This window comes from Sporomusa aerivorans (genome assembly GCF_041428895.1).
GTDB lineage: Bacteria > Bacillota > Negativicutes > Sporomusales > Sporomusaceae > Sporomusa > Sporomusa aerivorans.
The window spans coordinates 1,225,929-1,283,599 of sequence record NZ_CP156926.1 but is presented as its reverse complement, the minus strand read 5'-3'; the positions used below and the strand labels follow the sequence as shown (position 1 = coordinate 1,283,599).

Genomic DNA, 57,671 nt, shown 5'->3' with positions numbered 1-57,671 from the left:
GATACGGCTACCTTGTTACGACTTCACCCCAATCATCGGCCCCACCTTAGACGGCTGGCTCCTTACGGTTACCCCACCGGCTTCGGGTGTTTCCAACTTTCGTGGTGTGACGGGCGGTGTGTACAAGGCCCGGGAACGTATTCACCGCAGTATGCTGACCTGCGATTACTAGCGATTCCGACTTCACGGAGGCGAGTTGCAGCCTCCGATCCGAACTGAGAGCTTGTTTATGCGTTTCGCTTACCTTCGCAGGCTTGCTTCGCTTTGTTTAAGCCCATTGTAGTACGTGTGTAGCCCAGGACATAAGGGGCATGATGACTTGACGTCATCCCCGCCTTCCTCCGCATTGTCTGCGGCAGTCTCCCTTGAGTTCCCACCATAACGTGCTGGCAACAAAGGATAAGGGTTGCGCTCGTTGCGGGACTTAACCCAACATCTCACGACACGAGCTGACGACAGCCATGCACCACCTGTTTTCGTGTCCCCGAAGGGAGGAACTAATCTCTTAGTTTTTCACTCAATGTCAAGCCCTGGTAAGGTTCTTCGCGTTGCGTCGAATTAAACCACATACTCCACCGCTTGTGCGGGCCCCCGTCAATTCCTTTGAGTTTCAACCTTGCGGCCGTACTCCCCAGGCGGGGTACTTATTGCGTTAACTCCGGCACAGGAGGGGTCGATACCTCCTACACCTAGTACCCATCGTTTACGGCCAGGACTACCGGGGTATCTAATCCCGTTCGCTCCCCTGGCTTTCGCGCCTCAGTGTCAGACACAGTCCAGAAAGTCGCCTTCGCCACTGGTGTTCCTCCCAATATCTACGCATTTCACCGCTACACTGGGAATTCCACTTTCCTCTCCTGCACTCAAGATCCCCAGTTTCCTGCGCCCATACGGAGTTGAGCTCCGCACTTAGACACAAGACTTAAAGATCCACCTACACGCCCTTTACGCCCAATAATTCCGGACAACGCTTGCCACCTACGTATTACCGCGGCTGCTGGCACGTAGTTAGCCGTGGCTTCCTCCTTTGGTACCGTCATTACCTTGCATTATTTACACAAGATACGTTCGTCCCAAACGACAGAGCTTTACGATCCGAAAACCTTCTTCACTCACGCGGCGTTGCTCCGTCAGACTTTCGTCCATTGCGGAAGATTCCCCACTGCTGCCTCCCGTAGGAGTCTGGGCCGTGTCTCAGTCCCAGTGTGGCCGTTCATCCTCTCAGACCGGCTACTGATCGTCGCCTTGGTGAGCCATTACCTCACCAACTAGCTAATCAGACGCAGACCCATCTCTAAACGGTAGCTTATATATAGAGGCCACCTTTCTTAACTCAGTCATGCAACCAAGTTACCACATTCGGTATTAGCACCACTTTCGCGGTGTTGTCCCCAGTTTAGAGGCAGGTTGTCTACGCGTTACTCACCCGTTCGCCACTAAGTATCCATAAATGAATACTCCGTTCGACTTGCATGTGTTAGGCACGCCGCCAGCGTTCGTCCTGAGCCAGGATCAAACTCTCCATAAAAGTTATATTTATGGAGCCTTTTGTTGGCTCATAAAATTTAAAAGAAATTATTTAATGTGCTCATTGAGCACCGCACATCTGGCTTTTATGATGCATTACTTACATTGTTCAGTTTTCAGGGAACACTGTGTGTATTCATAGTTGCCGTCTTGCGGCGACTTTTATATATTAACACATTGCGTTACTCAGTGTCAATACATCTTTTTTTGGTAATTCTCGCCGTTGCCGGATTCAATTCAAATCATTATCGGCAGACAGCTTTTACATAATAGCTTAAGAAAATAATTCTGTCAAGCAATATCTAGGATGCTATCATTGCCAGCCTGTAATAACAGCAAAAAGCAGGGCGAATATTGCTTTTCGCCCTGCTTCGTATACTTAAGTAGACTATCTCATAGGATAAACTTCTCTACCGATGATTTCAATTCGCTGGCCATAGCGCTGGTCTCTTCCGAAGCCGCAGCCACTGTTTGCATAACAGACGACTGTTCTTCAGCAGATGCCGTAACCTCTTCACTATGCGCTGCAACTGTTTCAATTACTGTCGAAAGGCCATTAATGAGCTGGACTATCTGGTCGGAGTTAGCAACCTGCTCAGAAGTAATTTTCTCGATTTCACGGGTTTCCTGAGCCATACTGGTTACAGCCTGCAGAATTTTATCCAAAGCCACACCTGCTTCGTTAACGGTGGTAACACCCACTTCCACCTCGGTTACGTTTTGGGCCATGGCCATAACCGCTAATTGTGTTTTTTCAGTAACTTTCTGAACAAGTGCCGTAATTTCCTGGGCCCCCTGATCGGATTGCTCCGCCAGTTTACGGACCTCTTCAGCCACTACAGCAAAGCCGCGTCCGTGTTCGCCAGCCCTCGCCGCCTCAATAGCAGCATTAAGCGCCAGCAGATTAGTCTGCTTGGCGATACTCGTAATAGTGTCAATAATATGGGAAATCTGCTGAGAATACTCGTTTAATTCGCCTATTATCTGGCTGGAGTGCTTGGTCTGTTCGGTTATATTATCCATCTTGGCAACAGACTCATTAACTTTTGCCCTTCCATTTTCGGCGGCCGCCAAAGTTTCTGCTGAGTTGCTGCTGGTATGGTCTGCTTTTCTTCTAGCTATTTGAATAAGGCTGGATAGTTCGACCAGAGCCTGGGAGGCTTCCAGCATAGAATTATTACCGCCATCGGCTTCATTGGACAAATGCTGCATACTTTCGGAAATTCCCTCACTGGCTGAAGTAACTTCTTCCGTAGATGCCGCCATTTGTTCCGAGGCCTTAGCCAGTTGTTCCGAGGCTGTACGAATTTTAGTGATCATACCGACAAAGCTGTTATGCATATCTTTCAGGGAATTACCTAATTCCCCTATTTCGTCAGAGGACTTAACTTCAACAATGCCTCTTAGATCTCCGTTAGCGTACTGCCTGGCAATATCAGTAAGCGCCAACATCGGTTTTCGTACCATATTGGTTAGCAGCACGGCAGTAACCAACCCTAAGACTAACGCTACAAAACTAACTATGATGGAAAACCGGTTGACCTTATCGGCACGCTCCTGACTTTCGCTGATAAGCGTTTTGGCAACCGTACTGTTGGTTTGAGCAAACTCACCGGTCTTGCTGGATATGGATTGTGCCAGAGGAGCAACGCGCTTGGCAAATGCAGCCATCATTTTTTCATATTCTTGCGCTTGAACGAAGTCGCCATTTCTTTTAGCCAAATGATATTTTTTTGCCAGCGGTATATATTCTTTGGTAATGCTGTCCTTATACTGTGTTGTTTCGTCAATTAGTCCCTGAACTTCCTGTCGCTTTTCCGCTCGCGCTTTAGACAGAAGGTCGTTCTCCGATTTCAACAGACTATCGAAGCAAGTTGTTAATTGTCCTAAATAAGCTTCATCGCCATATGCGGCAAAACCACGAATTAAAGCTATGGCATTGTTATACTGAGCATCAATGTCAGCTGACAATGCCATTCGCTCATTAGCCTCTCCAATTTTGTACATATCTGCTTTTACATTTTGCAAATTGACGAAAGAGTTTGCGGTCATGATTAGCAACAACACTAAGATTATACCAAAACTCACTGCAAACTTGGCGCCAAGTTTAATTTTCAGATCCAAACACAATCCTCTCCTAACAATCCAGGATCAAATACAGCTACCTTATAAGTATGCCAATTCCTGAGGCATCATCGGTAATAGTTTTACAAACCGGGATTCTTTTACATAAGTCATACATACTCCAAAAAGTATGCTCCTGCTCAATAGGCTGATCTATCATTTCAAACAATCCGTCAGTAAGAAAGAAGAAGCTTTCTCCGGACTGAAAGGATAGAATCTCCTGGTCATAAGATTCATTTTCATTGATACCCAGAAAGAGCCCCGGACTCTTGATTACTTTTGGCCCTGAAGCACTTAAATAGAAAAATTGATTCATCCCGGCACAAGAATAAGTCAAGGTCTGACACTTAAAATCAAATTCAAAGATAAGTGCAGCGGCAAAACCACCGCTGTTAAAAAACGGTGCTACTTCATGGTTAATCCAGGCTAGCTTGTCATTGATGGCAATAGGTTTCTCTACTGCCTGACGAAACAGGTATTGCAGAACGCCGCCCTGGCTGTTTGCGGCAATCCCGTGACCCATGACGTCAATAATAATGCCGTAAAGAATCTGACTATCCTCTCTGTATTGAACGTCATACAGGTCGCCGCTTAAACCTTCCAGCGGCTCAAAAACGGTGCGCATTCGAAATAGCGGAGTCTCCATATTTCGCGGCAGTAGTCGCCGTTGAATCTTACCGGCTACTTCCAGCTCGCGGCGCATTTTGCCTTCAACCGTTAAATCTCTAACCAATTCGGCAATTATCTGTCTGCCATGCAAAGCCAGATAGCGGGCGCTAATCTCAGCTTTAAATATGGCGCCATTTTTTTTGACATGGTTTGCTGTGAAGATATGCCCCTTTGTCCCCTGACTGATTACCGTATTCATTGTATTAAGTACTGTTTCATACGCATCATACCGCAGATCCTTAATCGACAGGCCACACTGCTCGTCTACACTATAACCGTATAATTCCATGCTTTTGTGGTTCATAAACAGAATATCTCCCTGCTTAGCGTCCACCAGCAGCACGGCGTCGTTAATCATATCCAGCAATTCAAACCGTTGACAATACTCACACATATCAAATCTAAAATTGTAATCCAGAGCCCCCATTTTGCTATCTCCTTGCCGGTTATTGCATACTAAATACTCTGTCGAGACGGGTTAGTTCAAACAATTCCTTGACAAATCCGTTTGCACCGCTAATAGCCAGACTGCCGTTGCTCTGCCGCGTCCTTTTATGTATGGAGACCAGTACACCAAGCCCGGAACTGTCAATATAGTCAACCTGCGCCATTCTAATTACAAAATGCTTTTGACCTTCTTCCATATACTTAATGAGCTTCTCCCGTAAGATCTCTGCCCCCTCAACATACATACCGCCTGACAAATCGACAATAACCTGGTTATTAACAATACTGCTGGTGATATTCATCTGTAATACTCTCCTTTCATACAACAACCCTGCGTTTGCTCTCAAGCGGTGATACCGCCACCTTTTTAATTAAAACGATTTCACTAGGCTGCGCATTATAATAGTACTGATCCACACATAATCCGATGATTTCAAGACCACGACCGCTTTCCCGCAGTTCATCCGGTTGTGCATTAGCCATTTTTGAAAAACCGCCGCCTTCATCGCGGACAATTATCCGGACCTCACCAGGAGAGCTGGTGATAGCCAGATATACTTTTTTGGCTTTGTCTTGTTTGTTGCCATGAAAAATGGCGTTATTTACCGCCTCGTTCACGGCGACAAACAGTGGCTCAACCCCTGTCACAAGCAGTTGGTTGAGTTTTTGCCGTACCGTTTCCCGCAGTTCAGAGAATTCCTCCACTGTAGAAAAACTAAACATATTGCACACCTCACGCATCAGATTGCGATGTATGAATGAAAAGGGGCATGAAACAACAGGAAGATTTTCATGCTGTAGCTTCATGCCACCATTATCCGCAATTATTTTCTAACATTAATTATTAATTAAAAGCTGTAACACCTGTATGATACCAGTATAACTTTGTAAACAAAAGACTGTCAACCCAATAAAAGCCAAATACTGCGTTATTTTCCTCTTATTTTACAAATGTAGACTCATATTGCCATTTCAGTTAAGTTAAGTGCCTGCCGCTGCGTATTGAGCTTTTGCTCCCAATCAGCCAGCGAGTTATACAGAAATTCATGTACAAGAAATTCGGGCTGCACATAGTCGACGATTTGCTGCGCCGCAGCAGTGTTAAACGGCCGATGCTCATCAATCTTAAGTACATGGTTCATAACCTCTTCCATGGTGTACTCTGCCTTGTGCGGCTTTGCCCTCTGGCTATGGCGCAGATATTTCCCCGATAGCGACTTATGCAAATGGATACCCCGGACAAAGTGGCGGTAATGGCCAAGCTTCTCCAAGGTCGCGAGAATGTATTCGGCCCCTTCAGCCTCGCTCTTTAGACCCGGGTTAGTATTCATCAGATGACCGGTGTCCAGCATAATCCCGCAATTATTGTGAGCCACATTGTTAAGAAGCAGGGCGGTCAATTCCTTATCCGTTAACGTTAATCCCGGCCACCATAAGTTTTCAAATAGCAGGGCGGTCTCCCGGGGAATATCCGGCGCCAGGGCATTGACTACCTCAATTGTGGCTTCAATGATTTCCCGGCTGGTCGCACTGAACTGCCAGCTGAATAATTCCGGTACCCGGACATGGCTGACATGAAAAACAAGATATTTTACCCCTGCCGCTGTGGCTGTCCGGATATTTTCCCGGTATATATCCAGCCAGTCCTCCCGGGCCGGGCCGCCGTAACAGGCATTAATCTCGTCCTGGCTGCCAAACTGCTGCAGCAAAGCCGCCTGGTCACCGCGCCAAAAATCCAGCCACCACGGCCAAAAACGCAGATGGCAGCCATGCAGCCACTCCCGTTTGTGAAGTTTATCATCCCAAGGTGCACAAAGCATCAGTTCCAAACCGTCCAGGTTATGTTGCTCTAAAAAGGAACTCAGTCGCGCCGGATTATTGGCAATAAGCTCATTATCGGTAACATAATTCGATAAATTTACAAGTTGTAGCATGACGAAATCCTCACATATTTATTTTTGTATATCCCGACTAACAGCAGCATATACATGCCATATCTTCCTTTCAAGCCACTTGATCTTCTTAATTGAGAGGAGAAGTAACTTTGATTAGAATGGCACTATCGTTTTGGTTATCGGCAGCGGCTCCAAAAGCGTGGCTGGGTAGCATCTTACTTATCCTGTGCACAGGCTTGCTTGTGTTTTTGCATATGCACCTCAACAACTGGCAGGTTGGTTTCTATAATCACCTGCAACAGCATAGCCAGTCTGGTTTTTACCATTCACTGCTGAATTTTGCTTCGATTTGTTCCGTTCTCGTCATAACCTCGGGTTGGCAGACACATTTTAAAATGTTATTACAGCTTCGCTGGCGCCAATGGCTTACAACTGAATTTATCGCCCTGTGGTTACATAATCAATCCTATTTTCATATGAGACTGGCGGCAAATGCCGCAGACAATCCGGACCAGCGTATCGGCGAAGATATTCAAATATTTGTCAGTCATTCCCTGGAGTTAACCTTAGGTTTATTGCGCCAGATGATAACACTTTGCTTATTTTCAGCAGTCCTGTGGCAGCTGTCAGGTGAAGTAACCGTCTCCCTCTTCGAGACTGAGATTATCTTTCCAGGATATTTAGTTTGGTTTGCACTGCTTTATTCCGTCATGGGAACATGGGCAACCATGCAAATTGGCCACCCGCTTATGCTGCAAAATAATGTCCAGCAAAGCAATGAAGCAAGCTTCCGGTATGGGCTCGTGAGAATCAAAGAATATGCAGAATGTATTGCCCTGTACAAAGGGGAAGCCTGGGAACAATGCAGCCTGTTAAAAAGTTTTTCAAATATCATTGGAACCTATCTCGCCATGATCAGAACAACAAGGAATGTAACTTGGCTTTCAACGGCATATGCACAGTTATCTACGGTATTTGCCTTCCTGATCGCATCGCCCAAATATTTCAATGATGAATTACAACTTGGTCAATTGTTCGAAATAGCAGGCGCTTATTGGTATGTTCACTCCGCGCTTTCCTATATTATTGATAGCTTTGGAAAGATCGCCCAGTGGCAAGCTGTAAAAAACCGGCTGGAAGAGTTCTATTTGCAGCTCATTAAAATACCGCAACGCGAATTTTCGGGCACCACCTTAACCTGTCCAAATAAACTGACAACCCAAGAGCTTTCTATAAAATCTCCTGATGGTCACACACTGGTAGACAAACTCACAACCGAAGTATCCGTTGGCGACAGCCTGCTCATCATCGGACCTTCCGGCTGTGGAAAAACTACTTTATTACAGACGCTGGCAGGTATCTGGCCCTACTTTGACGGACAGATATTTTTCCCGTCAGAAGCCGTTGTCCTGTTTCTTCCCCAGAAACCATATCTACCCATTGGCACATTGCGTCAGGCAGTGCTCTACCCGGTCAGGGATGGCCGGGTAGCCAAAGAAAAAGTGGCCGAAGTGCTGCATATGTGCAAACTGAGCGCACTCATTCCGTTTCTCGATACGGAGGCCGACTGGTCGAAAAGTCTCTCGCAAGGTGAACTCCAGCGTCTTTCTATTGCCCGGGCCATCGTACATCAGCCCAAATGGGTTTTCCTGGATGAAACCACCTCATGTATTGATACAACCACGGAAGCAGAAATGTATCAACTGCTGAAAAAAACACTCTCATCCTCATCCTTAATCAGCATTGGCCATAGAACCTCGCTCATGGCCTATCACCGCCGGGTACTCGAATTGGATGGCGCCGGCGGCTGGCGATTTCTGGAGCTAGGTCAACAGTATTCAAAATAAGCTTCTTACCAACTCAGTACTCAATACCTTTCTGCGCCTTTATACCTTGCTTAAGCGGGTGTTTAATTTCTTTCATCTCTGTAACCAGATCGGCCAGATCGATAATTTCCGGTTGCGCATCACGGCCGGTTAGTACAACATGTAAATTCTCGGGTTTGCCTTTTAGCAATTCGATTACTTGAGCTACCGGCACCAGGCCAAATTTTATGGCATAGTTGATCTCATCAAGGATAATCATATCCCAACTGCCGCTCATCATTTCCGTTCTGGCATCGGTTAAGGCCTCCTCCGCGGCAGCCTGATGGTCGCTTCTGGCATCGCCCTCGGCATTTCTTACAAAACCCTCACCCAGCTGACGTATTACAAAATCGGCTCCCATTCTTTCCGCGGCCATTAATTCGCCGTATTTCCAGTTCCCTTTAATAAATTGCAATACCAAAACTCTGAGGCCTTGCCCCCAGGCTCTCATTCCCAAACCTAACGCAGCGGTCGTTTTCCCTTTCCCGTTGCCTGTATTCACAATAATTAACCCTTTTGTCTCCGTCATTTTGTCATCTCCCCCTCTCTCTATATATGATTTTTAATGCACTGTTCCCGGAAGTAAGCCATTTGTTTGGCTTTAAAGCACCCTATCTGCGAATTTGCTGCAGCTGTGGGCTCTAACACGATTAGAACTAAAGCCGCCGGCAGAGACGTCTTTCCAGCTGCCCGCAGGTTGTCGCGGTTGCCGTCATATGGCCAATTATCCGGAGTATATTGTAGCATAATATTCACTCCTATTATATTATACCTTCGAAAAGCTGCTGCGCAAACTGATTTGAGCTCAAAACAGTTACCTGCGGCAGGCTAATTAAGTTACGGTACAACTGGGCTGCTTCTCCGCCGGTAAAATCCCGCTCTTCAACGGGCGTATCCTCAATCACAATAAGCTTTCTGGCAGCAAATGCGGCCTTAAGATTGGCCATATTTTGCTGACCGAAATAGAGATTGCACAATACCGTGATATCGGCCGCATGAATTTTTTCCTGATTTTCATTGCCATGCTCCTGACTAATCACGCAAAAAGGCGGGCCGACAATGGCTTTGACGCCAAAAGCTGCTGCCACATCGGCATCGGTATCGCCTTGTTGAAACACGCCGCCGCTTAGCGCAAACGATTTTTCATGCAGCAAACGCATAATTTTTCCGGCCGCCCCGCCACCGCCGATTATATGAACAGACCGCTGTCTGCCTAAAGTTCCGGCAGCCTCATAGGTATGAATATCCAGATTGCCTGTTACCTTATTGATAAAAACCGCAGAGTGCAGCCCATAGGCTCTTTCCAGGTTTTGCGCGGTAATAACGTCCTGAGGAGCCCCGTCGGCGACAACCGTTCCATTGGCCAGCAATATCAGCCGGGAACAAAACTTTGCAGCCAGCTTTATGTCATGAACAACAATCAGCACCGTTTTGCCTTGCTGGCACATGACCTGACAATAGCGGAATATCTCTTCCTGATATACCAGATCCAGACTGGCGGTAGGCTCATCGAGAAAAATAAGCGGTGTATCCTGAGCCAATACTTTGGCTAAAAGAATGCGCTGGCGTTCCCCGCCGGACACCTGCTGCACTGATTTTTCAGCCAAACTTTCAACGCCGGTAAACGCCATATATTTTCTGGCAATCGCAAAATCCTCGCTTTGTTCATTTTGCCACCATTTTAAGTATGGGTAACGTCCCGCCAAGACCATCTCCAGAGCGGTAAAACCGAAACCAATATTGACTTCCTGCTGCATATAGGCAATCATACGCGCCAGTTGTTTATCGCCCATATTGCCTATAGGCTGACCAAATACTCTGATGTCTCCGTCAGAGATTACCCCCATGTTGCGCAGGCCTTTGAGCAAAGTACTCTTCCCTGCGCCATTCGGACCAATGATACCGACAAATTCACCCGGCATGACTGAAAAAGAAATATCCTTTAATATAATTCTATCACTGAGGGTAACACCCACATTAGCGACAGACAAAACAGGCTGACCGGCTGTAGTCATAATAACCTGCCTCCCTTCTGCGCTTTACGCAACAGGTATAAAAAATATGGCGCGCCCAGTAAAGCTGTCATAATGCCCACACGGACTTCCGCCGGCGGGATTACCAGTCGACCCAGGGTGTCGCAGGCTACCAGGAACAGACCGCCTGCCAGAGCGCAGGCAGGCAGTAAGGTCCGGTGCTCCGGCCCGAACAGAAGACGCACAATATGGGGGACAACCAAACCCACAAAACCGATTGTGCCGCTGACACATACCGCAGTTGCAGTCGTCACTGCGGAAACGAACAATAACAGCAGCCGGAAAAATGCCACCGGCACCCCCACCGAACGCGCTTCCTGCTCGCCTAAAATTAAAATATTGAGATGTCTGGCCAACAGGAACAAAACAAGAATTCCGCTAAGTACAGGTCCGGCTGCCAGGTAGACATGCTCCCAGCGGCGGTAGTCCAGCCCCCCCACCATCCAGAATAAAAATTCCCGCAGACGGTACTCATTCATAAAAGTCAAAATCCCCGAAGTCAAGGCCCCCAGCAGCATACTGACGGCAACACCGGCCAGGAGAAGCACCATCACCGGAATTTTACCGTCACGCGTGGCCAAAGCAACTGTCAGGCCAACAGCGAGCAGTGCACCGGTCAAAGCAAAGAACGGCATATAAAAGATACCATAAGCCGTTACTCCCGTGGCAATTGCAATAACAGCGCCCAGGGCCGCGCCGCTGGACACCCCGATAATACCCGGATCAGCCAGCGAATTGCCAAATACCCCTTGCATCACAGCCCCCGATACCGCTAATGCGGCTCCCACCAAGACGCCTACCAGTGTCCTTGGCATACGGATATGCCAGATAACCGAAAGCTGTTCCTGGGAAATTCCGGTACCGTCAATTCCGGGAAAATGTAATTGCCTGCCGATAATGCTCAGTACAGTTGACGCAGGTACATGTATCTGCCCCCAAATAAGCGATGCCAAAATTGCTAAGAATAATAGCGCGCTCAAGCTTATAAAAAATAAAGTCTTATTTTGAACCCTTCCGCTCATATCATTCTGCCCTTCATAGTTAAGTTAGAATCTTTCTGCGGGAACGACCGGTATAACATTCACCTTAACCGCTGACTTTGGGTAATAAACCGGTTCCAGAGCCGTTCCAGCATATAGCATGAACCACGCAAGCCTATAAAAGGCTGATCGCTAAGAAAAACTTCATCATATACCGGCAGTGCGATATTCTGACAAACCACATCCAAAACCGCTTGTTGCTGCAAAATGGCTTTTTCATTGCTGCTGGCCAATAGCAGCCCTCCCTGTAAAGCTGCCAGCTCCTGTTCCATTAACTGACTGTCGGCGTGTTCGATAAAAGTATCAATACAATCCGGTACAGGATAACCCGGCTTACAGCCATAGGCCGCTACCGTCAGCAGGCGGGTGTCCAGCCACTCGGTACGAATAGCCGCCGCTAAAGCCAGCGCCGTTGATACCGGCGCGGCGATGAGTGTCTTTTCAAACCAAAGATCCCCCCAGATACGTTGCATCTCCAGTGTAGCCGTTTGGACCTTATGCTCCAAAAAGCCGACTTCCCGCTGCACCTCATCCAGGTTAACCCGCGCCAAAGACAAATACTCCACTATATATTGCAGCCAGGAAAACGACCCCTGTAAACCGTAAGGGAGCATTAGTGACACATACGGCATCCCGTACTGCTCCTGTAATAACTTGGCCAAATCCAGCCCTAATTCTTCATGCACGACAATATTAAGCGCCGCATCAGTCATGGCGGCTATTTCCCGGGTGCTGCTGCCTGCTCCCGGGCAGGCCAGCACCCTGCAGCCGGCCAGATGCAGCATGCGTTTTAGTTCAGCCACATCATTGGCTCCATTGTAATAACCGGTTGTACATCCCAGCAGATTGACGGTATTATGCTGCAAGCAGTTTTTGCGCTGGAGCGGCAGCTCGTTAAAATAAGCGCTGGCCGCCGCGCGGTAACCGGCACTAAAACCACCGGCAAGCCCGCCACTGTCAATACATACAACCGGGCACTTCATATCAGCCTGTCTGGCAATACCCGCAATATCATCACCGATCAGACTGACAGAACAGCTGTTTTCGACAAGAATAACAGACGGACAGGCCTGTTTGCGTATTATAGCCAACGTTTCCAGCAAACATTCCTCTGTCCCGTAAACAACAGCCTGATTGTCCGCCTGGGTGCAAAAGAACCGGGCGCCTACTGCCGGGGATTGCTTTTCCAGATAGCGGAGCGCATAATAATAGCACCATAGGGGACCGTTAGCCACTAATGCCGCATCGGGAATCCCGGCGAAAAATGCGGCTGCACCTGTGAGCGCACACGCATCGACCAGGGTACGCGTATCCTTCCATTGATTACACATACATGACCCCTCCCCGCCTTTCATGCCGCTCAGCCAGTTGTACCAGTTTTGTCATCAGTGTCATAATACCACCTACGCCTGCCAGCGGCAGTAACGGCAAAAACAACTGCTTTTTCCCGGTGTCGGCCAGTTCATGGGTAGTGACAATAATATCCGCCGTCTGCAGCAGGGCTTTGGCTTCCGCCTCGGCCTGCGCAAAACAGGGTATCGTGGCGTAGCCGGATAATTCCTGCCGTAAAGCCTGTGCTTGTTCCGCAGCAAGCATATCATCCAGTATAACAATTCCTGCTGCCTGTACCTCATATAATGCACATAACTCTAAGAACAAAGCAGGGTCAAAGTAATGCACAGGGCGGCCGATACATACCGCAATCCTGTTTCTTTTCAGCACCGTACTGCATTTGTCGACATGCAGCTTTAACCGCTGCAATTCCATCTCGATAACCATAGCGGCTTCTTCTTCCTGTTTTAAAAACCTGCCAAGATCTGTTAACCACCCGACTGTCGCCTGCCACCCCGCGGGATAATCACTATCAAAAAGAGGAACATCAAGCGTGGCTTCCAGGTCAAGTCCCAGTTTGCGAATCCAGGGATAAGACTGTCTCGTACCGCTAAGCGGCACCGTCATTACGGTAAATGGCACGCGTCTGATATCTTCCAGGGACGCAAAAGCCGGAAAATGGCAATATACCTTCAAGCCGAAATACCCCAGCAACCGCTTAATCTCCTGCACATCCGCCCCGTTCGGCCCCCCGCGGTCTCCCAGCAAAGTGACCATATTGACTAATTTGGGTTGCTTAACCATAAACCGCTCAGCCAATACCTTACCGGCGTGATAAAAGCCGGTGTAATAATCTCCATCCAGATAACCATAGCAGGGCACCGACATGACAGGTATACCCCAAGCCTGCTCGGCTTCACCGGCCACGGCGGCGGTATCGTCGCCAATGACACCGGCGACGCAGGAATTGGCGATAAGAATATACTTAGGCTTGTATTCCGCGGCAACATAGTCAATACATTCTCTCAGCAGGCCGGCGCCGCCAAAAATGGAATGCTCCTCCTGCAAGCCGCTAATTACTAATGGCGCCGAATATTGCCCGGCGCAAAATTGCTGCTGGGCCAGTGAGCGGAAATGCATCCCCAGTTCCATTTCCCGGCCAATATGGCCACATGCTTTGGGACTATGATAAATAACCACAGCCCCTTCATTATGAGCTGCCGCCCGCCAGACTCCCGGCATAGTGCAGCTATATCCCCGTTTGCGGACCGGTGTTGCCCGTTTATTCATCACCATAAGCTAACACCAACTCCTCTAATTCAGAAAATGCCAGGGGGGTAGGTACAGAAAGCACCGGATCATTACAAATGACGGCGGCTAACTGCCGGTACACAGTCGCCTGCTGAGAATCGGCTGCAAATTCGATTACTGTCTGACGGTGTATCTCAGCCTTATTAACAATGCGGTCCCGGGGAATATAAGCGATCAGAGAGGTGTTGAGCCTTTGAGCAAATTCCGCAAGCAAAGCCTGTTCATTAGCGATCCCCCGGCTATTGCCGATAATGCCGCCCAGCCGTACAGGTCCCCGTGCGGCATACCGCGCAATTCCCTTGGCAATATTATTGGCGGCATACAGTGACATCAGTTCGCCGGAAGAAACGATATAGATGTCGGTCGCATAGCCTTCCCTGATGGGGACGGCAAAACCGCCGCATACCACATCACCCAGCACATCATACAGAATGACGGCATCCTCCGGCAAAGCCCGCAAGGCTTTCAACTTTTCCAGAGCCACAATAATGCCGCGGCCGGCGCAGCCTACTCCCGGTTCAGGGCCGCCGGCTTCAACACAATGCACTCCGCCGAAACCACGCTGGACAATTTGTTCTGTTTTAACCTCTTCCCCATATTTCTTAACCATATCCAAGACAGTTTGGGAACAAACCCGTCCCAGCAAAAGACGGGTCGAATCATTCTTGGGATCGCACCCAATCTGGCAGACCTGATAACCGCTTTCCGCCCAGGCCGCCGAAACATTCGCCGCTGTCGTAGATTTTCCAATACCGCCTTTGCCGTAGAAGGCAATCTTTTTCTGCATATCCCTTTACCTCTCGTATTAAGCTTTGCACACTAAAGTATTATCCCGCTCAGAAGAAGGAGTAAAAAAGCAACATAACTGCAATAAGAACCTCCCGACTACAGTGTAATCGGGAGGTTCTCTTCATGTACCAAAATAAAAACTCCTGGTTTATCACCAGGAGTTTAATTTAGCAAACCAGCAACTCACTTGGAAAACCCTAAGTCAGTCGGTGAAGCTGTAATCTCCTCCCCATCACTCGTGGGTTGAACGGCGATCTTTAGACAGGCAGTTCTCCTGGCTCTGGTTCATAGCTTGCCCAAACCTTCCCAGGACTCCTGTCCCAGTGGTATAACTTGAGTTCGCTCCCCATTACAGTGGCGGGACCGCGCCGGACTTCAACCGGTCTTCCCTATTAAGCCCCAAAGGGCACCTGCTATATTATGAAATTGTGCATAATATTACAATCAACTTATCACCATTTACCTCTTTTGTCAATATATCTATACCCATGGCAGCATTCAAAATCATTTTAGTACAACCCCGGAGAAAAGAGCGGGGGCATATAGCCCCGCAAACATAAAGGAGGATAGAAAAAGAATGTATAAGAAACTCCCACCTGTCATAAACAGGTGGGAGAATTCTCCGGCACAAAGGCACAAAGCAAATAGAAACTCCTGGTCTATGACCAGGAGAAAATTTGACATTGAACACAACTCGCCCGAATACTTCCAGGCCAGCAGGTGCAACCGAAATCTCCTCCCCATCACTCGTGGGTCAAACGGCGATCTTTAGACAGGCAGTTCTCCTGGCTCTGGATCATAGCTTACCCAAACCTTCCCAGGACTCTTATCCCAGTGGTATAACTTTGAGTTCACTCCCCATTACAGTGGCGGGACCGCGCCGGACTTCAACCGGTCTTCCCTATTAAGCCCCAAAGGGCACCTGCTTCATTATATTATATTTTCGTTTAAATTTTATCATTTATTACCTATCTTGTCAATATATTCAGTGTTTTAACAACTTCTAAAAGTCCCTCTGTTTTGGCAGAAGAAAAGACCTGGCAGCTTGCTTCCCACTGCCAGCTGCCGGGTCTTTTCTATAGCTTGCTAAACATGGCCGGCAAATCATTCCTGCCGGGGAACGGCCCGCAGGCACCTGCCGGTCCGGCTCCGCTGCATACTGCAAGGCGCAGCAATTAATCCTGGGCGGTGAATACTGCTTAGTTGAAGCTCAGGACTCTCTTACCGTTGATAGTTTTCAGTCCTTTGTACTGCTCGGCAGCTTTGCGGGCCTGCTGCGCCAGGATAGAGTGCGAGGCGAAGGACTTGGCCACGCCGGTGCTGAGCTTGGCACTGAGCGTCGAAGTCTGATCCGGGGCAAGAATAATCGCCGAGTTCAGGTTGCCGCCGGTGTAGCCCAACTGGCTGGCGGTGAAGGATTTAGTAGCTGCATCGCTGGTACTGGTGGGCAGGCCGGGGAAGATGTCAATCTGATTGCCTTTGACAAACCAGAACCGGTTGCTGTCGGCATAGATGCCCCAGAGATAGCCGGCCGAGTTCACGTCACTGACTTTGGTCCAGGCTGCAGGCGAATTGAGATTGGCCACGCTGGTGCGGTACACGCCGCCCACCATGTTGGCAAAAGATGTATCATAGTTGCCCAGGAATACATAGGCAGTGTTGGCGTCAACGATGGTAATGTCGCGGAAATCGCCGCCCATGGAAGCTGTCTTGGCAACGGGAGTACTGGTGAAGGTAGCCAGGTCGATGATATCCAGACGGGTGTCGGCATTGGCGCTGCCGGCGTTCTGCATGCCGCCCAGGGCGCAGACATACAGCTTGTTGTTAAAATGGTCAAGAGTGAAGGCGTTTTTGCCGACTTTCAAATAGCCGGCATAACTCAAAGCACCCGTAGAGACGTTAATGTCGAACTTCACAACAATACTGTCGGAATACACCGAATAGCCGCCGCTCGGATTGACGGTAAACAGCGCATATAAATTGTTGTCGACAACCGTTAAGCCTTCACCATGGACCGAGGCACCGGCTGGTACGTCTGATGTGGGAATACTCCAGGTTGTCGGGAATTGGTAGTTATATGGTGTTTGTGTATAGCTACTATCCATGTTCACAACAGCAATCTTTGCCAAATCATAACCGGTGGCATACAGCCATTTTCCTTTGGTAGCCACCGCGTGCAGGTTGCGTACGTTACTCCAGGTTGGCGTTGCCAGAGACGTCCATGTGGAAGCAACCGGGTCAATGATTTTATTTGCTATCAAAGTTGCCGGAGCGCTCACATTATACTGGCGCAGCACCAGGCGGCTCTCCGTACCCTGGAAGTAGTTGAACAGTGCCGGGTCGCTGTTTAAACCGGTGACCTTGCTGCTGGACGTAAAGGTGGTTGGATTGCCTGTCCGCTCGCCGCTGATGGCGCCGGCCAGACCTTGTGAATAGCTGGAATCAACCACCGTGTAGCCGAATAAGTTTTCCGTAGCGGCCAGCGCGGCTGAGCTGCCAAGCACGCTCAGTGTCAGGGCTGTCGCGATAACGCGCTTAAGAAAATGGAATTTCATCTTCATTACTCATAACCTCACTTTTCTAATGTTTTCTGTGGGAAAACCCAGAATCACCATCAGTTCTTGCCTGATGTCACCTCCTTTACTGCCAGACTGGAGTCACCTGCCGTGTGTGGCCTCACCTCCCTTACTGCTTGCCGTCATTTAATATCTGTACTGCAGGGTCATATAATAGGTACGGCCTTGCAGCGGATATTCGAGCAAACTGCTAGTACCGATAGCACTGTTAGCATCATAGTCTCGCGTAATCCTCATCTCCGGCCCTTTGTCAAAAAGGTCATTTACGCCGGCGATGATTTGGCAGTCTTTATTAATGTTATATTTTGCTCCCAGACCAACGGTTGTCAGGGAGGTTTGCCCATAGGGCTTATCATTTTCACCTATACCGGTAACCATCTCATCAATATATTTTACTTCGCCGAAAATAGCCAACCGGTTGTCCGGGCGGTAGGTCAGCCGCGCCGAGCCTTCCCATTCCGGCGTATAAAACTGCGGATAATTGAAATAAATCTCGCCGGTTGCGGAGTTAGGCGCATTATACTTGGTCTGCTGCTTGGTATGCAGGTAGGTGCCTGCCAGGCTCATATCCCATTTGTCCCAGTTGAAATCAGTCTGTAATTCCACACCGTTGGCCTGCCCCTTGCGCGCATTGGTATAAGACCAATAATTATAGCCGAAGCGGTAGAGCTGGAGCATATTCTTGGAATCGCGGCCAAAGTAGGTCAATTGCACCTTGGAGGAATTGGCGCCCAGCAGCCTGCCGTCCCAGATGGCCGCCAAGTCCCACTGGGTCCCTTCCTCGGGTACCGGGAATATGCTTTGACCGGCATACCTGGGGTCGTTATAAGCATTAGGCCGGGGCAGAATGCCGGCGCCGTCGCCGGCAATCTCATACAGGTTGAGCAGCCGGTAGTAGGTGCCGTAGGTAGAGCGCAGGGTCAGATGATCGTCCACCTGCTTTTTCAGTGCCACCTGCCAGGTGACCTTGTCATTGACCTGGGAATCCTCCTGATCGACCCATTTATTTAAATCGGATTTTCCCAGCGCCCTGCCCATGACCTTGGAATAATTGTAGCGAATACTGGGAGTCAGCCAGAGGTCGGCGGCCTGGTTGAGGGTAATGGTATCCTGCAATTGGAGATTGAACAGCGTATGTTCATAATAGGTCCGAAACCGCTCGCGATTGGTAAGACTGGGTTCAAAGTCATATTTGTCCATCCGGCTGCCGTTAACATCCATTTTCTCCCTCGACCAGTTGGCCAGGAACTCGAGCAGATGGTTGTCACCGGCCTTATAGGTGCCGTCAATGGCTCCGCCCAGCCGCCGGGAGTCGTAAGCGCTCCATTCTTCAAATACTGCAGGCATTTTGCCAAACTTCTGATAGTCCGGATTGCGGTAACGCTTATCCTGGTCAAGATAGTTAAGCTGCCAGCCCCATTCCAGATTGCCGGTCATATCCCGCCGGCCTACCATCAGCTCCTTGGTGGTCAGTTCCTGCCGCTTCCGCTCGAATTGGTCTGGCAGATCCACTATTGTGCTTAATGCTGGATCCACATCTACTTTTCGGGGCATCCCGCGGTCAATTTTCTTCCAGCTGCCCTTGACCAGCCAGTGGTCGTCCTGCCATTTGATAATAGCGTCAGTGTTTTTGTAGTCGTTATTCTTCCGCCAGCGGGTGTTGTCGTTGGAAAGCTCGGACATTCGTTTTCGTACATCTGCGGTCCCACTGTCAAACATACTTCTTTCATCATCCAGTGCTTGCTTTACCACATCATTATATTTTTGTTCGGTCCAACCACGAGCGCTTATCATAGCTTCTTTGGTTGAAAAACCCCAAGATTTATAATAATTATCAAGCGCAGCATTTAAGTACTGATTGTATTTAGCCGGATTATCGAATGCCGCATAAATGTCCTCTGCAGTAGAAAAATTGGGATTAGTTCCGATATAACCCTCAAGATTGAAATTGATAAAATCAATTGCAAGGTTCAATTCTGCTTGCAACCCCGGCATATCTCTTGCATAGACTTCTTTAGAGTAAGGATTCTCATACCGGAAATCCCCGTCGCTCTCATCACGGTTAATGCCGATCAGCAGGCTGCCGCTCCCTAAAGGCTGGGTGATCTCCAGGCCGGCGGTGGTGCCGCCCCAGGAGCTTTTGCCGATTTGGGCCGAGATGTTGGCTTTGTCCGGCTTCTTGGTAACGATGTTGATGACGCCGCCCATATAGGTGCCGCCAAACCTAGCCGGAATATAGCCGCGGTAGACTTCGATCCGCTCGACATTGTTGATGGGAATTGTCGAGATATCGACAGCCGCATCCCCGCCCAAGTTAGTGAGCACGCCATCCACAAACACGCCCACCTGGGCCGCCGTGCTGCCCCGGACGCTGACGGTGGTATACTGGCCCTTGCCTGACACATAGCGGACATGGACGCCAGGCACGTCCTGCAGCAATTCGGGCAGGGTTTTCTGCTCGCCCTTGTAATCATCAGGCCGGATAACTGTCACCGTGCCCGGGGACAGCTTGGACTCCCAATTCGGGCGCTTGGCTTCGACAGTGATGGCCTCCAGGCTGTAGTCCGGCGTTGCGCCGGCGTCGGTCGCCGCAGTTTCCTCTGTTGCCTGCGACGCTTCGCTGCCGGTCCCGGCCGCATAGCCGATACCGCCGTAAGCCGGCGACAGGCTTAAAGCCAGTGTACAGGCGATACTCATCGCCAAAGCTTTTTTTTGTAGTCTTCGTTGTTTCATTCCTTGACCTCTCCTCTTCCACCTTAGAAACCTCAGTAATTTCTGAAGATACTAGCTGAATCAACCTGCTTTCTCCCTTACCCTCCTCTCGTCACTGACTCGCTAATCCTCTCCCTGTCGCTCGCAGGTCAACGAAGATTGTCCTACAGGCAGTTCTCCTGACTCCAGTTCATCACCGGCCCGGCCTTCCCGGAATGTTTGTCTTCCAGTGGCGTATCAGGACCGGCTCCGTGTTACAGTGGCGGGACCGCGCCGGTTTTTCACCGGTCTTCTCTATTAAACCCTTATTAGGGCACCTGTACTTAAAACTGTCTTACAAATGAAAAATGGATTTCTCCTCTAGTCAACCCGCCAAGCGGCTGCATGCTGACTATAGGAGAAATCCATCTGCCCGGAACTTATGACAGTAAACATACTGCCACAATCCTATGATCCGGAATGGTCAATAATCCCCTACCTATCGCTCGCAGGTCAACGGTGATCGTTGTACAGGCAGTTCTCCTGGCTTTGGCTCATCACTCCCCCAAACCTTCCCAAGACATTTGTCTCAGTGGCATCATATGGGGGTGCTCCTCATTACAGTGGCGGGACCGCGCCGGCTTTTAACCGAACTTCCCTATTAAGCCCCTAAGGGCACCTGTACCTGGCAATATTCAGTTGTCCGGCTATATTTTTCTCTCAGCCGGTTCTTCGTTTATCTACCGGCTTGGTACGGATTGCTAAGATATTGGCACGCTTTTACCGGTCTGCCCCGGAAATACTGTATGAGTTCGCCCGGGGTCGCCAGCCAGTTGAGCCGGTGGTATTCCCAAAGCCAGGGCGCGGTTACCTTGATAGCGTTAAAGCTGTCGAAATATCCCCAGCGGGCAAATACCCGCCCCGAACCGATATCCTGGCGCTGCTCCCACAACTGCGTTAAGGGAACCAGGCGGTAGCCGGCAGGCCCGCCTCCGGCCGCCGCATACAGGGCAGTCGCCGGCAAGGCCCGGCGGCTCTTGCCGAGGGCGGTAATCTCATGGCTTGCGGTCCGGATTTTCACTACCGGATGTCTGCCTTCCAGCCGGACCCGGGAACCGGACCATTTCTGCCACTGGTGATTGCTGTAGGTTACCAGCATGTCCAGCCGCCCGGCGCCGTCAGGCGTTTTGCTTACGGCGGCCAGCACGCCGGTCAGGTCATGCTCATGCCCGCCGCCGGCATGTCTGGGATAGTATTGATAATAGCCGATAAAATAATGGGTGTCACTTTCCACGACCGAGTAGTACATAGCCTGGTCCAACGGGTAGAACAGCAGGTTATACCAGTTGTTATTAAGCCGCCAGTCGCGGTCATAGTTGATCAAAGTAAATATATTCTGCGGTGCGGCCAGGCCGTCGCTGCCATCTGTCTGGCAGATGACCGGCGCCCACCGGGCGGCCATGTCGACCGGCTGGGCGGCCGCCGCCGGCAGCGGGTACAACAGGCATATATACAAGAGCACCAGACAGCTTATGCTTCTTTTCATTTGCTTCTCCTTTACAGTTGCAAAACGGAAACTTTACTTCCGGTTGTATAGCGTTACTTCGTCAATCGCATAAACCTCCAGATTCCAGGTCCCGCCCCTGGGCGGCGACTGGACAAGAACCCCCTGTCCCACAAAAGCAATCAGGTTGCCTGTGGCCAAAGCGGTTTCCAGCAGGCTTTGCAGCCTTGTTTCGGCCGTTCTGACCACTACGCTTTTGCCGGGAGTATCACGGAGTTCCACCACCGCATAGCAGCTATTGGAAAGAGCATAACAATTTATAAGACTGACATGACCAAATAACTGAACGTTTGGCGGCATTAGGACCACGCCGGAAACCGGCGGTACGGCAGTGGCAGCCTGGCCGGCCGCCAGCATGGGGGTGGTTAAAAGCAGCAACGCCAGTGAAACTGCCCGCAATAATTTGCTCATGATTTATATACCTCCTGAGTATATATTTACTCAATTATCTTGGGTGTCAGCATGATGACCAGCTCGGTCTCGGTGATCTGCTTGGAAGTGGAGTGAAACAGCCCCCCCACAAGCGGCAGCTGCCCCAGTATGGGTACTTTGAAGGTGTCCCGGGTTTCCTGTCGCTGAATCAGACCGCCCAGCACAATGGTCACACCGCTTTTAACCCTGAGGGTGGCATCGGCCTGCCGGGTCCGGATATTGGGATTGCCGTTCTTCGTGGTGTCGGTCTTGTTGCTTACTTCCGGCTGAATCCGGGTAGTAATGTATCCGTCTTTATTTACCGCCGGCGTTACCTCCAGCTTAATGCCGACATCCACGTAAACTACCGAGATGATGGGAATACTGCCGGTCGTAGGCTGGGAGCTCTCCACAGCCAGCTTGTCGCCGATCAGGATTTTCGCCGTTACGCCGTCCAGAGTCGCGACCCGCGGACTGGCCAGCAGCCGGCCTTTTTTATTTTCAATCAGGCGGTTGACAACCCCCTGGAGATTAACGCCGTATTTCCCCGTGCCAATCCGGTATGGCAGGTCGTCACTTACCGGCGCAGACGGCAGTTTAGTCGAGGCTCCCCAGTCGACACCGAGGTTGGTCGAATCATCGCGGTTAAGCTCAATAACCTGCACTTCGAACATGACCTGCTTGGGCGGTGTGTCGATCTTGGTCAGCAAATAGTGAATCTGGTCATACACATCCGGGCTACTCATGATCACCAGGGTATTTCGCAGCGGGTCGGTTTTAATCTGGTCTTCAGGCACCACTGCGCTAAGCAGGGGCTTAGCCTGATCGACCTTTAAATAGTCCAACTGTACAACCAGGGGATGTTGCCCATAGGAATCAGGCTGGCTGACTGGCTCAGCCGCCGGTAAAATTTCGCCATCAGCCACAGGCTGCGGATTTACCGGCCTGTCCCCCGGAGATTCAAGCCCTGCCGGGGAAGCCGAGGCAAACCCGGGCAACACAATGAGCAGCAAAGTTAGCAGTACAAAAGAAATGAGCTGACGCCAGCGGTAACAGGCCACGGATATTCACCGACTTTCAAGTATTGCATGTTGTTCATAAGCATATCACCTGCTCTGTATTCGCGCTCTTACCTCAATAGTTAAATAAAAAGAAGCCTCCCGCGACGCAAAACGACATGCGGGGAGGCTTCTTGACTTATTTCGGGCAAACAGCTGCCTGAATAAAATGCCAAAATACGCAAATCCCCTTCCCATCGCTCGCAGGTCAACGGTGATTGTTGTACAGGCAGTTCTCCTGGCTTAGGATCATAGCTCCTCCAAACCTTCCCAAGACGATATGTCTCAGTGGCATTTCTTGGATTCACTCCCCATTACAGTGGCGGGACCGCACCGGCCTTGAACCGGTTTCTCTATTATGTCCTTGTGGACACCTGCACCATTGGTTTATTTAGTTTTTCGTTATTTCCTTGTTTAATTTTTGTTTAGTAACTAAATCTTACCACAAGTGGTTAATTTTGTCGAAAGTTTTTCTTCTGCCAAATTCGACATATTTCTTCTAGCGGTAATCAAACGCTTCAAAACAAAGAAGCGCGCCACTGTGCGTTTTTTCAAAAACGCCTTGCGACACGCCCCACATAGTACCGGACCGGTATTGTTTAATTATTTCTTAGATAATTTTTGGCGATATCATACATGGAATCAGCTAAGGTCTTTACAGGTACAGGCGCAAATTTTTCCGCAGGCTGACGCTCTTCCAGCAGTCTTCCTTGCTCACTGAATACCTTTGCCCCGATAACTGCATACATTTTTTGCCTGATCTGAAAGGCCATCTCTATTTCAATGTAAGCAACCTTATCGTCTGCAGTTAGTTTTTCTTTGTACTTTTCATTTAAATTGTCGCTAACTTTCGGATCGGTAAAAGTGGTTTTAGTCAAAACCCGTACTACATTTTTATCTGCTTCGTCAGAACGCAGCGATTTCGGGTCAAACTCATATATGGCAATATCATTGGCAAACACCGGATACCAGCGTGCTTTTTCTATTTCCTGTTCGGTCGGTTTGGGCCGGACACTGATCTCCCAGTCCAATGGCGCAGCTGCGGACGGCTCCGCGGCCTGTACGGCAATGCCTGTAAGCAGCCAGCAACACAAAGCAAACAGCAGTATTCTTTTCTTCATGTTTTGCTCCTTTCACTTTTCTTAGGTTTTATATCATCCAACCATATCCTGGCAAAACCTGGGCCAATAACCGCCAACACCGGGTTGGAGGTTATTGCATGGATCAGACAACCTCATGCCGCCGATTGCCCTGGACAGTGTTTCTAAAAAGAATAATTAATGCCGAACTGATAATTGCGGGCTTCCATAGGATATGCGCCCAGGTAGGAATCTCCATATAACTCATAAGCCCGGTTAGTCAGGTTTTTGCCTTTGAAATAAGCACGGGTATTCTTGTCGACGGAATAATTGACTGAAAGATCCATAATCCAATAGCGGCTGGAACTAAACTTTTGAGTGCTGCGTCCGCTTGCGCCCGTCCCGTCAAGGTCAACGCTCCACTTGTCCTGTGTATATCTGATGCCCAGCCGGTAACCGTTTGGCTGTGAATTATCCGTGTCAAGCGTATAAGCGGAATCGGTCTTTTCCTTCGTTTCCACTTTTAGATAGGAATAACCCGTTTTGACAGCCCAGGCCGGAGAAAGATTACGCCGTAGTTCTACATCAAATCCTTGTTTTTTTGCCTCATTGATATTGGAAGGCGTCCACACGCCAGTGGCATTATCCCAGTCAATCGCATCCTTTAACCTGCTTTGGAAATAACTAGCTTTCAGGCTGGTTTTGGCATCCAGTTTTTTATTGATGCCTAACGTTGTCGTATATCCGGTTTCTGGTTTTAAATCCGGATTGCCGACCATATAGCCGCCATATTGTGAAGGCCAATACAAATCATCTGTAGTAGGGGCGTTAAACACCTTGCCCCAGGAAAGATACATGTCTGTATTCTTGTCCATCTGGTAATTCAAGGAAGCCCGCGGCGTCGTTTTTGAGCCGAACATGTTGTAGTGGTCATAGCGCACTCCTGGCGTAAAGACCCATTTATCGTCGATCTGCAGCTGGTCTTCCAGATAAAACGCCTTATTGGTGATTTTCTTATTGTCGTAGAAGCCGGGATATTGCACTTTTACGTCCCGCCATTCGACGCCGCCGGTTAGCAGATTTCGTTCATTCAGCCGCCAGCCATCTTGCCAGGAAATACCCAACTCCTTATTATTATACATGCCGTCGCTCGACCCGGAAGCTTGAAAATTATATTTGTAATAATTCTGATATATCCGCAGGTCAGCTGGTACCTCAGCATTTCTCTTCATATGATAGGTTAAATCCCAGGTATTGGTCAGCGTATCCAGATAGGCGGTTTCATTGTGATTATAATATCCGGGAACTCCGCCAGGCTGTCCCTTATGGTCGTCGGCATGCCCGGCGCTGAAAGTCAGCGACGTGTCGTCCGTCAACTGTTTATCAAGCCGTAACGTCAGGTGCTTCTGGTCATAGGCGCTATTGGGCATATCTTTTACCGTTCCGGTCTTAAAATCCTTATAAGAATAGTAATCCTGCTCTCGTTTTCCGCCTGATAAAAACCAGCTCCAATCGTTGTCGCTGCCCTCTGTCGTGAAATCATAAGTGCGCATCCCCCAGGAGCCTGTTCCCATTTTAACGGAGGACTGCGTTTTCTCACCCTTACGGGTGATGATATTAATTACACCACCTACTGCATCCGAGCCATATAAAGCCGATGCCGCTCCTTTCACAATTTCAATGCGCTCAATATTGCCAAGGGCCGGAAAACTGTTTAAATCGTAAGTGGAACGGGTGCTTGACCCGGCCAGCTTACCTAAATTTGCTCTGCGGCCGTCCACCAGAATCGCAACCCGTTCGTCACCATTCAGCCAGATATACTCCTCGCCTCCGGGAAACCCCTGCTGCGACACAACAACTCCGTCTGCATGCTTTAAAACATCGGTCAGGCTGGTATAATTTCCCCGTTCTATTTCCTCTCGGGTAATCACGGTTACATTGGCCGCAGCTTCAGATACTTTCGTCGGGACCCGGTTGGCGGTTACCACCAACTGGTCCAAAGAAAACTCTTCCTGTTCCTGGGCAAAGACAGGCGGTGTTATCAGCATTGTAGAGGCCACTACAGCCCCCAGCCAACACAAACTGCGTTTCTTTCTTTTACTTTGTTTCACTCAAGCCACGCTCCTTATTTCTATATAATCTTCCTCAGAACAACCAAATTTGAGTCTTTCTTATAGAACCTGTTAGTTCAAAAATTGTATCCTCTGCACAGAAAAACCCCTCTCCATAAGGACCGGAGAGGGGCTTTATATCGGCAAACTGACCAAACTGTCTAAACCGAAATTCGAAACATTAATCCCCTCCTCATCGCTCGTGAGTTCAACGGTAATTATCATCAGGCAGTTCTCCTGGCTCCGGATCAACGCTTGCCCAAACCTTCCCAGAACACTTGTCCCAGTGGTATATCTTGGGTTCGCTCCCCGTTACAGTGGCGGGACCGCGCCGGTTCTTCACCGGTCTTCCCTATTAAGCCCCGTAGGGCACCTGACATAACCATATGCAATTAAGTTAAGTAAAAATAAAAATCCTCTCAGCTAAACGAAATAGCCAAGAGGAATTCATTACAAAGGCAGCTGTAATCCCCTCCTCATCGCTCGTGAGTACAACGGTGATTAGCAGTCAGGCAGTTCTCCTGGCTCCGGATCAACGCTTGCCCAAACCTTCCCGGGATTATCTTCCCAGTGGTATATCTTGGGTTCGCTCCCCATTACAGTGGCGGGACCGCGCCGGTTTTTCACCGGTCTTCCCTATTAAGCCCCGTAGGGCACCTGACTAAAGATATTCAAATTTAGTAAACCCGTTATTTACTACCAATAATAGCACCCGCCGGCAACTATTGTCAAACAAATTTAATTTATATACTAAACTATAGAACGCAAAGCAGCAACCGGGTGAGCCAAATCATAGGAAAGCTGGCTCATCATCGACCCGGCGTTAATCTGAGTCAGGGAAATATTATCAGGCACTCTCACCTGAGCCTGGGTAAAGTTGGCGATACCGATAACACCGGCGACAACAAGCCGGTCGGTTACCGTCTGGGCCTTTTCCGGCGGTACGGCAACCAAGCCAATGCTTATCTTCTTTTCAAATACAACATTCTCTAAATTTTGCAAGGATTCAATGGGTAGACCCAACTCCGGCAGCAACACGCCGTAATTCTGCTCGTTCATATCTAAAACTGCAGCGATGCAGAAACCGGGTGGCAGGAAACTTTGATAATTCAAAGTTAATAGCGGCATTCCCATTCCTACCACTACTGTATTCCAGACAGTAGTGTATCCCAGTATCTGGCCGATCCATTGCAATAAAAAGTCAATCCTGTAACCGACGCCTTTCGTGCCAAACTCACCGAAGCAGGACAAGTCCTTGCGTATTATTGACGAACTTATGCCGGTACGCTGCCCTATCTGGGTGGAAGGACATGTTGTTTCTCCTTCAGCCAGCATTTTTTTCAGGGTATTATAATAAATTGCCATCCTGGCTATAGTCCGCCTTGATATCTCATCTCTCATTTTTTGCATTTTGTCATCTCCTTTTCTTTAGTTATCCAATCCTCCAATTTTTACTTTGCTTATTTATAAGCGGAAAATGCACCAGAATTCAATTTAGTCTAAGCATTACCTGGATATTAAAAGTCTCAAAATGTTGCATCCGGCCGCGAAAATCAAATTAAGCGACCGGATGCCCCTGTCTCACTTGTCCTGGTCTGAATTTGCCATCAGTCATGGGGCAAGCTTATCTATTTTAGGGCTTAAACCTTCTTCCCGCCGCTTCCCCAATAGAAACAGCGTACCTAAAGTCAGTCTCTGCCACGAAACAGGCAATATATGTACTCAAACCGGCATTATCACTCCTGGTTACCCTCATAGGCCTGCAACAATTCCTGAACCGCGCGGGTAGTAACCATGGTTCCCGCCGCGACTTCCTGCTCCAGCCGGGGCAGACAGGCCTGCACAGCCGGATGCTCGAAAAAGCGTTGCTGCAGATGCTCCACGACCAGAGATCGCATCCAGGCCAGCACCTGCGTCTGACGCCGTTTAGCAAAAACGCCGGATTCCTTCACTTGGTAAAAAAACTTTTCGACGATCGACCACAGTTCGCCAATGCCTTCCCCGGACATGGCCGAGCAGGTCAGCGCCGGGGTGGACCATCCTTCCGTGGCCGGCCTCAGATAATGTAAAACACGTTCAAAGTCGGCGCGGGCCCCCAGTGCACGTACCCGGTTTTCACCGTCGGCCTTATTTACAGCGATTAAATCAGCCAGCTCCATAATGCCTTTTTTCATGCCCTGAAGTTCGTCTCCCGCCCCGGTCAATACAATCAGCAGGAAACAGTCAACCATTGAACGGACGGTTACTTCACTTTGTCCGACACCAACGGTCTCCACCAGAATGATATCATAGCCGGCCGCTTCACACAGCAGCATAGTTTCCCTGCTTTTGCGGGCTACACCGCCCAAGGTGCCGCTGGAAGGCGATGGGCGGATAAAAGCGTTAGACAGCCGTGAAAGTTGTTCCATGCGTGTCTTGTCACCCAGAATGCTCCCCTTGGTAACGGTGCTGCTGGGGTCTACAGCCAGTACCGCGACCTTGTGCCCTGCTTCGCACAGCCGGCAGCCCAGCGCTTCAATGAAGGTGCTCTTGCCCGCTCCGGGAACACCGGTAATGCCGATGCGCATAGCATTGCCGGTATAGGGCAGCAGTTCCTGCAGCAGCGACTGCCCCATGTCCACATGCCGGGGATGGTTGCTTTCCACCAGCGTGATGGCTCTTGCCAGAATTCCCCGGTCACCGGCCAGGATACCACGCTGATAATCCGGAACCTCCAGCCTGGGCGGCCGCGCCGCCGGTGCGGCGGGCAAAGCCCAGCCGCCCGGTCCGCGCATGCCGTCATGCGTGGTAGCAACTCCCTCCATTACTTTGCTGGCAAAACCTTTCTCGTCGCCGCTGGCCCATTCGGGAAGCCGCTTACCCTGCTGCCCGGTCATTGCACGCTCTGTTCCTGCTGCATCAGCACTTCCAGAATGCGCTGCGCCGCTACCGGGATAACCGTTCCCGGCCCAAAGATGGCAGCTGCCCCGTGCGCCCGCAAATAATCATAGTCCTGAGCCGGAATGACCCCGCCGGCCACAACCAGAATATCGCTCCGCCCGCGTTTCTGTAGTTCTTCCACCAGTTGCGGCAGCAGTGTTTTGTGGCCGGCTGCCAGCGAGCTCATCCCCACCACATGCACATCATTATCCACTGCCTGCTGGGCAGTTTCTTCCGGTGTCTGGAACAAAGGTCCGATATCCACGTCAAAGCCCATATCGGCAAAAGCGGTAGACACCACTTTGGCGCCGCGGTCATGGCCATCCTGTCCCATTTTGGCGATCAGGATGCGCGGCCGGCGTCCTTCCAGTTCTTCGAATTCATCAGCCATCTTGCGAACCGCTTCAATTTCCTGTTCATCACTGAACTCACTGCTGTATACGCCGGAAATGGAACGGATAATAGCCTTGTGACGGCCTGCCACCTTTTCCACCGCATACGAGATTTCACCAAGACTGGCCCTGACCCGGGTCGCTTTAACCGCCAGGTCCAGCACATTCCCCTCGCCTTTTGCCATAGCATTGGTAATGGCCTCCAGCGCCGATTGCACAGCGTCTTCATTCCGGTTGGCTTTCAATTCTTCCAGCCGGCGAAGCTGGGCCTGACGCACCGCAGTATTGTCAACTTCGAGTATTTCCAGCGGATCTTCTTTGGCAAGGCGGAACCGGTTAACACCGACAATGGTCTCCTTGGTGGAATCAATTTGCGCCTGCCGCCTGGCGGCCGCTTCCTCAATCCGCATTTTGGGAAGTCCGGTATCAATAGCTTTCGCCATCCCCCCCAGGACTTCCACTTCCTGAATGTGAGCCCAGGCTTTATTAACCAGTTCCCGTGTCAGCGCCTCCACATAGTAAGAGCCGCCCCACGGATCGATAACCTTGCAAATATAAGTCTCGTCCTGCAGATACAACTGGGTATTACGCGCAATACGGGCCGAGAAGTCGGTAGGCAGCGCGATGGCTTCGTCCAGCGCGTTGGTATGCAGTGACTGGGTATGCCCCAGCGAGGCAGCCAGCGCTTCAATGCAAGTCCGGACAACATTATTGAACGGATCCTGTTCAGTCAGACTCCAGCCGGAAGTCTGGGAATGGGTACGCAGCGCCATCGATTTATTGTTTTTGGGATTAAATTGCTTGATAAGTTTGGCCCATAATAAACGTCCGGCCCGCATTTTGGCTACTTCCATGAAATAGTTCTTGCCGATAGCCCAGAAGAAGGCAAACCGCGGTGCAAACGCATCAATATCCAGTCCCGCTTTCAGACCGGTCTTGACATACTCCAGGCCGTCGGCCAGCGTATACCCCAGTTCGATATCGGCGGTAGCCCCGGCTTCCTGCATGTGATAGCCGGAAATACTAATACTGTTGAACTTGGGCATATTTTGTGAAGTATAGGCGAAAATATCGCCGATAATGCGCATAGACGGTTCGGGCGGATAAATATAGGTATTACGAACCATAAACTCTTTCAAAATATCATTTTGAATAGTGCCGGTAAGTACTTCGGCCTTCACTCCCTGCTCTTGTGCAGCTACAATATAGAAAGCCATTATCGGCAGCACCGCACCGTTCATAGTCATGGACACTGACATTTTGTCCAGCGGTATGCCGTCAAAGAGAATCTTCATGTCCAGAATGGAGTCAACAGCCACCCCTGCTTTACCGACATCGCCGACGACACGGGGATGATCCGAGTCATAGCCCCGGTGAGTGGCTAAATCGAAAGCAATGGACAGGCCCTTCTGCCCCATCGCCAGGTTGCGTTTATAGAAGGCGTTACTTTCTTCCGCCGTGGAAAAACCGGCATACTGCCGCACTGTCCACGGCTGGGTAACATACATGTTAGCGTAAGGACCGCGCAAAAACGGCGGGATGCCTGACAGATAGGCAAGATGCTCGACATCGGCCATGTCAGCCGCCGTATACAGCGGCTGAATGTCGATTTGCTCCATTGTCCGGTAAACCAGTTCCTCCACGGTCCTGCCCGTTTCCTTTTCGATCTTGCGGCGCCATTCCTCCCGGCTCACCGGCTGGCAGGCCGACTGAAACTCAATTGACGTAAAGTCCGGTTTTACGCTCATGCCTTCATCCCCTTTCTCTGCTGCAGCCGCAGTAAAATTCCCTGGCAATCCGCCCGGACATGGATGAATTCATCAACGCCCGCTTCCTTATATACCGCCTGCAGATCTTCCGGCGGCAAGCCCGCCAGAATCAGCCAGATACCAGGCGTCTGCTCTTTTATCAGCTTAGCCAGAGGCGGCACCAGCTCGGGATAAGTAGCATCGGTTGAACAAATAACGGCTACGTCCGGCTCAGCCTCCGCTACGGCTGCCGCCGCCGCCTCCACACTGGCAAAACCGTTATTGGTCAGTACACTGAAACCGCCGACCTCAAAAAAGCCCCGGCTGAAATCCGCCCGCGGCTTATGCTGCGGAATAGGTCCCATATTGGCCAGGAAAACGCAGACATTATCCCCTGTTTCTGCAGCAAATTGCGCCGTTGTCTGCCGGATTTTCTCGAACTGTTCGGACACCCTGCACACCTGCAGCCGGGATACTGCCAGCGGCTGTATTTCTTCCGTCCGGAGGGCCGCCGCCAGTTCCCCAACCGAGCTTCCGCTCATAGCTGCGCTGATGGCGGTTTCTACAACGGCAGCTCCAACCGTATGTCTGTTTTGCGCAAGAATTCCCAGTTGCAGCATACGTTCCACAGCATCAGTCAGGTCGCGATAGGTTGCTATCTCTCCCGCCCGTTTCAGCCTGAACTTTTCAGGCTTGCCAGCCGGTGTCTCCAGCAGTTGTTCCGCAAGGTTGGCGTACATATTTGTCCCGACAATAACATCTTTTCGTTTTCCCAGGTTGGCAAATCGTTTCTTAACTGTTTTCTCCGCATACTGCTGCGGCAGCCCGGCCCGCAGCGCATTGAACATGCCGCCCTGCTCCTCAATTTGCCGGAACAAATTCCAGGCTTTGCGCGCCAGCTCCATCGTAATGGTCTCAACGTACCAGGAGCCCCCTGCCGGATCAACCGGCTGCAACAGCGAGCACTCCTGCTGCAGAATGATTTGGGTATTACGGGCAATACGGCGGGAAAATTCATCACCTTGCCGGATTGCTTCATCAAACGGCCCTACATGCAGACTGTCCAAACCGGCCACGACCCCGGCGAACGCTTCCGTTGTCATACGCAGCATATTGACATAAGGGTCGTAAAGGGTTTTGGTAAAACGGGAAGTACGTCCGTGTATTTTGGTGCTGCCGGCTTCCTCACTGCCGCCGAAAGCCTGTGCGGCCTGCTGCCACAAAATCCGCGCCGCCCTTATTTTCGCCAATTCCATGAACATATTCGCGCCTAGCGAAAATGAAAATTGCAGATGTTTGGCGATATCGTTAAATTCAAGGCCTCGTTCCTGTAACGCCCGTACATATTCCACAGCCGTGCTTAAAGCAAAGGCCAGTTCCTGTACGGCATTGGCGCCGGCATCATGGTATGGGCTGCCGTCGGCAAGCAAGGTGCGCACTGCCGGTGCATTTTTTTGCGCCCAGATTGTTGCGCTGGCCATTTCATCGTACAGCGATTCCAAAGCAGCCGGCAGTTCACCCCGAACAGCCAGTATGCCCAGAGGGTCAGCAGCTATAAAACCTTGCCATTCTTTGATTTTTTCGCCATTCCCCCGTCCCAGCGCACCAAATAAAGCCAGTACCGGCAGCGGGCTCACTCCGGTATGCACCAGGACGGGAACTGTAGCTAATGAGACGTCCGCCAGCGCCTGCGACAAATCCTTTAGACAAGACAATGACAAGCCTTTGTTGCCGGCTTCTTCCGGCGCTTCGTCAGGATTATTTCCCAGCAGGGTCGGTGTATCAAGGCAGATATGCACTGCCGTTGTTCCCCGGCTCAGTTCATTCTTTAGATTTTGATTAAAGCTTTCCGTATCAGCTTGCTCGCATTCCTGTGCGATTAGCCAGGGTGAAGTCAGATATCCTCCTGCCAGCCGGCCTCTTAGAAAAGGCTGAGAACCTGGTAAAGAAAGATGCATTGTGCTATCGGCAACATTTTCCGGTCGATAGATTGGCTGCAGGTCAATTTCTTCGTAAGTTTTAGTAATCATTCTGTTGTCGAAGCTTGCTCCCTTAAGCGCCTTCTCCGCTTCCCCTTTCCAGTTCTCATAGGATGTCGCCGGGAATTCACTAAATAGCTTCTCTACAGTATGAGCAGCATTTCCTGTCTTTGTACTTTCTGCCATATCCATATGTCTCCCTTCTGTCAGGCCTGACTGATAACACGTACGCGGGTTACGCCAAAAGCGCTTTTGATCTGCGGCAAAAAATTACGTTCCACAATCGAACGATGCATTTCCCGGTCAGTAACCAGCCATATGACCTGGTCTTGCAACCGTACGGCGACAAGGCTTTCAATATAGGTGGTAAAATCGGACATTCTCATTAACTCTTTCAGTCTAAGCACACCAGTCAGCACTTCGTTGTTGGCAATACGTTCGGAAAGCGGGGTGAACTTCTCGGGCCGCAGCGAATGAGGAACCGGCATTATCAAATCCTGATCCCTGTTTTCCATCGAAGTTAGCTCCCTGTGCATCAACATGTAAAATCCTCCCTACAGTTTTTTATTATATATATAGGGGGCTTGAACCTACTCCCCACCGGCTTTTGTCATAAGCAAGCGTACCGTAGAGTCAGTCTCTGCCTCGTGAATAGCAACACCAACATCTTACTTTTCAGAAGAAATACCTGTTGCAATAAAATACCCCTGCCTGCAGCAAACAGGAAGGGGTGTGGTGATGTCAATGAGAACTCTGCAACTACTGCTAAAAGCAATAGTCGTCAGAAAGATGCCTTGTTCTCATAATCCCCTCCCCATCGCTCGCAGGTCAATCGGTGATTGTTAGACAGGCAGTTCTCCTGGCTCTGGATCATCGCTCGCCCAAACCTTCCCAAGACATTCGTCTCAGTGGCATATCTTGGGTCTGCTCCCCATTACAGTGGCGGGACCGCGCCGGTTTTTCACCGGTCTTCCCTATTAAGCCTGTTAAGGCACCAGTCTCATCAAATATGTAATTGTTTGTTGCAAAATGACGGCGGTCATTCCCAGCCTGCGGCGAAGGCAGACTGTAACCGGGCCATACAAATAAACCCCTTCCTGCGCAGGAAGGGGTATGTACAAACAAAGCTCATCCAAAACTGGTCTTACAACCAGAAAGATGACTCTTTAATCTCCTCCTCATCGCTCGTGAGTAAAACGGTGATTGTTAGTCAGGCAGTTCTCCTGGCTCTGGATCAACACTTACCCAAACCTTCCCAGGACTAATCATCCCAGTGGTATATTCTTGGGTTCGCTCCCCATTACAGTGGCGGGACCGCGCCGGTATTTCACCGGTCTTCCCTATTAAGCCCCGTAGGGCACCTAACTCGCATATTTAGTTTTAACTAAACATCGTTAGTAATTATATCATGTTTATACAGCTACTGTCAATTAACGTTGTGAATACAGTATTTTCGTATACTTCACGGATTGTGAAATATGACATCCCGACTGCCGGAACAACTGCATCCCCCTAGGGACAACGGGACAGGTTCAGTGTCCCGTTTTTAAAGCAGACGCCGGCAGCTCAGCTCTGCCTGTGGCGTCTGTAAGCCCCGGCAAATGGTTTGGCCTGCTAAATTAGAAAGTATACTTGTAGCTTAATGTCCAGTTAAACGGCAGGTCCAGATTCTCATATTTGTTCAGAGAATTATCCCGGTCAAGTATATTGTACAAATTCAGAGCGACCGTCTGGTTACGTTCCGGCTGATACTTAATTAGGGCATTTAGTTGGATACGGTCCGGAATATCACTGATGGCGCCGTTAATTTTGTAATAGCTTTCTTCACGGTCACCAAAAAATACAAAATTGAGGTTAGTCAGCCATTTGTCTTTATTGTAGGTTACCCCGGCGGTAGTTTGTACCCGGCTGTTACATTGTGTCCAGGAACCGCTTTCATTGTTCTCGGGATTGGAATAGCTAAAGCCGATATTATATTTCCAGTTGTCATTAACAAGCCTTACATATTCCAGTTCAACACCGGTGTTGCGGAAATCACCGGTGTTAATCATATATTCACGATCATTATCTTCTTTCCAGATAAATTGGTCTTTTATATCCATATGATAAACCGCCAATTTAACAGACTGGTTTTGGTCGATAATCTTTAACCCGGTCTCATAATTCCAGCCCTGTTGGGGTTTTAATCTGCTAAAATCACCGCCTGGCTGTGAAAAATACTGATTTATCGCCGGCATTTGAAATGACTTGCCGACATTGGTGTACCAGGAAGTATTGTTATTTATTTTATAAAGGGTTTGGAATTGTGGCAAGAAAGTGCTTATCGACTTGGCATAATCATCAATAAAATGCTCGCGCAGACCTAAGGTTGCACTAAAGTCAGGATTAACAGCATAGGTATAAGCGCCATATACGGCGAGGCTGTTACGCAGGGCATTTTTGCGAACGGCCGCATGATCGGTGGAAGGATCATGATAATGCTCGTTCGCCAGCGTAACGCCGGCAATCAACGTGTCCAGGTCATTTCTGAGATTCCAGGTCTTCTGGTTATCCCAGTTTATGCCGTACATATCATACCGCTCACTAACGCTCCATATCTTGCTTGCATAGGTATATTTATCGGCAAAAGCCCGTCTTTTGTTAAAAGACAGCACCGATTTAAAATTATCTTCTTTGTCGTCATAGATCAAATTGATATTATTCCGGGTATCATTATATCTATATAACAGAGGACGGGAACCATTGACATTATACCGGGGACGATTGGACTCCAGATCGGTATACGACCAGTTAAGATTCAACTTGTCGCTTAACTGCGTTGTAAAATAAACACTGTCCTTGGTACCTTTGTCTAAACCCCATGGCTGTACTGTTCCATTACTTTTAGTAGTAATATTCGCTCTGGAAGTCCTGTCAACATCACCAACATAATCCCGGTTCAGATAAATAGCACTGTCGCCGAATTGCGAGCTTACAGACCAGCTTTTACTATAGTTGCCGTCCGTTATGCTCACTGTGTTTTGCTGGGCTCCGCCCGGCTTTTTGGTAATAATATTTACCACTCCGGCTAATGCTTCCGAACCGTACAGGGTGGCTCCTGCCCCCCTGATCACTTCAATTCGTTCGACCGCTGCCAGCGGAATGCCGGTGGAGCTATTATAGTTCAACAAATTGACCGGAGCACCGTTGACCAGAACCAGCGTTCCCTTATCGAGGCCACGCACAAGGGTCCGACCGGCAGACATGCCATATTCCATACCTGCCGGGCCATAAGACATGCTGTTAAAGCCGATGGTATGCTCCAAAGCGTCAAAAACATTTACCGCACCGGTTTCTGCAAGGTCTTTGGCGGTAATAACCGTTACCGCCGCCGGCGTCCTTAAGTCCTTGGTCTCGCTTCTTTGGGCCGTAACCACCACCGAATCCAGCGTAAAATTGTCCGCTTCCTCCTCAGCATCAGCCAGAGCGGTACCAGCCGGAAAAAAGACGCTGTTGGCCAACAGCAGAGCTAACATCACTTTTTTCCACAGAACCGGTTTCACAAGACATTTCTTTTTCAAAAATAATTTCCCCTCTCACTAAATAAATTATAAAGAAACACGGCTTGTCCCAAGCCTTTGGCGAAGGCGGAAGCCGATGTTGCCTTTATGCTGAAAGAAAGTCATACTTTCTTTCAGTTTAAAATAACAGCTTGCTGTGCATCCATGCTTTCAGGTCATGCAATAGCAGCTTTTATTTTCAAAAAAACACGGCTTGTGTATCGGGCAGCAGGCAAAGCGGCAACCGCTGCTGACTTAACCAACCCAGGCGGTGGCTAGCTAACAGGACAAATAAAAGACCCTTCCTGTAAATGCAGGAGGGGCCTTATCAATGTAAAGCAAAAGCAAGCCATGCCAAACACACTAAACCCCCTGTCGCTCGCAGGGAATAAAAGTAATATCAACCAGGCAGTTATCCTGACTCAAGTTCATTGCGCCTCCAAGCCTTCCCAGGAAAATTCCCAGTGGCATCCTTTGAAGTGGCTCCCTTTTACAGTGGCGAGACCGTGCCGGCATCACACCGGACTTCTCTATTAAGCCTTGCGGCACCTGATTTCCGTATATTTAGTTACATAAGCAGATCACTTATGAGTTATTACTAAAGCTGGCTTATTGATCTGCCCGTTCCTCCAGCTCACCTTCAATAGCAAGATACAGTTGTTCCAAGGCTTGTTTCGTTGCCGGTTTGGCGGCCCACATACCGCGACGCTGCGCCTCAAGCAGCTTCTCGGCAATCCTCTGCAGGGCCCACGGGTTAACTGCTTTCATCCACGCCTGCATATCGCTGTCTAAGGCCAGCTTGTCCGCCAGCCCTTCATACATCCAGTCTTGCATGACTTCACTGGTTGCGTCCCAGCCATAGCAGTGATTCACTAAGGCCGCCAAGTCCGCCGCCCCTTTGTAGCCATGTTTTTTCATGCCTTGGATAAACTTGGGATTTAGTGATTCCCCGCGCAATACACGTCTGAATTCTTCCGTAAGACTTTTGGTTTCTGTATGGCTGTGATCGGTGCTGTCACCGATATAGCAGCGCGGTGCTTTGCCGCGGATACTGCGTACGGCAGCGTTCATGCCGCCGCAATAGGCATTAAAGTCATCCGAATTGAGCAAATGCACTTCATGATTATCAATGTTCTTGATGGTGATATCCACGGTGCCCAGCCTTTGCCGGAACAGGTGCGGTAGAAAAGTCCCCTGCTGCTCGGAGCCATATACATGCGCGCCCCACCGTACATAGACCTCAGCCATATCATGCACATTCTCCCAGTTTTTCGCCTCTAAGAGCGCGGCAACACCGGCGCCGTAGCCACCAGGCGGACAGCCGAAAATACGGTAACCGGCCTGCTGACGGGCAAGCTCTTTTTCTACGCCCTGCGCTTCCAAGGCGGCACTGTCTGCTTTAATATGTTTTTTAACAAAATTCATTTCCTCCGGCTCATCCAGTTCGGCTACCAGCGCGGCAGCTTTTTCCATTAAAGTGATGACGCTGGGCAGCGTGTCGCGAAACAACCCGCTTACCCGGGCCATAACATCAATCCGCGGCCGTTTTAGTTCCGGCAGCGCAATGACTGCCAGACCGGTAACCCGGCGGCTGCCCTTCTGCCAGACAGGCCTGACCCCCATCAGGTACAGCAGTTCGGCAATGCATTGCCCGTTTGTCCGCATATTGGAATCAGACCAAAATACCATGCCGATACTCTCGGGATACGTCCCTTCCTCGGCAATGTAGCGGGTGATTACCTGCTCGGCCAGGGTCTTGCCGATCTCCCAGGCTGCCGGCGTCGGCAGATTCTGGGGATCAACGCCATAAAAATTACGGCCTGTCGGCAGGATATCCGCCCGGCCATTGCTGGGTGCACCGCCCGGGCCGGGCGCAATATATTCCCCGTTTAAAGCCCGCAGCGTATTGGTGATCTCGTGTACCGTAGCGGCCAAATTCACCGCCAGTTCTTTGCATATATAATTCACAACGGCTGTCAGCTCTTCAGTTGCCGCGGCCGTAAGCGTAAGCTCCTTAACCTGCGGCAGCTGAAACACTGCGGCAATGCCTGACTCGGAAAAATTATTGTCCTGCAAACAGCCGACCATCGCTTTACATCTCAGCCAGATTTCATCAATCAGCCTGGCATAGCTGCCGCTGCCGTCAGGCAGTAACTGGCCGCTTCGCTCAACCATTTGGTGATAATCATAACCATAAGCCCTGGCAATCACATCCGGCAGCGAAGGAATATTCCCGTTTTCCACCCGGGTGAGCGCCAGAATAAATTCAGTTAGCTTGTAAGCCTGCGGCGCCTCGCCCAGAGTGTGGAGGCCAACACGTATTTGCATGTGCTTCAAAGTCTCAAGGTAAGCATGAATGCGCAAAATATAGTCGGCCAGCGACTGCCCGGCCGGCCTGGGCAAATCTTCCTCCAGATGCAGGGCGGCTATTTTCGCGCTAATCTGCTCGCCAATCAGTACGGCATTAGCCGGCTGCTCCTCCCGGTAATGCGCATATTCATCCAAAAGCACTTCCAGTTCGGCTAACTCTTCATACGTATCGGCATGACTCATCGGCGGGCAAAGATGCCCGATAAGGCAGGCGGCGCCCCGCCGTTTGGCCTGAATGCCTTCGCCGACAATCGTGACATAATACGGATAAATATTCGGCAAATCCTGTAAGGCAAGCTCCGGATAACAGGTGCGGGACAGACCGGCATTTTTTCCCGGCAGCCATTCCAGAGAACCGTGCGTGCCCACATGAATAACCGCATCGGCCTGCCAGACATCCCTGATCCAGGCATAAAAAGCAAAATAATGATGCGGCGGCGGACAGGTCGGCGAATGAAGAATCTTGCCGGGCTCCTCGCCAAAGCCGCGCGGGGGCTGCAGGGTAAGCAGGATATTGCCGTTCAGCACTCCCGGAACCAGCAGGCTGTCATTGGCAAAAAACACATCTCCCGGCGGCAGTCCCCATTCGTTGCTTAAATCATCCCGGGTTGTCCTATCGAGCTTGTCAAACCAGGTTTTGTAATCGGCTTGGCCGACGGTGCCCACCACTTTATTTATTTGTTCGTCGTTGAGAAATCTCCGGTCATTCGTCACACCGGCCAAAAGCTCCTCCATGAGTTCATGCCCGCCGGCCGGGAGCCTGGCAATTGTATAGCCGTGTTCGGCCATCTTTTTTAACAAAACGGCAACACTGGCCGGCGAATCCAGGCCCAGCGCATTACCGATATTGGCATTTGTCGGCGGATAATTGTGAAAAACAATGGCGACCTTTTTCTGCGCATTGTCTTTGCAGCGTAAATTAACCCACTTTTTCACTTTATCGGCCAGCGCCTCCACCCGCTCCGGTACCGGCAAATACCGTTTCAGGCCGCCGCCGCTGGGTTCTGTACCGGCAACTACGCCGCCGTGAATAACGCCGTCAAACTCCGGCTGCACAACATTGACCGAAAGCTCTACCGGGTTCATGCCGGTAAAGCCCGCCTGCCACTCCGCCTGCGACCGTACCAGCGTATAGGCCTGAATGACCGGCACATTGAGCTCGCGTAGAAATCCCGGCAGGTTTTGCCGGCTCATGGTCAGACCTACTCTAAAGGTATTGATTACTGCGGAAACAACGACTTGCCCCTGCCGGTAAAAAAACTTTTGCACCGCCTGGCTGATTCCCGCCGCATTCAGGTCCTTATTATCCTCCCAGAGGCCAAATACGGGCAGCACGTCCAGCCCCCGGCAACGTAAAGCATTGATGACGGCATCAAGATAGGCTGTATCCTGCCATATCCACACCTCACGCGAAAACAGAATACCGACAAGGGGACGATCCTCTCTTCCTTTGACCTCTGGCTGATAGATGCCGTGCCAGACAAGTTCCGCCGGCAGCTTATAGTCCGGCGCTGCCCGGCCGGTCTTACTTGCCAGCCAAAGTAAGAGGCTCTGGTAGTTGCTGCTGCCGCTGAACAGGATATAATCGCGTATTCGCTTCAGTTCCTCGTCCGCAAAGCCGCTGACCGTGCATTGGCTGCTGTCGGCCGTTGACAGGAAGGCATATAAACCGTTGCCCTGGTTCTTTAACAGCTGCAAGGCCTTGCCTGCCAGTTCACATTCATAAACAGGACCTTGCCACAGGAAAACGACCACGTCACTGTTGGCGAGCAAAGACTCATATTGCGCACTCCAGGCAACAGTGTCATTAAAGAAATAAATATGCAGGTCCAAGGAAACAGTTTTGCTGTCTGTAAGATATTTTCCGGCCTGCCGCAGCATCGTACATTGTCTTTCCACATTGGTAAAAATACTTATCGTCGTCATACCAAAACTCCTTTGGCACAGTAGAAACTTCAGGATGATCTGTGCATGGTTCTTAACAAATATAAGAAGTAAGGAACGCCTACCACGGCCGTCATAATGCCTACACGTATTTCCAGGGGACAAAGTAAAATCCGGCCCAGCGTGTCGCACAGCAGTAAGAACGTGCCGCCGGTCAGAGCGCTGTAGGGCAGCAGCAGACGATGATCCGGACCTACCAGCAGGCGGGAGATATGCGGTATTACCAGACCGACAAAGCCGATATTACCGCTGACACAGACTGCCGTGGCCGCAATCAGGGAAGCGATCAGCAGTAAAAGCAGCCGGTAAGGAACGATTGCCAGGCCTACAGCCCTTGCCTCCGTTTCCCCCAAGACAAGAATGTTAAGATGGCGCGACAGCAAAATCAGCAGGGCAATCCCCAGGCTAATGGGCCAGAAAGCGATATATACATGTTCCCAGCGCCGGAAATCAAGACTGCCGATCATCCAGAACAGATACTGCTGCACCTTCTGTTCGTTAATATAGGTTAAGATGCCGGCAGTAAAGGCGCCTGAGATTATACTTACGGCCACGCCGGCCAAAAGCAGCGGCATCACCGGAATCTTTCCCTGCCGCATCACCAGCGAGACAGTGATACCGGCAGCGCATACCGCACCAATGAAAGCAAACAGCGGCATATAAAAAAGATTCAAAAATCCAATGCCGGAAGCAATGGCAATGACGGCGCCGGCAGCCGCACCGCCTGATACGCCGATAATACCGGGATCTGCCAAATAATTGCCGAAAATCCCCTGCATGACGGCACCGGAAACAGCCAGGGCGGCGCCGGCCATGATGCCAATCAAAGTGCGCGGCATACGTATCTGCCACAAAATAGACTGTTGCTCCAGCGTAAAATCGTCTGCACCGAAGCCAGGCAGATATAGCTGATAGCCCAGCACAGCAACTGTCCCGGCTAAAGGAATTTCAACCTGCCCCAGCATAAGCGAGAGACTTGTGGCAAGCAAAAAAGCTGCCAGCAGCAGGAGAATCTTGCTCTGATTTCGTTTATATAGCGTCAGCATGATGACCTTCTTTATGAAAAAAATTAAAAAAGCTCCGGATAGGCTGTCCGGGCGAATACCTCAATACTCTCAACAACATGCTGCGAACCTACGTAGCGAAAGCGGTCGGAAACCAGCTTCACCTGATCATTGCGAACGGCGGCAACATGCTGCAGGGCCGGATCTGTCATAATCTGCCGCCGGTAGGTGTCGACATCACTGTGCCCGTCATAATTCCAGGTAGGCAAAAGAAAGATATCCGGATTTGCGGCAATAATTTGTTCCTTGGACAGGCGGTTTTCGCCCTGGTCGCTGCCGGCCAGGAGAGCGCCGTTACGCAAATGGGCATATTGGAAGATATCTGCCAGCAAATTGTTTCTGTTGCCGATAACACCGATAAAATCAAAAGCCATCGCACATTTGCTGTTAGCCGGAGTGACTGGGACCAATCTTGCTTCAATTTGCCGCAACCGCTTTTCCATTTGGGCAATCATGCGCTGCCCCTGTTCCTCTTCCCGCACCGCGCGGGCTAAACTTATAATTCTTTGTTTAACCTCCGGCAAGTTTTTCGGACTTTTGGAAATATATACAGGAATGCCGACTTCTCTCAGTGTCTGTACTGCTTCCGGCCGCAGGGTACCTGGCGCCGCTAAGATCAGATCCGGCCGGAGCGCAATGAGCGCCTCGGCATAGGGTACGGCCCGTTGACCCACTCTGGCAGCCTGCTCGGCGGTAATAAAAGTGATTTCCGGATCGCCGGCATGCCGGCTAAAAGCCAGAATCCGCTCCTGCGCCACCAGTTCCAAAATAATCTCATCCACGCTATAAGCAAGCGACACAATGCGTTTGGGCTTATCCGCCAGCAGCATGGTATACCCGCTATCGTCCGTTACAGTATAACCGCTGCGGGCACTGACCGTTTTATCGGCAACCGGTCTGGCGGGGCAGCCGGTAAGCAGCAGACAAAGCGAGCAAAGAGCCGCCAGATATAAAAACTGTTTCATTTTCTATTCCTCATTGTAAACTCACTAAGACATCAAAAGACCTCTCCCGTATAAAACGGAAGAGGTCTGCAGCAACACAGTAAACCAGTAAATTTTCAATAAAACTGTGCGAATCCCCTCCCCATCTCTCGTGGCTCAAGCGGTGATTGTCAAACAGGCAGTTCTTCTGGCTCCGGATCATGATAGTGTTTGCGCCTTCCCAGATGACAATCATCCAGTGACCTAATGCAAACCTACTCCCCGATACAGCGGCGGGACCGCGGCGGGATCAGCAAAACTGCTTAACCGCACTTCTCTATTAAGCCCCTTGCGGGGCACCTGTTTCGCCTTTCTTACAAGGCATATGAAATTATATTATTTACATTATTTTAACATTTTATGAGCGAAATTGTCAAATATAAACTAATTTAGACAATGTTTTCCACAATCATCGGGTTTAAAGGGGTCAGGGTTTAAAGGGGTCAGGGTTTAAAGGGGTCAGGCTTGAGTTACATATGACATTGACTTATTCCTCTCCATCTTTAATGTCAATTAACTCTTGCCAAATCCTTGTAATATTGGCTGGGACAATTTGCAGTACTTTGGTTGACTGCGTCCTTGTCCGTCCTTGTCATTAGACCTCTCTCTATTGCTTCATAACATTCGCAGTGTATCCTAAGTCAATTTTAATAACTCAAGCCTGACCCTATTACTCCCTCTCGCTCAGACCGGTCAGCATGGTTTCGGTGAAGGCATCGGCAGAACTTTGTATAGCCTGCTGTGAAATGACTGGTGTCGGAGCTTCCAAGGCGGGTATCCGGTCAAGCCGGTCCGCTACAATCTTCACAACCAGTGCCGACCAGGCCCGGATATCGGCTGTCAGTTCGCCGGTAGCTACCGACGGGGCTAACACCTGATACTTGCCTGCGGTCAAAACAAGCAGGTCATTGCCGGCCTGGGCCAGTTCGCCGCCACTCAGCAACTGCCACTGATTCTGATCTAAGAGGTGAACATACAGTGACGTACCGGTCACCAGTTCCGCCTCCTTGTCCAGTTGGCGCAGGACTGCCGCAAAACGCTGTCTGTTAATGGCTCCGTATTCCTCCAGATACTGCTGATACAAGCTTTCCTCGGTCACGCCGAAGCGGTTCATACGCCGCAGCATACTGTGCTGTTTTTGCGGGGACAGGCCGCTTTGCCGCAGCAAGGCTTCCTTGACGGCCTGTTTGACGGTGCGGCCGATCAGTTCCCCCAGTTTGGCATGTTTGCCCGCATCCTCAAGAAAAAGCGACGAACCCGGGTTGGTGATCACTATAGTCTGGTCTGTCCCCGAACCGGTGGCCAGTCCGTTTGAAAAGCGGCTGCCGGCCACCAGTTCCTGCAGGGCGGCTGTTTTGGCCTCGGTACAGGTCACGAGCGCCCGGGCCATGGTAGCCGCCGGAAGATCGGCGTCAATGACCAGCATAATATTAATCGTGCCCGGCTTATACTGCACCGTTTTTTTACCGGGAATAAAATAAGACGCCGGATCGCCCGCACGGCCGCCATTGCCTTCCACACCGCCGGTGGCGATGGCGGTTACAGTTAGTGACTGATAGCTTTCCGACTGTATGGCGACATTATCCATGGAGGCGGCCGTCCCCATGCTGGTCACCCTGGCGGGGTTTAGCCCCAGCTCACCGGCCACCCGCCGCATGTACTCCGGGTAATTGGCCCCCGTTACACCGACGGCGCCTTTCATATCATGGTTAAACACCGCTTTAAGATCGCGCCGGTAACCGCCGTTTACCACGGAGGTGCTTAAGACCTCCCGGGGAGCATTGAAGGCCAGGATGATATTGGTATCCTGCCGGTACACCGAATCTCCGGTGGATAAGGTATAGATGGGTATCCGTTCACTGCCGAGGCAGGGAATGGCGCTGCCGCAGAAAATAATAGCAAGCAATAGTCCCCGCAAATATTTTTTCATTGTTTGCCTCCCATACCGGCTGGCTGCCGGCCTTGTTATCAAAAATTTTAAAATTGGCATGTATACCGGTAAAAAGATATGCCGGCAACACCTTAATTTTTGTCATGAACCGGCGCATTCTTCCAGTTCTCCTTCAATATCCCGGTACAACTCTGCCAAACCTCAGTAGACACCAAAAAGACCTCTCTCGTTGATATCGAAAGAGGTCTTTTACACACACAGCAATATGGAAAATATCAGTAATAAAACTGTGCAATCCCTCCCCATCGCTCGTGGATCAAACGGTGATTGTCAAACAGGCAGTTCTTCTGGCTCCGGATCATGACAGAATTTGCGCCTTCCCGGATGACAATCACCCAGTGGCCTAATACAAACCTGCTCCCCGATACAGCGGCGGGACCGCGGCGGAATCAGCATTGCTTAACCGCACTTCTCTATTAAGCCCCTTCAGGGGCACCTGTTTCGCCTTCTTAAAAGGCATATGAACTTACAATATCTATATTTTAACATTTTATAAACAAAACCGTCAAATACAAACTAACTCAGACGAAGCAAAGGGACAGCTCGAATCGCTCATTCGCTTCCACCGCTACTCCAGCTCACAGCAAAGCAGTTGAATATTATAATCGCCGATACCATATTGAGGATATTGCTCACTTATTTCCTTTATGATAAATTGTTTACTCCTGTTTTCCTTTACCAGTCTGGCGATTGCCGACCGGATGTCGCCGCGGGGAGAAATATAATTTGCGTACAAACGTATGCCTTGCTGTAGTTCTGCGAAAACCGGATACTCCTTCTCCTTAACCTGCCTGCCGCAGAGAACTTCCTGATATATTGCGTGATATCCCTGTAACTCAATCGGGTATGATTTAATCACTATGTCCTGCCAACCGGCGCATTGCCAAAAATCCTGCCTGACAATATTGAGCTGCACTCTGCCCCGGTACTTAACAGCGTCCAGATAGGCGCACAGCGTTAACACATTCATCTGGCAGAACATATCGGCATCAAACCATAAGATTATCTCGTCATACGCAAAATGCAACAATTCATCCAGTTCCGCAACCGTTACTGCGTCATACTGTTCATAAGCGATCTGCAGGTTCTCGGCCCGCTGCCGGAAAAACGAGTCGCTAAAAATGTCCTCACCGCACTTCCCGGTAATCATCGACTCATTAAAAGCGATAATTTTCTGACCGTCCTCGCATTTAGCCGCCAAATATGTTTTCAGGACGGAACCGTTAACAATATATAAAACCATACTATCACTTCCCTGCTAAATTATATCCGGGCCGGGCTTCCACCGGACAGTTCCCGGAGCATTATACGCCTTAGCTTAATAAAAAACTGGCTGTTTTTATCAACATGCTGTAAATAATCCACGGCGACCGATAACCAGCAAATACGGTGATACAGTCTATAAAACAGTACTTTATTCCGGTCATAATCCTCCGGATTGCCAGCCGGTAAATAGCTATACAGCATCTCCAGGAGAGCATATTCAAATTCAATCTCAAAATATTTAACGCCTTCGATATCAATAAAGCCGATTGTGCCGTCGTTCAACAACCAGATATGCTGAGGCGTCGCTTCTCCGTGTATAAGCGTATAGCCGGCTGGCCCGGCCTGGCGGCTGAAAATAACCATAAAATTGTTCAACTGCCGGCAAACCAGATTTTTAATCCCCTCAACGTCACTGTCCAGGCCGCAGGCAATTCCCAGTTCCTCCACAGCATGTTCATAACATAACTGCTGACAGGATTTTGTGTGGCCGGTGCTAAATATAGGCGGCCCATAATAATCCCGGCTGCAGGCGTAAAACTTTTTGAGTTCTGCAGCCACCTTGTCACTGACATCTTTTATTCTCCCGTACTGCAGGTACTCCTGCAGACTGACTCCCTCAAAGCATTCCACATACGCATAAGCAAAATTGTCATTTGCGGAAAAATGGCCTGTTTTGATTATGCGGGGGACCCGGATACCTATATCTGTCAACAATCGCGTGTTATGGCAAAAATATTCAAAGCCTTCCGCATATAAGTAATCCAGGCCTTCAGTGTGAGCTCCCGTTAATCCCAGGAAAGGTTTTTGCCAAATATAAAGGATTGTTCTGTTGCCATGGTCATCAGTCACTATATAAACCTTTTTCGAAATACCGTTGGCTACTTTTTCCAGTGAAAACCGGTTCAAGTTCAAATCAGCTTGGATAACACTCTGCGGCAATTCACACAGATTCATCATTTTATTATCACCTTATACCCCCTAACCGATTATTTGCTTACCGTTTACCGTCAATACCGGCTGACTATTAGCTTTACATATTTCCTGGCTGCTGCAGGTAAATAACCTACACAAAAAAGCTCCCGCCATGATTGCAGGAGCTTTTCCGGATTGATAACAATGAAACAATCCGGAAAAGAATCCCCTCGCCATCTCTCGTGACTCGAACGGTGATTGTCAAACAGGCAGTTCTTCTGGCTCCGGATCATGACAGAATTTGCGCCTTCCCGGTGGTTTCCCCCAGTGGCCTAATGCAAACCTGCTCCCCGATACAGCGGCGGGACCGCGGCGGAATCAGCATTGCTCAACCGCCTTCTCTATTAAGCCCCTTGCAGGGCACCTGTTTCGCCTTCTAAAAAGGCATATGAAATTATCCAATGTCACACAAACGACTCGATTACTATATAAAGATATTAAATCACCGTTATATTTTTCCGGTTACTGCCGGAAAAGTACCAGCCAGACTGACCCGTGCCTTATCGGTTCCCTTAACCGCCTCAATGTCCATGCCCGTGCGGCGGGTGGTTTATTGCCTCTTTAAGATGGCGGACATAGATATCCTGAAAGGCGGAATTCTCACCCAGCCCCCGCAAGTACACGTCAACCGCAAAACCGGCCGCCAGTAGCTGCGATTTGGCGGAATCCTCCTCTTCGCCGGCCATATCATTGGTGGCATGATCACCGGCTACCAGCATAAACGGCATCAGTGTAACTTTTTCCACCTGTTTTTCTTTAAGCTTGCCAATAATCCGTTCCAGCGACGGATAGCCCTCGACTGTATAAATAAAGACATTGGCAAGTCCGGCATCCTCGAGCTTAAGCTGCAATACACCATAGGCGGCATTAGCCGGATGTATCCCACCATGTCCCATCATTACAACCGCACTGGCCGGATCAGCGGCCGGCAGTTGCGCCGCCAGCGCTTTTACGGCAATCGCATAATCGTCCGGGTGCTCCTCCTGCCCCAAGCAGTAGAGCAGCGGCCGGCCCAGCCGGATTTTTGCAAAAGCTTTGTCCTGAGCATGGGCGTAGCGGCTGACAAGCCGCTTTATCTTGTCATATTCAGCGCCGGCCACAATATGCAGCGGCTGAATATATACTTCCTGATAGCCCTCGTTCCGGAGACGTTCCAAAGCCTGTATCTCATTATCAGTCTGAACCCCGTCACGTTCCGTCAGGCGTTTAATAACCATGCGGGAAGTAAAAGCCCGGCGAACCTCATAATCAGGGAAAGCAGCCCGGATACGGTCCTCCACACTCTCAATATTTTGCTTTAAGGTTTCCGGATACGAAGTGCCGAAACTAACGACCACAATTGCTTTTTTCTTTGCCGCTTCCTGTGTCATTCTATGTTTTCCCCTCCAAATATTTTTAGTAAAAACAGACCACACGTTTCCTGCCTGCCGCCTTAGTCTCATACAGGGCATCATCCGCCCACCGGAGAACGCTTATCCGCCGTGTTCGCAAAATTTAGCTCGGTAACCTCAACAGCGGCTTCACAATCCTTTCGATATTGACATTGGGTATTCCTTTTGATCGCCACCGGCAGTACCAATTATCAACGGATAAAAATCAGGATCTTTCCCCCGCTGGCGACATCGTCTTTCTATAAGCTATGAGTCCAGGACAATGTCCAGTTGAAGGGCAAATCCCAGTAGTCATAGCCGCCATGGGTGATGACGTTCTTCTTGTCCAGAATATTATTGAGATTCAACGTTACCGCATCGGCGGTGCTCATCCTGTAATTAAAGACAGCATTGAGCGTAATGGCGCTGGGGATGGTCTCGCCATACTTATTGGTCTGCCGCTTTGTCAGGTAGTTACAGGTTAAGCTTGTCAGCCATTTGTCCATTTCATACTGTACCCCGGCGCTCAGCTGCATTTTGGGATAGGCTTGCTCCCAACCGCCATTGTCAGCCTCGGTTTCCGGATTGCCATAGTTAAAACCTGTGTTTACCTTCCAGTGATCATTAAGGACTTTAGTGTATTCGGCCTCAAAGCCGGTGTTTCTGAACTTTCCTTTATTGCTCAGAACATATTGCCCTGCATCATCCTGTATATATGCAAACTTGTTTTTGAAGTCCATTTTGTATACGGCAAACTTCCAGGAACTGTCGCCGTTAATAATCTTGTAGCCTGTTTCATAATTCCAGCCTTCCTGGGGTTTTAGATCCCGTCCGCTGGCCAGCTCGTTCTTTTCGAAGTACTGGTTTAAGGGCGGCATCTGGAAAGCTTTGCCGATATTGGTATACCAGGAGGTTTTATCGTTGATTTTATAAACCGTTTGCAACTGGGGAATGAAGACACTCTGGTCTTGAACCGGATCGTCGACCTGCTGGGCTCTCGCCCCCACTATGGCGGTAAACCGCGGAGTCAGCTGATGGGAATACTGCGCATATAAGGCATAGTTATCCCGGTCGGCCGCAAAGGCCGAGGTAATTGCATTTTCATACTGCTCATGGCTGACCAGCAGCCCGGCCAGCAAGTTGTCCTTACCCTCGCGCAATTTCCAGCTTTTCTGCGTATCCAGTCCCAGATTATAGGCTTTATAATTGCTGGTATTCACAGTTGTTTTTTTAGTATAATTGTTGGTTGTCTCGCCATACAGGTCGCGGGCGCCATAAAAGAACAGGCTTTTAAAGCTATTGTCCTTATCGTCATAGGTAAGGGTTGCATTATCTTTGATATCTTTATAGTGATAACTTTTATTATTGCTCGTAGTGCTCTTATTGCTAGGGTCGGTCGCCGGGTCCCAATAGGGAGTAGTCCCATAGCGGCTGTTGCCTTCAGAACGCAGGTAATTAAAATTCCATTTTTCATTCAGATTGACGTTGACGCCCCAATTCTCTTTATCGCCTTTACCTCTGTTTTGATAATAATTCCGTATAGTACTATCGATGGTTCGCCGGTCAGGCGAGGTCCGGTCTTCGGCGCCAAAGTCCTGTTTACTGTAGAAAAGACTAAAATCCTGGCCAACGTAGTTAGCCAAATATTTCCGGTAGCCCACGTTGCCGACCGCCACGCCAACGCTGGCCTGTTCCGGTCCGCCTGTTTTAGTAATAATATTAATGACGCCGCCGAAGGCCTCTGCTCCATATAAAGTCGAACTGGCCCCCTTGACAATCTCGATGCGTTCGACAGTCTCCAGCGGAATACTGTCCAGGCTGTTTTTATTTAATAAATTAATCGGGGCGCCATTAATAAGTACCAATGCGCCACGATCAAACCCCCGAATGACAACCCGGCTGTCCATGGCGCCATAATCCTGGCCGCCGGGGCCATAGGCGAAGTTCGTTATCCCCTGGGTAAAGGCCAGCGCATCAAAAACGGTTCGCGCACCTGAACTTTTCAACGCTTTTTCGTCCAGAACAGTGACGGTTGCCGGGGTATCCAGCTCCCGCGTCTCCATCCTCTGAGCCGTAACAATGACTGTATCCAGGCTAAAATCAGCTTCGGCCTTGTCAACTGCGGTTTCGGCACTAGCCATAACTCCCGTACCTGTTAATGTAATCAGCAATGCCCAGGCCGCAGCCCGCCTGCTGATTTTTCTGTGTCGACTACTTTGTCTCATACATAAACCCCTCTCCTACATCTCTATATAACATCCGGTTGTCAGTTTTCGGAGCCTGCTGCCTCTTGACAAACTGCGGACAGGCGCGCCTGCGCAAAGTGAGCCCGCCAGTCGGGTGACCAGTTTCAGGCAGATACTATTCACTGTACCGGTTATACAGCCACACACTCCAGCAAAAACAGCAAGCCGTCAGTGTCATAAGCGCGCCTGCCGCCCACAGGACGCTACTATCCCAGGCAAGAGCCCGCAAAAGGGTATTGAGTACGCCGATAGGCGATGCCTGAGCCAGCGACGCCAGCCAATGCGGCAGGTTCTGCAGCGGAAAAAACGAACCGCCGAAAAACGTCATGGGTGTAATTAAAAAGTTATTAATCAGTGAAACATCGTCCGGATTCTTAACCAGCATGCCGACCACCACCCCCATGGCGGCAAAGCAGGCAGCGCCGAGAATAAGCCCTGCAGCCGCATAAAGATTCAGTCCGGCAACGCCAAAAACACCCCAGGCAATCGTAAATACCAGGCCGCCAAACAGCACGCCCCGTACGACTCCCGCCAGAATCAGGCCCAACACCACTTCTCCCGCCGGCACAGGGCTTAAAACAATGCTCTGGAAATTACGAAAATAAAGCCTGCCCACACTTACCGACGAGGCCGTCTGTTGAAAAGCGTTGATCATTACCGTAACGCCCATAATCCCTTTGGCCAGGAACGGCAAATAGCCACCGTCCACATTTACTCTGCCGCTCAGGCCCAGGCCAAAGGAAAACAGATAAATAAAGGGAAATATGATGGAAGAAAATACATAGCCCATCCGGCCGATCTTTTTCCAGAGAATAAGCATTTCCCGCCGGTATATCGCATACCATCCCATTAGTCGCCGCCTTCTTCCCTGGCCAGTTTGATAAACAGGGATTCCAGCGCCCCGGAAGCCTGTCCGCTATGCTCCGTCCGGCGCCTGATGCCTGCCGTTGTATCCAGCAGCACCAGGCGGCCGCTTTTCAACATGGCGATTTGCCGGCAAAGCTGTTCAGCTTCCTCCATATAATGCGTTGTCAGCACCACGCTTTTGCCATTTGCGGTTAAGCGGCGCACAATACCCCACAACTCCTGACGGACATCGGGATCAAGCCCCACTGTCGGCTCATCTAAGAGCAACAGCCTGGGTTCAGGCAAAAGCGCCCTGGCAATCAGTGTTCGCCGTGCCGTTCCGCCTGATAACAGTCCCACCTTTTTATGACGGCTGGCGGTTAGATTAAATTCGGTCAGAACCGCTTCGACCCGATCGCTAACATGTTGCACACCAAACAGCCGGCCGTAGATGAGCAACACTTCCTCGACCGTTAATTCGCGTTCCAGATTATTTTCCTGCGGCACTAAGCCGACAAGCTGCTTAACGACGGTTGGTTCCTGCGCCCTGTCGACGCCAAAAATCCGGACAGTACCGCCTGTGGGCCGCGTCAAGCCGGCAATCATCTTCATAACCGTTGTCTTGCCGGCGCCATTGGGACCAAGCAAACCAAATATTTCGCCTGCCGGCATGGCAAGCGAAACCTGATCGACAATACGCCGTCCGTCATAATCCTTGGTAAGTTTCGATAAGTGAACGGCATAGCCAGGTTCACCGTGCTTTACAGTCATTTTATCCATTACAGCCCTACTGACGCACCTTTTCCATTGTCCAGACACTGACAGCCAGCAGCCCGCCGGTATAGACCAGCATAACCAGCCAGGACAGTATTGCCGGTTCACTGCCGGCACTGATAGCCCTGAGGGCATGGCTGGCATGCGTCAGCGGCAGTAATTCCAAAGCTTTCTGGACAAGAAGCGGTAACTTGTCCGTACTGAAAAAGGTGGCGCACAAAAAGGACATGGGCAACAGTACATAAGTACTGAAATTCCCCATATCCTCATGGGAATTAATAAGCATAGCCGCCACAAAACCCAGGCTGGAAAAAACAAGACAATTTAAGATAAGGACCAGCCAAAACAAGAGGGTAAGCTGCAGCTTTGCGCCAAATACAAATGCCAAAACAATGATAATTACAGAAGAAATCAGGCCGCGCAGCGTCCCGGACAGTACCTTGCCAAGAATAAAAGCCCCGGGACTGATGGGAGCAACCAAATATTCCTCCAGGGTTTTATGATATAACCGGCTCATATTGAGCGGTGATGCCACAGAGTTAAAGCTAATATTCATGGAGTTCAGTGCCAGAATACCCGGCACAATAAAATCCAGGTAGTTACCCTGGCTGACCTGCACGCTCCGCCCTACGCCCCAGCCAAAAGCCACCAGGTACAAGACCGGTGTAATCATCCGCGAAAAAATGAACGTTCCCAGGCGGCGCTTGAGCACCAGCCAGTCGCGCCAAAAAACCGTTGCGATATCCTGCAGCATCAGCCCGCCACCTTTCTGCCTGTTAACTCCACAAAAACATCCTCCAGATTAGAACGCCGGATAGTAGCCGTCTCGGTTAGCTTGCCGGCAAACACGGCCGCTTCCTCGCGGCTGTGAAAAAATGTAGTTCTACGGCCTGCGTCCGCACTCCATTCGACTGCATACTGGCCTAAACGCCGGCATAATTCCGCCGGACTGTTAAGCGCAATCAGCCGGCCCTGTTCCAGGATGGCCACCCGCCCGCACAAAAACTCGGCCTCTTCAATATAATGGGTTGTCAGCAGCACGGTCAGGCTGTCACCGCGCAGACGCCTGATCAAATCCCATAACCGCCGCCGTACCTGGGGGTCCAGGCCGACGGTCGGCTCATCCAGGAATAAAATCCGGGGCTTATGCAGCAGTGCTCTGGCAATCATCAGCCGCCGTTTCATGCCGCCGGAAAGGTTCTGCACCTTGTCCCCGGCCCGCTCAGCAAGTTCCACATATGCCAGCAGTTCCGGGATGCGCTGCCGGCGCTGCTCACAGGGAATATGCTGCAGCCGGCCATGCAGTTCCAGATTCTCCTCGACAGTCAGGTCGGCGTCAAGATTGAAATGCTGCGGCACAATGCCGATTAATTGCTTGACTTGCTGCTCGTCCTGCGGCAGTTGCCGGCCCTGAATGCTTATTGTACCGGCGGTTGGCCGGCTCAGCATGGTCAGCATTCTGATTGTGGTCGTTTTACCGGCTCCGTTCGGTCCTAATAAACCAAAAATTTCGCCCTGTCCAATTTCGAGTGATAAACCGTCAACGGCGGTACGGTCACCAAACTTCTTAACCAAATTTGCAATCTGAATCATATGTTTACTACCTCTTTGCAATCAACTATCCGTTCAGCTTAAAAATCACCGGCGTGGTCGTGAAAACGGCAATGGACTGTCCGGTGCTCCTCACCTTGGCCGGCACAAAGCGCCAGCGCCGTGCAGCCGTTGCAGCCGCCTCATCCAAAAGCTCTGACCCGCTGGAGCGGTGAACACTTACCTGGCCGGCCTGTCCGTTTGTCAATATCTCAATTCTGAGCACCACTGTGCCTTCCGTACCCCGCTGGCGCGCCTGTTCCGGGTAGGGCGGCTCACGACGCGAGAGTACTCCCGGGGGAATAATATCCCGCGTCTGGCTGGCGCTGTCGCCGCCGCCACCGGAGCCCTGACCGCCGCCAGTCCCCCCGCCGCTGCCGCCGTCCTCGCCGGCGGCGGCGCTGTCTGCCCCGCCGCCGGCGAGGATAGCGCCGGTGTCAACCGATGTGACCGTCATGGCGCTTACCGCCACGACGGCCTCCGGCACCACAGCCGACGTTACCGTTTCGGGCTCAACAACAGGCGTTTGTTCCACCGGCTGTGGCAGGGAGGGAGCGGCGCTGGCCGGACGCACCTGTGGCGCTGCCGGAGCGGCAGCCGGTGCTGACTGTCCGCCGGCAGGCCCGCTGGCAAGCTCCAGTTCTATCAAGGTTTCCGGCGGTTCCACCGGCAATAGCACCTTGCCGGCCAGCCAGCCGAGACCGAGCAAAATCACACAGTGAAACACCATGGATACGGCTAAAGCCTTTCGCCACCGCAAGCCTGCCACACCAGCCATTATCTATCCTTCCTTTCCGTGGCAATGGCTACCCGCTGGGCTCCTGCCAGCTTCAATTCATCCAGAACAGCCACTACCTTGCCGTATTCCGCCAGTTTATCCGAACGCAGCACAAAGACCAGGTCATTTTGACCGGCAAGTTCCAGCTGGACCCGCTTTTTTAGCAGTTCCAGCGGAATTTCCTCCTGATTAAACAAAATACGTCCTTCTTTCGTAACCGCCACCGCCACACTGTGAGGTTTCTCACTCCTGGCGGAAGCTGCCTGCGGCAAATTGACCGGGATGGTCTGCTGATCCACCATATACAGGGTGCTCATAATAAAAAACACCAACAAAAAGAAGATAATATCAATCATCGGGATAATCATAAGCTTAGGCTGGCGCTCAGAGCGCAAATCAGACAGTTTCATGGCGCTTCTCCTGTTTGATATGTTCCAGCACCACCAGACAGGTCTGCTCAACATCTGAAACCATCTGATTCAGACGGTGGTTAAAATAGCTGTAGATAATCATGGCTAACGTAGCCACACATAAACCGGAGGCAGTGGCGATAAGAGCCTCGCCGACCCCGCCGGTAATAGCCTGGGGCTGCCCGGCCTTAATATTCATAACACTGAAGGAGCCAATCATGCCGATAACGGTTCCCAAAAGGCCCAGTAGCGGTGCTATGGTTACAACAGTATCCAGATGATTCAGGTTGGTTCTGAGGCCGGCCACAGCCAGAGCCGCCTCCCCTTCCAGGATGCTCTCCACATTCGCGCAGCCGCGCTGCAGGCAGCGGATGCCTTTTTCCGCAACCCTGGCGGGAATCCCCTGGGTCCGGCTGCACAAATGACTCGCAGACGCCCAGTCGGCCCGTTCCAGCAAAGGGGCTAGCTGGTCAAAAAAGCCCGGCAGATCGGTATTCATTTTTCGATAATACATAAACCGTTCCACCCCAATGGTCGCCACCAGTATGGAACAGGCCAAAATCAGATACATGACCGGACCGCCTTTGGCAAATATACTGAAGCACTCATAGATAAAGTCCATTTCCCGCTCCTCCGTATTTTTAATATTTAAGATAAATTTTTAACGATATGCATAATATTGCGTTCTGACAATTCCTGCAGGCTGTAATAAGTGGAGCCCATCTCCCGGGCTACGGCCCGTGCCAGTCCCAGCTTGACAAAATCCTGTTCGGTATCGATTACCACGCTGTTTACGCCGGCCTTGTTTATTTTGCAGGCGGCCTTGAGCGCTTCCTCCATCCCGTCACCGCCGGCGGCCGCATTGGCCCTCCCATCGGTAACAAGCACCAAAACCGGCTTCATGTGCTGGTCTTTTTGCTGGCGGCAGGCCAAAACCCTGAGTGCGGCCGACAGCCCTTCAGCCAGCGGCGTTTTCCCGCCTGTCGGCAAATGACGCAGGCACTTTTGCGCCAGATCCACGCTGCGGGTAATAGGCAGAAGCACCTCGGCAGTCTGTCGCCGGAAGGCAATCAGGCCCACCTGGTCCCGTTTTTGATAGGCATCCTGCAGCATGGCGCACACAGCGCCTTTGACGGCCCGCATGCGTTCCCGCGCTCCCATTGAGCCGCTGGCATCAACAACAAATAGGAAAGTACTGCCAATACGTTTTTCCCGGACTTTTTGCCGTAAGTCTTCCCGTTCTATCGCGATAGCGCATTGCTGCCTGCTGCGGAATCGCTGGTAAGGCGCCGCCGCCCGTAAGGTGGCGTCAAACGCCAGGTCAGTAACCGGGCCGCGGGGAATGCCGGAACGCACATAGCGTCCCTGTTTGGTATCCGTCCGCGTTAAGCTTCGCTTGCCGCTGCCCCGGCGTTCCTGCCGGTCCTGCGGTAAGGACAAGTCCATCCGGACCAAAGGAAAGTTTGTATCTATATCGGCAACTTTCTCCTGATCGCCGCCCCCCTCATTTTCCGGTTGTTCTGGCGGCGTACGATTCTCTTCCCCGCTATTATCCTGCGGTTCTTGCTGCTCTTGCTGATCGGCAGGCGGCTGGGGCGGCGGCTCACTGTCCTGTTGTTCCGGCGACTCTGTTTCAGGCTCCTGTTCCTCTGAGGGAGACTCAGGCGGCAGCGGTTCTTCTTCCCGCCGCATACGCTGCGGCAACACATAACAGGCGGCTTCCTCCAGGTCGACCGGCAGCAGGTAGGTGCGACCGGCGAGAGCGGCAATGGCCCGGGCCGCTTCCAGCAGGAACAATTCGGCCCGGTGGCCTGTCGAATGCGCTTTGGCGCACATCTGAGCCGCGAGCTGTATCATCGGTTCCGGTATTGCAATCTCTCTGAGAAGCCTTTTAGCTTCTGCCACCTGCTGCTTAACATCTTCTGTGGCAGCCGCATAGCGCCGGCAAAAATCAGCCGGCTGAGCTTCGTAATCCAGAATCCGTCGTACGATTTCAGCCCGGTCATCC

43 protein-coding genes, 1 rRNA gene and 13 riboswitches (2 of these 57 cut by a window edge) are annotated in these 57,671 nt (G+C 50.6%); of the genes, 2 read left to right on the top strand and 42 right to left on the bottom strand.

Features of this window, described 5'->3' with window-relative positions:
* The 6 genes from SATMO3_RS05625 to SATMO3_RS05600 all read right to left on the bottom strand — a co-directional run.
* Positions 1-1,528 (bottom strand): 16S ribosomal RNA (locus tag SATMO3_RS05625) (it extends 27 nt beyond the left edge of the window).
* Between the two features lie 392 nt (positions 1,529-1,920).
* Positions 1,921-3,651 (bottom strand): methyl-accepting chemotaxis protein, encoded by a 1,731-nt coding sequence (locus SATMO3_RS05620; protein ID WP_371378718.1) that lies wholly within the window; start codon positions 3,649-3,651, stop codon positions 1,921-1,923.
* Between the two features lie 37 nt (positions 3,652-3,688).
* On the bottom strand, positions 3,689-4,747 hold the full coding sequence (locus tag SATMO3_RS05615; RefSeq protein ID WP_371378715.1) for a SpoIIE family protein phosphatase: 1,059 nt from the start codon (positions 4,745-4,747) through the stop codon (positions 3,689-3,691).
* A gap of 19 nt (positions 4,748-4,766) precedes the next feature.
* A complete protein-coding gene (locus SATMO3_RS05610; RefSeq protein ID WP_371378712.1) occupies positions 4,767-5,069 on the bottom strand; it encodes an STAS domain-containing protein in 303 nt (100 codons plus the stop codon).
* 16 nt (positions 5,070-5,085) lie between these two features.
* Positions 5,086-5,490, bottom strand: coding sequence for an ATP-binding protein (locus SATMO3_RS05605; RefSeq protein ID WP_371378709.1), 405 nt, complete (start codon positions 5,488-5,490; stop codon positions 5,086-5,088).
* Between the two features lie 236 nt (positions 5,491-5,726).
* On the bottom strand, positions 5,727-6,701 hold the full coding sequence (locus SATMO3_RS05600) for a TIM barrel protein (protein WP_371378706.1): 975 nt from the start codon (positions 6,699-6,701) through the stop codon (positions 5,727-5,729).
* A gap of 119 nt (positions 6,702-6,820) precedes the next feature.
* Between SATMO3_RS05600 and SATMO3_RS05595 the strand changes: the two genes are divergently transcribed.
* Positions 6,821-8,509 (top strand): ABC transporter ATP-binding protein/permease, encoded by a 1,689-nt coding sequence (locus SATMO3_RS05595; RefSeq protein WP_371381673.1) that lies wholly within the window; start codon positions 6,821-6,823, stop codon positions 8,507-8,509.
* 13 nt (positions 8,510-8,522) lie between these two features.
* Here the strand turns inward: SATMO3_RS05595 and cobO are convergent, their stop codons facing one another.
* The 20 genes from cobO to SATMO3_RS05495 all read right to left on the bottom strand — a co-directional run bounded on the left by cobO (position 8,523) and on the right by SATMO3_RS05495 (position 37,120).
* Positions 8,523-9,056, bottom strand: coding sequence for a cob(I)yrinic acid a,c-diamide adenosyltransferase (gene cobO / locus SATMO3_RS05590; RefSeq protein WP_371378703.1), 534 nt, complete (start codon positions 9,054-9,056; stop codon positions 8,523-8,525).
* 20 nt (positions 9,057-9,076) lie between these two features.
* Positions 9,077-9,274: a hypothetical protein gene (locus SATMO3_RS05585; RefSeq protein WP_371378699.1), complete on the bottom strand. Its 198-nt coding sequence runs from the start codon at positions 9,272-9,274 to the stop codon at positions 9,077-9,079.
* Between the two features lie 14 nt (positions 9,275-9,288).
* Positions 9,289-10,542 carry an ABC transporter ATP-binding protein gene (locus tag SATMO3_RS05580; RefSeq protein WP_371378696.1) on the bottom strand — a complete coding sequence of 418 codons (1,254 nt, stop codon included), beginning with the start codon at positions 10,540-10,542 and terminating at the stop codon, positions 9,289-9,291.
* Entirely contained in the window at positions 10,539-11,582 is a 1,044-nt protein-coding gene (locus SATMO3_RS05575) for a FecCD family ABC transporter permease (RefSeq protein WP_371378692.1), read from the bottom strand. The genes SATMO3_RS05580 and SATMO3_RS05575 overlap by 4 nt, the downstream gene beginning before the upstream one ends.
* A gap of 59 nt (positions 11,583-11,641) precedes the next feature.
* A complete protein-coding gene (locus tag SATMO3_RS05570; RefSeq protein WP_371378689.1) occupies positions 11,642-12,931 on the bottom strand; it encodes a nitrogenase component 1 in 1,290 nt (429 codons plus the stop codon).
* Positions 12,924-14,228, bottom strand: coding sequence for a nitrogenase component 1 (locus tag SATMO3_RS05565; protein WP_371378686.1), 1,305 nt, complete (start codon positions 14,226-14,228; stop codon positions 12,924-12,926). The genes SATMO3_RS05570 and SATMO3_RS05565 overlap by 8 nt, the downstream gene beginning before the upstream one ends.
* Positions 14,215-15,030 carry an AAA family ATPase gene (locus SATMO3_RS05560; protein WP_371378683.1) on the bottom strand — a complete coding sequence of 272 codons (816 nt, stop codon included), beginning with the start codon at positions 15,028-15,030 and terminating at the stop codon, positions 14,215-14,217. Before SATMO3_RS05560 ends, SATMO3_RS05565 begins: the two co-directional genes overlap by 14 nt.
* 248 nt (positions 15,031-15,278) lie before the next feature.
* Positions 15,279-15,461: riboswitch (cobalamin riboswitch) on the bottom strand.
* Positions 15,462-15,789: 328 nt separating this feature from the next.
* Positions 15,790-15,973: riboswitch (cobalamin riboswitch) on the bottom strand.
* 258 nt (positions 15,974-16,231) lie between these two features.
* Positions 16,232-17,593 carry a hypothetical protein gene (locus SATMO3_RS05555; RefSeq protein WP_371378681.1) on the bottom strand — a complete coding sequence of 454 codons (1,362 nt, stop codon included), beginning with the start codon at positions 17,591-17,593 and terminating at the stop codon, positions 16,232-16,234.
* Positions 17,594-17,734: 141 nt separating this feature from the next.
* Complete coding sequence (locus SATMO3_RS05550; RefSeq protein ID WP_371378678.1) at positions 17,735-20,341, bottom strand: TonB-dependent receptor; 2,607 nt, start codon at positions 20,339-20,341, stop codon at positions 17,735-17,737.
* A 130-nt stretch (positions 20,342-20,471) separates the two neighbouring features.
* A riboswitch (cobalamin riboswitch) is annotated at positions 20,472-20,656 on the bottom strand.
* A 158-nt stretch (positions 20,657-20,814) separates the two neighbouring features.
* Positions 20,815-20,997: riboswitch (cobalamin riboswitch) on the bottom strand.
* A gap of 38 nt (positions 20,998-21,035) precedes the next feature.
* On the bottom strand, positions 21,036-21,845 hold the full coding sequence (locus SATMO3_RS05545) for a hypothetical protein (protein WP_371378676.1): 810 nt from the start codon (positions 21,843-21,845) through the stop codon (positions 21,036-21,038).
* Positions 21,846-21,878: 33 nt separating this feature from the next.
* Positions 21,879-22,274: a hypothetical protein gene (locus SATMO3_RS05540; protein WP_371378673.1), complete on the bottom strand. Its 396-nt coding sequence runs from the start codon at positions 22,272-22,274 to the stop codon at positions 21,879-21,881.
* 26 nt (positions 22,275-22,300) lie between these two features.
* Complete coding sequence (locus SATMO3_RS05535; RefSeq protein ID WP_371378670.1) at positions 22,301-23,335, bottom strand: type II secretion system protein GspD; 1,035 nt, start codon at positions 23,333-23,335, stop codon at positions 22,301-22,303.
* A 207-nt stretch (positions 23,336-23,542) separates the two neighbouring features.
* Positions 23,543-23,725, bottom strand: a riboswitch (cobalamin riboswitch).
* Between the two features lie 206 nt (positions 23,726-23,931).
* Positions 23,932-24,453 (bottom strand): hypothetical protein, encoded by a 522-nt coding sequence (locus SATMO3_RS05530; RefSeq protein ID WP_371378667.1) that lies wholly within the window; start codon positions 24,451-24,453, stop codon positions 23,932-23,934.
* Positions 24,454-24,596: 143 nt separating this feature from the next.
* On the bottom strand, positions 24,597-26,522 hold the full coding sequence (locus SATMO3_RS05525; RefSeq protein ID WP_371378664.1) for a TonB-dependent receptor plug domain-containing protein: 1,926 nt from the start codon (positions 26,520-26,522) through the stop codon (positions 24,597-24,599).
* 209 nt (positions 26,523-26,731) lie between these two features.
* A riboswitch (cobalamin riboswitch) is annotated at positions 26,732-26,914 on the bottom strand.
* A 101-nt stretch (positions 26,915-27,015) separates the two neighbouring features.
* Positions 27,016-27,198, bottom strand: a riboswitch (cobalamin riboswitch).
* Positions 27,199-27,272: 74 nt separating this feature from the next.
* Positions 27,273-27,932, bottom strand: coding sequence for a redox-sensing transcriptional repressor Rex (locus SATMO3_RS05520; protein ID WP_371378662.1), 660 nt, complete (start codon positions 27,930-27,932; stop codon positions 27,273-27,275).
* A gap of 326 nt (positions 27,933-28,258) precedes the next feature.
* Positions 28,259-29,398: a methylmalonyl Co-A mutase-associated GTPase MeaB gene (meaB, locus tag SATMO3_RS05515; protein WP_371378659.1), complete on the bottom strand. Its 1,140-nt coding sequence runs from the start codon at positions 29,396-29,398 to the stop codon at positions 28,259-28,261.
* Positions 29,395-31,581, bottom strand: a complete 2,187-nt coding sequence (gene scpA, locus SATMO3_RS05510; protein ID WP_371378656.1) for a methylmalonyl-CoA mutase — start codon at positions 31,579-31,581, stop codon at positions 29,395-29,397. The genes meaB and scpA overlap by 4 nt, the downstream gene beginning before the upstream one ends.
* Positions 31,578-33,746: a methylmalonyl-CoA mutase family protein gene (locus tag SATMO3_RS05505; RefSeq protein ID WP_371378653.1), complete on the bottom strand. Its 2,169-nt coding sequence runs from the start codon at positions 33,744-33,746 to the stop codon at positions 31,578-31,580. The genes scpA and SATMO3_RS05505 overlap by 4 nt, the downstream gene beginning before the upstream one ends.
* A 20-nt stretch (positions 33,747-33,766) precedes the next feature.
* Positions 33,767-34,102, bottom strand: a complete 336-nt coding sequence (locus SATMO3_RS05500) for a hypothetical protein (protein ID WP_371378650.1) — start codon at positions 34,100-34,102, stop codon at positions 33,767-33,769.
* Between the two features lie 289 nt (positions 34,103-34,391).
* Positions 34,392-34,574: riboswitch (cobalamin riboswitch) on the bottom strand.
* A 181-nt stretch (positions 34,575-34,755) separates the two neighbouring features.
* A riboswitch (cobalamin riboswitch) is annotated at positions 34,756-34,940 on the bottom strand.
* Between the two features lie 239 nt (positions 34,941-35,179).
* Complete coding sequence (locus SATMO3_RS05495) at positions 35,180-37,120, bottom strand: TonB-dependent receptor plug domain-containing protein (protein WP_371378646.1); 1,941 nt, start codon at positions 37,118-37,120, stop codon at positions 35,180-35,182.
* 87 nt (positions 37,121-37,207) lie between these two features.
* Between SATMO3_RS05495 and SATMO3_RS05490 the strand changes: the two genes are divergently transcribed.
* Positions 37,208-37,378 (top strand): hypothetical protein, encoded by a 171-nt coding sequence (locus SATMO3_RS05490; RefSeq protein WP_371378644.1) that lies wholly within the window; start codon positions 37,208-37,210, stop codon positions 37,376-37,378.
* A gap of 110 nt (positions 37,379-37,488) precedes the next feature.
* A riboswitch (cobalamin riboswitch) is annotated at positions 37,489-37,667 on the bottom strand.
* 41 nt (positions 37,668-37,708) lie between these two features.
* Here the strand turns inward: SATMO3_RS05490 and cobN are convergent.
* The 16 genes from cobN to SATMO3_RS05410 form a co-directional block, all read right to left on the bottom strand.
* Complete coding sequence (gene cobN, locus SATMO3_RS05485; RefSeq protein ID WP_371378641.1) at positions 37,709-41,395, bottom strand: cobaltochelatase subunit CobN; 3,687 nt, start codon at positions 41,393-41,395, stop codon at positions 37,709-37,711.
* Between the two features lie 29 nt (positions 41,396-41,424).
* The gene (locus tag SATMO3_RS05480) at positions 41,425-42,459 is read right to left on the bottom strand and encodes a FecCD family ABC transporter permease (RefSeq protein WP_371378638.1); all 1,035 of its coding nucleotides are present in this window, start codon (positions 42,457-42,459) and stop codon (positions 41,425-41,427) included.
* Positions 42,460-42,482: 23 nt separating this feature from the next.
* On the bottom strand, positions 42,483-43,442 hold the full coding sequence (locus SATMO3_RS05475; protein WP_371378635.1) for an ABC transporter substrate-binding protein: 960 nt from the start codon (positions 43,440-43,442) through the stop codon (positions 42,483-42,485).
* 138 nt (positions 43,443-43,580) lie between these two features.
* Positions 43,581-43,779: riboswitch (cobalamin riboswitch) on the bottom strand.
* A gap of 351 nt (positions 43,780-44,130) precedes the next feature.
* Complete coding sequence (locus tag SATMO3_RS05470; protein WP_371378632.1) at positions 44,131-45,390, bottom strand: adenosylcobinamide amidohydrolase; 1,260 nt, start codon at positions 45,388-45,390, stop codon at positions 44,131-44,133.
* Positions 45,391-45,670: 280 nt separating this feature from the next.
* Positions 45,671-45,866: riboswitch (cobalamin riboswitch) on the bottom strand.
* Between the two features lie 113 nt (positions 45,867-45,979).
* Positions 45,980-46,654, bottom strand: coding sequence for a hypothetical protein (locus SATMO3_RS05465; RefSeq protein ID WP_371378630.1), 675 nt, complete (start codon positions 46,652-46,654; stop codon positions 45,980-45,982).
* 20 nt (positions 46,655-46,674) lie between these two features.
* Positions 46,675-47,634, bottom strand: coding sequence for a hypothetical protein (locus SATMO3_RS05460; RefSeq protein ID WP_371378628.1), 960 nt, complete (start codon positions 47,632-47,634; stop codon positions 46,675-46,677).
* A 205-nt stretch (positions 47,635-47,839) separates the two neighbouring features.
* A riboswitch (cobalamin riboswitch) is annotated at positions 47,840-48,032 on the bottom strand.
* Positions 48,033-48,170: 138 nt separating this feature from the next.
* Entirely contained in the window at positions 48,171-49,019 is an 849-nt protein-coding gene (locus SATMO3_RS05455) for a sirohydrochlorin cobaltochelatase (RefSeq protein ID WP_371378625.1), read from the bottom strand.
* A gap of 260 nt (positions 49,020-49,279) precedes the next feature.
* A complete protein-coding gene (locus SATMO3_RS05450; protein WP_371378622.1) occupies positions 49,280-51,244 on the bottom strand; it encodes a TonB-dependent receptor plug domain-containing protein in 1,965 nt (654 codons plus the stop codon).
* 136 nt (positions 51,245-51,380) lie between these two features.
* Complete coding sequence (locus SATMO3_RS05445; RefSeq protein ID WP_371378619.1) at positions 51,381-52,115, bottom strand: ABC transporter permease; 735 nt, start codon at positions 52,113-52,115, stop codon at positions 51,381-51,383.
* The gene (locus SATMO3_RS05440) at positions 52,115-52,891 is read right to left on the bottom strand and encodes an ABC transporter ATP-binding protein (RefSeq protein WP_371378616.1); all 777 of its coding nucleotides are present in this window, start codon (positions 52,889-52,891) and stop codon (positions 52,115-52,117) included. Before SATMO3_RS05440 ends, SATMO3_RS05445 begins: the two co-directional genes overlap by 1 nt.
* A gap of 7 nt (positions 52,892-52,898) precedes the next feature.
* Positions 52,899-53,639, bottom strand: a complete 741-nt coding sequence (locus SATMO3_RS05435) for an ABC transporter permease (RefSeq protein WP_371378613.1) — start codon at positions 53,637-53,639, stop codon at positions 52,899-52,901.
* Positions 53,639-54,478: an ABC transporter ATP-binding protein gene (locus SATMO3_RS05430; RefSeq protein WP_371378610.1), complete on the bottom strand. Its 840-nt coding sequence runs from the start codon at positions 54,476-54,478 to the stop codon at positions 53,639-53,641. Before SATMO3_RS05430 ends, SATMO3_RS05435 begins: the two co-directional genes overlap by 1 nt.
* A gap of 25 nt (positions 54,479-54,503) precedes the next feature.
* Positions 54,504-55,253 carry an energy transducer TonB gene (locus SATMO3_RS05425; RefSeq protein WP_371378607.1) on the bottom strand — a complete coding sequence of 250 codons (750 nt, stop codon included), beginning with the start codon at positions 55,251-55,253 and terminating at the stop codon, positions 54,504-54,506.
* Positions 55,253-55,663, bottom strand: a complete 411-nt coding sequence (locus SATMO3_RS05420; RefSeq protein ID WP_371378604.1) for an ExbD/TolR family protein — start codon at positions 55,661-55,663, stop codon at positions 55,253-55,255. Before SATMO3_RS05420 ends, SATMO3_RS05425 begins: the two co-directional genes overlap by 1 nt.
* Positions 55,650-56,285 carry a MotA/TolQ/ExbB proton channel family protein gene (locus SATMO3_RS05415; protein ID WP_371378601.1) on the bottom strand — a complete coding sequence of 212 codons (636 nt, stop codon included), beginning with the start codon at positions 56,283-56,285 and terminating at the stop codon, positions 55,650-55,652. The genes SATMO3_RS05420 and SATMO3_RS05415 overlap by 14 nt, the downstream gene beginning before the upstream one ends.
* Positions 56,286-56,311: 26 nt before the next feature.
* Positions 56,312-57,671, bottom strand: partial view of a VWA domain-containing protein gene (locus SATMO3_RS05410; protein WP_371378598.1) — the 3' portion only. Its footprint extends 521 nt past the window's final position; 1,360 of the gene's 1,881 nt are visible here — the last part of the coding sequence; its start codon lies off the right edge, out of view; its stop codon occupies positions 56,312-56,314.

What these genes read in the sequence shown, in the direction of transcription:
- SATMO3_RS05595 (WP_371381673.1), top strand. Translation starts at nt 6,821, where the DNA reads ATGGCACTATCGTTTTGGTTATCGGCAGCGGCTCCAAAAGCGTGGCTG.
- SATMO3_RS05580 (WP_371378696.1), bottom strand. Translation starts at nt 10,542, where the DNA reads ATGACTACAGCCGGTCAGCCTGTTTTGTCTGTCGCTAATGTGGGTGTT.
- SATMO3_RS05480 (WP_371378638.1), bottom strand. Translation starts at nt 42,459, where the DNA reads ATGCTGACGCTATATAAACGAAATCAGAGCAAGATTCTCCTGCTGCTG.
- SATMO3_RS05600 (WP_371378706.1), bottom strand. Translation starts at nt 6,701, where the DNA reads ATGCTACAACTTGTAAATTTATCGAATTATGTTACCGATAATGAGCTT.
- SATMO3_RS05475 (WP_371378635.1), bottom strand. Translation starts at nt 43,442, where the DNA reads ATGAAACAGTTTTTATATCTGGCGGCTCTTTGCTCGCTTTGTCTGCTG.
- meaB (WP_371378659.1), bottom strand. Translation starts at nt 29,398, where the DNA reads ATGACCGGGCAGCAGGGTAAGCGGCTTCCCGAATGGGCCAGCGGCGAC.
- SATMO3_RS05575 (WP_371378692.1), bottom strand. Translation starts at nt 11,582, where the DNA reads ATGAGCGGAAGGGTTCAAAATAAGACTTTATTTTTTATAAGCTTGAGC.
- SATMO3_RS05450 (WP_371378622.1), bottom strand. Translation starts at nt 51,244, where the DNA reads ATGAGACAAAGTAGTCGACACAGAAAAATCAGCAGGCGGGCTGCGGCC.
- scpA (WP_371378656.1), bottom strand. Translation starts at nt 31,581, where the DNA reads ATGAGCGTAAAACCGGACTTTACGTCAATTGAGTTTCAGTCGGCCTGC.
- SATMO3_RS05505 (WP_371378653.1), bottom strand. Translation starts at nt 33,746, where the DNA reads ATGGCAGAAAGTACAAAGACAGGAAATGCTGCTCATACTGTAGAGAAG.
- SATMO3_RS05615 (WP_371378715.1), bottom strand. Translation starts at nt 4,747, where the DNA reads ATGGGGGCTCTGGATTACAATTTTAGATTTGATATGTGTGAGTATTGT.
- SATMO3_RS05530 (WP_371378667.1), bottom strand. Translation starts at nt 24,453, where the DNA reads ATGAAGAAAAGAATACTGCTGTTTGCTTTGTGTTGCTGGCTGCTTACA.
- SATMO3_RS05490 (WP_371378644.1), top strand. Translation starts at nt 37,208, where the DNA reads ATGCTGAAAGAAAGTCATACTTTCTTTCAGTTTAAAATAACAGCTTGC.
- SATMO3_RS05460 (WP_371378628.1), bottom strand. Translation starts at nt 47,634, where the DNA reads ATGATGAATCTGTGTGAATTGCCGCAGAGTGTTATCCAAGCTGATTTG.
- SATMO3_RS05470 (WP_371378632.1), bottom strand. Translation starts at nt 45,390, where the DNA reads ATGAAAAAATATTTGCGGGGACTATTGCTTGCTATTATTTTCTGCGGC.
- SATMO3_RS05540 (WP_371378673.1), bottom strand. Translation starts at nt 22,274, where the DNA reads ATGAGCAAATTATTGCGGGCAGTTTCACTGGCGTTGCTGCTTTTAACC.
- SATMO3_RS05445 (WP_371378619.1), bottom strand. Translation starts at nt 52,115, where the DNA reads ATGGGATGGTATGCGATATACCGGCGGGAAATGCTTATTCTCTGGAAA.
- SATMO3_RS05610 (WP_371378712.1), bottom strand. Translation starts at nt 5,069, where the DNA reads ATGAATATCACCAGCAGTATTGTTAATAACCAGGTTATTGTCGATTTG.
- SATMO3_RS05555 (WP_371378681.1), bottom strand. Translation starts at nt 17,593, where the DNA reads ATGAAGATGAAATTCCATTTTCTTAAGCGCGTTATCGCGACAGCCCTG.
- SATMO3_RS05565 (WP_371378686.1), bottom strand. Translation starts at nt 14,228, where the DNA reads ATGGTGATGAATAAACGGGCAACACCGGTCCGCAAACGGGGATATAGC.
- SATMO3_RS05440 (WP_371378616.1), bottom strand. Translation starts at nt 52,891, where the DNA reads ATGGATAAAATGACTGTAAAGCACGGTGAACCTGGCTATGCCGTTCAC.
- SATMO3_RS05585 (WP_371378699.1), bottom strand. Translation starts at nt 9,274, where the DNA reads ATGCTACAATATACTCCGGATAATTGGCCATATGACGGCAACCGCGAC.
- SATMO3_RS05465 (WP_371378630.1), bottom strand. Translation starts at nt 46,654, where the DNA reads ATGGTTTTATATATTGTTAACGGTTCCGTCCTGAAAACATATTTGGCG.
- SATMO3_RS05430 (WP_371378610.1), bottom strand. Translation starts at nt 54,478, where the DNA reads ATGATTCAGATTGCAAATTTGGTTAAGAAGTTTGGTGACCGTACCGCC.
- SATMO3_RS05425 (WP_371378607.1), bottom strand. Translation starts at nt 55,253, where the DNA reads ATGGCTGGTGTGGCAGGCTTGCGGTGGCGAAAGGCTTTAGCCGTATCC.
- cobO (WP_371378703.1), bottom strand. Translation starts at nt 9,056, where the DNA reads ATGACGGAGACAAAAGGGTTAATTATTGTGAATACAGGCAACGGGAAA.
- cobN (WP_371378641.1), bottom strand. Translation starts at nt 41,395, where the DNA reads ATGACGACGATAAGTATTTTTACCAATGTGGAAAGACAATGTACGATG.
- SATMO3_RS05435 (WP_371378613.1), bottom strand. Translation starts at nt 53,639, where the DNA reads ATGCTGCAGGATATCGCAACGGTTTTTTGGCGCGACTGGCTGGTGCTC.
- SATMO3_RS05560 (WP_371378683.1), bottom strand. Translation starts at nt 15,030, where the DNA reads ATGCAGAAAAAGATTGCCTTCTACGGCAAAGGCGGTATTGGAAAATCT.
- SATMO3_RS05570 (WP_371378689.1), bottom strand. Translation starts at nt 12,931, where the DNA reads ATGTGTAATCAATGGAAGGATACGCGTACCCTGGTCGATGCGTGTGCG.
- SATMO3_RS05520 (WP_371378662.1), bottom strand. Translation starts at nt 27,932, where the DNA reads ATGCAAAAAATGAGAGATGAGATATCAAGGCGGACTATAGCCAGGATG.
- SATMO3_RS05605 (WP_371378709.1), bottom strand. Translation starts at nt 5,490, where the DNA reads ATGTTTAGTTTTTCTACAGTGGAGGAATTCTCTGAACTGCGGGAAACG.
- SATMO3_RS05500 (WP_371378650.1), bottom strand. Translation starts at nt 34,102, where the DNA reads ATGTTGATGCACAGGGAGCTAACTTCGATGGAAAACAGGGATCAGGAT.
- SATMO3_RS05545 (WP_371378676.1), bottom strand. Translation starts at nt 21,845, where the DNA reads ATGAAAAGAAGCATAAGCTGTCTGGTGCTCTTGTATATATGCCTGTTG.
- SATMO3_RS05420 (WP_371378604.1), bottom strand. Translation starts at nt 55,663, where the DNA reads ATGAAACTGTCTGATTTGCGCTCTGAGCGCCAGCCTAAGCTTATGATT.
- SATMO3_RS05550 (WP_371378678.1), bottom strand. Translation starts at nt 20,341, where the DNA reads ATGAAACAACGAAGACTACAAAAAAAAGCTTTGGCGATGAGTATCGCC.
- SATMO3_RS05415 (WP_371378601.1), bottom strand. Translation starts at nt 56,285, where the DNA reads ATGGACTTTATCTATGAGTGCTTCAGTATATTTGCCAAAGGCGGTCCG.
- SATMO3_RS05455 (WP_371378625.1), bottom strand. Translation starts at nt 49,019, where the DNA reads ATGACACAGGAAGCGGCAAAGAAAAAAGCAATTGTGGTCGTTAGTTTC.